The following is a 54960-nucleotide window of genomic DNA, read 5'->3' as shown; positions in this document are numbered from 1 at the left end:
TGTATTCAGTTGCTTGGGGTGGGCCGCCACGGCGTGCATCCAATCGTGCCATGCATGCGGCGCCGACACGTGCTGCAACAGCGGCATGGCGGCAAGCTGTTCGGGGCTGGTCACCGGCACCGGAAAGATTCCCGGCTTGGCCACGGGCACGATAGCCCTGCCCACGACATAGTCCGCCTGGCAATCCGGCCAGAGACCATCGCCAAAGCGCATGGAAGCATCGACCTGCGGCGCCGAAAAGTCGTAGCCGTACCGGTGGGGCAGGAAGGTCAGGTTGATGTCGGGCCACCGCTGCATGAAATCGGGCAGCTTTGGTATGAGCCACTTCGCGCCCAAAGTGGGCATGCACGTGATGCGCAGCACGCCGCCCTTGACGGGCGGCGCCATGGCGTCCATCGTGGCGGCTTCGATGCGGCTGAGCGCCGGTGCGATTTCCTCGAGATAGCGCTGGCCGGCGGCAGTGAGTTCCAGGCCGTAGCGTTGCCTTTGGAAAAGCGGGATACTAAGGAACGATTCCAGTTGCTTGATCTGTTTGCTGACCGCACCCTGACTGATGTGCAGCGACTGCGCCGCGCGCGTCAGACTGCCGTGGCAGGCAACGGCCTCGAAAGCCTGCAGGGCAACCAGGGAAGGACAGTGGCGACGCAAAGAAATTCCTTGTTGTGCACGATGAAAGCAACGGATTTCAGGTATTCCAATCAGGAATATGATACGCACTTTCTTTCGCTTGTGCCATTGTTACGTCGCTGCAACAATGTGCGGGACTTAGAATCGGTCCATGCGGCGTCATCGACGATCCGTTTTACCTTCAGGAGCTACATCCCATGCGACACCAGAAACGTATTCTCGGCCTTATGATCGGCGCCCTGGCAGTAATGCCCATGGTTGCATCCGCCCAGGCCGAAAGCTATCCCAGCCGTCCTATTACATTGATCATTCCGTTTCCCGCAGGCGGCACCACCGACGTGGTCGGTCGCATCGTGGCCGAACGCCTGACCGCTGAACTGGGCCAGACCGTTGTCGCGGAAAACCGCGGCGGCGCGGGCGGCTCCATCGGCAGCAATGCCATTGCCAAGGCCAAGCCCGACGGCTACACGCTGGGCATTGCCACGGTCAGCACGCACGGTATCAACCCGGCTGTCTACAAAAAGCTGCCCTTCGACGCCAAGAAAGACTTCACTCCCATCACCAACGTGGCCGCCGTACCCAACATCGTGACGGTGAATCCGAAGGTGAAGGCGCAGAACATGCAGGAATTCGTGGCACTGGCCAAGGCAGAGCCAGGCGCGCTCAGCTACGCATCGGCAGGCCATGGATCCGTCGCCAACATGATGGGCGAACTGTTCAAGATGGCATCCAAGACCGACCTGCTGCACGTGCCGTATCGTGGTTCGGGCCCCGCACTGACCGATACCTTGGCCGGACAAGTTGACACCTTTTTCGACAACCTGCCTACCTCGCTGCCACACGTGAAATCCGGCAAGCTGCGCGCCCTGGCCGTGGCCTGGCCGCAGCGGGTTGCCGCCCTGCCGGACGTCCCCACCTTCGCCGAAGTCGGCCTTCCTGAAGTCAACGATGCCTCGTGGTTCGGGCTTATTGCCCCAGCTGGCCTGCCTGCCGACATCCTGGAAAAGCTCAATGCCGCCACGGTGAAGGTCTTGAAGTCGCCCGAGGTCATCGAACGCCTTGCTTCCCTGGGCGCGGCTCCTATCGGCAATACGCCGGCTGAATTTGCCAAGCAAATCTCCGACCGTATCGACCAGAGCGCTGTCGTCGCCAAGCAAGCCGGTATTTCCATCGACTAACCCTTTCTTTACCGTATCTGGTTCACTATGACGTTGCACACGCACACCCATCCTCTTTCGTACCGGCTCCATATGCCGGAATCCAGTCCGGCAGCATTGGTACTGGATTCGCCGCACAGCGGCACGACCTATCCGCCGGATTTCGATTCCGCGGTGCCGGCGGGTGTGCTGCGTACCGCTGAAGATACCTGGGTCGCCGATCTCTGGGGCGATGCCCCGGCGCTGGGCGTTCCTCTGGTCGAGGCGCGCTTTCCGCGTGCCTACATAGACGCCAACCGCAGTGAAGAAGAAATCGACGCGCTGCTGCTCGACGCGCCGTGGCCTGAACCGGTACCCGATTCGCCCAAGGTACGCCTGGGCAAGGGTCTGATCTGGCGCATGCTGGACGACGGCACGCCGCTGTACGACCGCAAGCTGTCCATCGATGAAGTCCGGCACCGTATCGACGCGTGCTGGAAGCCATACCATGGCGCCGTCAAGCAAACGCTGGACGCCGTCCATGCAAAGCACGGCAAAGTCTGGCATATCAACTGCCACTCCATGCCCAGCGTTGCCGGGGCCTATGCCACCGACACGCCTGGCCTGGTGCACCCCGACTTTGTCCTGGGCGATCGCGACGGCACCACCAGCGCCCCTGAATTTCGCGAATTCGTAGGCGCATGGCTGCGTGAACGCGGCTACGAAGTCTCCATCAACGCGCCGTACAAAGGCGTGGAACTGGTTCGCCGCTATGGCGACCCGGCCAATAACCGTCATAGTTTGCAGCTGGAAGTCAATCGCAAGCTGTACATGGACGAAATCACGCTGCGACCTACCGGGGGTTACCCGGTATTGCGCGAGCTGTTCAAGAACCTGGTGACCGATCTGGTTGCCTGGACCGCGCGTTCCTGATCGGCCCTGCCGCGCATGTTTCATATCGTTCTTGTCTCGCCTGAAATCCCACCGAATACCGGCAATGTGATCCGGCTGGCGGCCAACACCGGCGCCAGTCTGCACCTGGTTCGACCCCTGGGCTTCGAGCTGGACGACAAGCGCATGAAGCGCGCCGGCCTGGATTATCACGAATGGGCCACCATGCAGGTGCATGACAATCTTGCCCTGGCGTTTGAAAAAATAGGCGGGGCGCCGGAACGGCGATTTGCCCTGACGACCAAAGGCACGCAACTGATCGGCAAGGCTCAATTTCTGCCGGGTGACGTTTTTGTATTTGGCCGGGAAACGGCCGGGATGACGCCCGAACAGATGGCATTCTTTCCGCCAGAACAGCGTCTGCGCCTGCCGATGATGCCCCAGCAGCGCAGCCTTAATCTGTCCAACGCCGTGGCGGTGACGGTATTCGAAGCCTGGCGCCAGTCAGGCTTCGCGGGCAGCGTGTAGACGAACCGTCGGGTTGTGGCACTTCGGCACCCAACCCGGCTTGTCTTGGATTTAGGTCAATCAGATCAATCCAGCGATAGGTTCAGGCGTTCAATCACTTCATCCCAGCGTGTTTTCTCAGCCTTGATCATCGCCGTCAGTTCTGCCGGCGTCGAAGGCGCCGGGGTGAAGTACAGCGATGCCATTTTCTGCTTCACATCGGGCATCGCCAATATCTTGGTTATAGACGTGTTCAGGCGCCCCACGATATCGACCGGCGTGCCGGCGGGTACGAAGATAGCATCCCAGGAAATCGATTCGAAGCCCGGATAACCTTGCGATGCCATGGTCGGGACGCCGGGCAGCAGTTCGCTGCTTTCCAGGCTGGTAATGGCCAGCGCGCGCATCTTCCCGGCATTGACTTGCGGCATGGCTACGCCCGGCACCATGAACCCGGCCTGGATGTCGCCGGCAATGATGGACGTGGTGATTTGCGGAAAACCGGTGTACGGAATCTGCTGCAGCGTGATGCCGGCTTCCTGTTCCAGCATGGCCATGCCCAAATGCGATGAGCTTCCAGGGCCTACGGTGCCGTAGTTCAGCGCACCCGGCTGGTCTTTGACCAGTTGCACGAATTCCTTCAGATTCTTGGCCGGCGAGTCTTTGGGCACGACCAGCACGTTGGGGCTGGTGCCCACCAGGCTGATGGGATCCAGGTCGGTCAGCGGGTCGTATCCCAGCGAGTTCTTGTAGAGCGTGGGCGCGGTGACCATGGGCCCATTGATCGTCAGCAGCAAGGTGTAGCCGTCGGGCTTGGCTTTGCTGGCGTGGCGCGTGCCGATATTGCCGCCGGCGCCCGGCTTGTTTTCCACGACCACTGGCTGGCCCAGGTCTTTGGCCAAAGGCTCTGCAATCGCGCGCGCCAGTGTGTCTGGCGAGGAACCCGCCGGGAAGGGGACGACCAACTGCACGGGTCGGCTGGGCCAGTCGGCGGCGCCCGCAGCCGGCGCAAGCAGCAGCGCACCGAGTGTGGCCAGGCTGAGCACGGACAAATTCAAATGGCGTCGCATCGTTGAAAAGCCAGTCATCGGGATTTCCTTGTTGAGATAGGCGTCAGGCCGCTTCGGCGCGGGCTTCGCGCGCGAGCAAGCTGGATACGGCTTCGCGCGGAGCGAGACCGTCAAAAAGTACGCCGCAGACGGCGGCGGTGATGGGTAAATCCACATTGTGCAGGCGGCCCAGGTCGCGAGCTGCGCGTGCGCAGCGCACGCCTTCTGCCGTGACGCCGCCCGCCAGTATCTGGTCCAGTGTCTGGCCCTGGCCTATGGCCAACCCCACCTGGCGGTTGCGCGACAGCGCGCCGGTGGCGGTAAGTACCAGGTCGCCCAGGCCGGTCAAGCCAGCGAACGTCTCGGGCTGCCCGCCCAGGGCGAGCCCCAGGCGCTGCATCTCCGCAAGGCCCCGGGTTATGAGCGCGGCGCGCGCATTGGTGCCCAGACCCAGGCCGTCGGAAATGCCGCAGGCGATGGCCATGATGTTCTTCAATGCTCCGCCGACTTCCACGCCGATGACATCTGTGCTGGTATAGATACGGGCATTCGTGCCGTGCAGGGCGGCCAGAACGTCGGATGCGGCGTTCTCGTGCTGCGGCCCGAGGGTTGCCAGGGTAAGGGCAACGGGAAGCCCCTGTGCGACCTCGTGGGCGAAGGACGGGCCCGAGAGTACGCCCAGGTTCAGCTCCGGCCATTGGGAAAGCGCATTCTGTGCGATCTGGTGGGGCAGCAAACCGGTTTCGTGCTGGAAGCCCTTGCAGGTCCAGATGATGGTAATGCGTTCCCCGCAAAGCGCCTCGCAACGCGCGCTGGACGGCGCGTCGCCAGGTGTTCCGGCATGCGCGTCACAACGCGTACCGCGACGCCTGTCCAGCGCGGCGGCGATCTGCGTGCAGGCATCATGCAGACCCGCCACGGGCACGCCGAGGATGATCAAGCCGTGTTCGACGTCGTCTGCGCATACGTGTTCGATGGCTTCCTGCAGCCTTGACGTGGCGCGCAGGGTGCCGGGCAGGGCGATGTCGGGCAGATAGCGCGCGTTGCGGTGCTGCTGATTCAGTTCCAGTGCGACTGCCGGATCGCGCGCCCAGATAAGGGTGTCGGCCTGCGAACAGGCCAGTGCCGCGAGCGCCGTGCCCCAGCTGCCCGCGCCGAGTACCGCCACGCGAGTACGCTGGGTTGAAGCGCTCATGTGCAGCCTTACTGGCGGGTCATGCCGGGAGGAAGGATCAGGCCGGAGTCCGGCTGGCCCTTCTGTTCTTCGGCCAACTGGGCGATGCGCTGTTCGTACAAGCCCTGGAAGTTGACCTCGGCCAGGTGCAGTGGCGGCAGCGACGTACGCGTGATGGCATCGGCCATGTTGGCACGCAGGTAGGGATAGAGCATGGTGGGGCACACGATGCCGATGAGCGGATCCAGCTGGTCGGCTGGAATGTTGGCCGCTTCGAAAATACCGGCTTGCGTGGCTTCGACCAGGTACAGGACCTTGTCGCCGACGCGCGTGGTGACCGTGGCCGTTACGGTGGCTTCGTAGACGGTCTCGGCAAGGCGCTGGCCGCCGACGTTGATCGACACTTCGACGGTGGGGCTTTCCTGTTCCAGGAAGATCTGCGGTGCATTGGGCATTTCGAGCGACAGGTCTTTGACGTAGGTGCGCTGCAGGCTGAAGCTGGGGTCCTGGCTGTCTTCGTTGCCGTGGCTGTTTTGGTTCTGGTCGGCCATAGTGTTTCCTGAAAGGGGTGTGGATTAATGGATTGCCATGAATATCAGGCGGTAAGCAGGGGCATCAGGCCGTCGGCGCGATCCAGCGCTGCCAGGTCGTCGTAGCCGCCCACATGCGTGTCGCCAATATAGATCTGGGGCACCGTACGCCGGCCGGTGCGTTCCATCATGATGGCGCGCTGTTCGGGGTTCAGGTCGATGCGGATTTTTTCGATTTCGGTCACGCCGCGCTGCTTGAGCAGCATTTCGGCACGGACGCAGTATGGACATACGCCGGTACTGTACATTGTTACGGTTGCCATGATGATTCCTAGGGATGAAAAAACAAGCGATCAGGATTTCTTGGACAAGGGCAGGCCGTCTTTGATCCATGCCTGCAAGCCGCCGGCAAGGCTGACGGCTTCTTCGTAGCCCTGTTTGCGCAAGGAGCCCGCAATTCTCGCGGACTCCCGGCCCTGGTCGCATACGACGATGATAGGCTTGTTCTTGGGCAAGGTGCCCAGCTTGTTCGTTACATCGGCGGCCGGCAAATTGCGCGCCTGCGGTATGCTTGCGGTCTTGAAGGCATCTGCGCTGCGTATGTCCAGGAAAGTGCCTTGCTTGTGGTTGACCAGCTGCACGGCTTCCTGCACGCTGACGGATTTTCCGCCACCTTTCAGTATGCTGGGCAACAACAGCATGACGCCCGACGCGATGGCAACGAATATGACAATAAGGTTGTTCTGATCTAGAAAAAAGTCCACGATATATCCCGAATATGTCCTTGGAAAAAGGACAGAATCAGACGATTATAAAATGGACAGCGAATTTCAACTTTTAGGCGTTTTTTCTTATGCATAAACTTGTTCTGATGCGACACGGCGAGAGCCAGTGGAATCTCGAAAACCGATTCACCGGCTGGACCGACGTCGACCTGACTGAAACCGGACGCGAACAGGCCAGGCTGGCCGGCGAGCTGCTCAAGCAAAAGGGGTTTGAGTTCGACCTGGCGTATTGCTCGGTCCTCAAACGCGCCATCCGCACGTTGTGGATCGCACTGGACGCCATGGATGCCATGCATACCCCCACGGGTCTTAGCTGGCGCCTGAACGAACGCCATTACGGCGCCTTGCAGGGCCTGAACAAAGCCGAGACGGCGCAGAAGTTTGGCGATGAACAAGTACTGATCTGGCGTCGGGCCTATGCCATTGCACCCGAACCGCTGGCCTACGATGATCCGCGTCATCCGCGTTTCGACCGCCGCTATGCCAAAATCGCCGCCGACAAGCTGCCCGCCACCGAATGCCTGGCCGACACGGTGGAACGCGTGTTGCCTTTCTGGAATGAATCCATCGCGCCCGCCATCCGGGCCGGCCGCCGGGTGCTGGTGTCCGCGCATGGCAACAGCCTGCGCGCGCTCATCAAGCATCTGGACGGCATATCTGACGAAGACATTGTCCACATGAATATACCTACGGGTCAGCCCCTGGTGTACGAACTGGACGACGACTTGCGCCCGATACGCCACTACTATCTGGGCGACCCGGCCGAGATCGAAGCGGCAATGGCTGCCGTGGCCAATCAGGGCAAGGCGTCCAAGGAATAGCATGCGACGTGCGTTCGGTTCTGTTGTACTGGCCTTGTGGGCGGGAATCGCCTGTTCGGCCGAGCCCACGCTTGCGCAGAAGCAGGCCGAGGCCAGGAAACAGCAGTCCGAATTGCGCGCGCGCATCCAGGCGCTGCAAAAGGAAATCGACAGCCAGGAATCCTCGCGTCGGGATGCGGCCAACGATCTGAAGGAATCCGAATCGGCGATTTCGTCCACCAATCGCCAATTGACGGAACTGGCTGGGCGTCAGGATCGCGTCGAGCTCGAACTGAAAAAGCTGGCGACGCAAATCGCGAAGCAGAAAAAGCAGCTGGGGACGCGCCAGCAGGAACTGGGCGACCAGCTGCGGGCGCAGTACGCCAGCGGTCTGTCGCCCTGGACGGCATTGCTGTCGGGCGACGATCCGCAAACCATCGGACGCGACCTCAGTTATCTGGGCTATATCTCCAAGGCGCAGGCCGAGGCCGTGCGCGCCGTGCGCCAAGCCCTGGATGAGCTTGCCGTGTTGCAGGCCAGCTCCGAAGCGCATCAGAAAGAACTGGTGCGCCTTGAAAAAGATACAGCCAAGCAAAAAGAGGCGCTGGAAGAGCAGAAAACCGAGCGCGAGAAAGTGCTCGAGCGCATCAGCGGTGCATTGAAAGAACAGCGCAACCAGGCCGAGCGCCTGCAGCGTAACGACCAGCGCCTGGGCGATCTGGTCGAGGGTCTGGAAAAAGCCATTGCCCGCCAGGCCGAGGAAGCGCGGTTAGCCGAGGAAAAACGCAAGGCCGACGAGGCGCGCAAAGCTGAACAGGTCAGGCAGGCGGCGCTGGAGCGGCGCCGTGAACTCGAACGTGCACGTGCGACGGCTCGCAAGGCCGAGCAGGACGCCAGGGCGGCCCAAGAGCGCGCACGACGCCTGCAGGACGAAAAAGAGGCGGAAAGAGCCAGGCTGCAAGTGGAACGTGCCCGTGCCGAGGCTCGGGCCGCCGAAGAGGCGGCAGCCCGCCCGCCGCCCAAGCCCACGCCGCCACCGGAAAACCTGGGTACGGAATCCATAAAGGGATCCGCGCCCGGCATTGCGCAACCGCAGTTGGCGCCACCCGGCGGTTTTTCTGGACTGAAGCGGGGCGCGCCGTATCCGGTGCGCAGCAGCGACGTGCTGGGGCGTTTCGGTGCAGAACGGCCCGAGGGCGGGCTATGGCGCGGCATTGTGCTGCGTTCGCCCGAAGGCACCAAGGTGCGCGTTATTGCGCCGGGACGGGTCGTCTATGCCAATTGGCTGGGGGGGTTCGGCAACCTGATCATCGTGGATCACGGTGCCAAGTACCTTAGTGTCTATGGCCATAACCAGAGCCTATTGAAACGTGTAGGCGACATCGTCGATACTGGTGACACGATCGCGACGGTGGGCGCCACGGGCGGGCAGGTGGACTCGGGTCTATACTTTGAAATCCGGCACCAGGGCACGCCGGTGAATCCGCTGCTTTGGTTACGTCAGTAAATTCGGTACTATTTGTATAACGACGTTGATATGACACCCTGCGGGGTTGTGGCGGCGGTAATTTCAGTTCAATTAATTCGGGAATGTGCATGAGCGCTCGCAGGTTTGGCGGTTTTGGGTTGGTAGTGGCGGGCGCGCTTGGCGGCGTTCTGATCAGCCTGGGTATAACGGCAGCCGCGCAACGCGGCGAACCCTTGCCGCTTAAAGAACTCCAGCAGTTCGCCAATGTGTTCGCGGCCATAAAAAGCAGCTACGTCGAGCCCGTGGGCGACCAGCAGCTGATCGGCGACGCCATCAAGGGCATGTTCGCCGACCTTGACCCGCATTCCACCTACCTGGATGCCGAGGCGTTCAAGGAAATGGAAGCCATCACCCAGGGCGGCTTCGGCGGGCTCGGCATTGAAATCGGCAGCGAAGACGGCATGCCCAAGGTCATTGCGCCAATCGAAGACACGCCCGCGGCGCGCGCCGGCATACTCAGCGGCGACCTGATCACCCACATCGACGGCAAGCCCACCAAGGGCATGACGCTCAACGACGCCATCAAGCTGATGCGCGGCGAACCGCAAACGTCCATCATCCTGACCATCATGCGCCAGGGCCGCGACAAACCCGTGGTTGTCACCGTCGTGCGCGACCTGATCAAGGTGCGTAGCGTGCGCAGCAAGATGCTGGACGACAACATTGCATACATACGTATTGCGCAATTCCAGGAGCGCACCGCGTCCGACTTGGCCACGCAGCTGACAGCATTGGGCGCCAAGGCGCCCCCGAAAGCGCTGGTGCTCGACCTTCGCAACGACCCTGGCGGCTTGCTCGATAGCGCCATCGGCGTGTCGTCGGCCTTCCTGCAACCCAACGTGCTGGTCGTATCCACCAAAGGCCGCGTGCCATCGTCCAATCGCGAATACTTCGCCAAGCCGTCCGACTACATGCGCGGGTTCCTGAACGGCGGTCCGTCCGATTCCCTGGCCAATATCGCTCCCTGGAGCAAAACGGTACCCATGGTGGTGCTGGTCAACGTCGGCTCCGCGTCCGCATCCGAAATCGTGGCGGGCGCCCTGCAGGATCACAAGCGGGCCAAGGTCATAGGCAATCGCACGTTCGGCAAAGGCTCGGTGCAAAGTGTGTTGCCGCTTAGCGAAGACACCGGCATCAAGCTGACCACCGCGCGTTATTACACACCGGCCGGCCGTTCCATCCAGGTGACGGGCGTCGAGCCCGACATCGAGGTCGATGACACCGCGCAGGGGGACTTGTTCCGCCTGCCGCGCGAAGTCGACCTGCAAAGGCACCTGGTCAATGGTGCACAGGCCGAAGTAGCAGCTGCCAAGTCCGCCGCCGAAGAAGACAAGATCGAACCTAAAATGTTCGAGTTCGGGGGCGCCGACGACTATCAGCTGAAGCAGGCAATCAATTTCCTCGAGGGGCGGCCTGTCAAAAAGACAGATCCCTCGCTGGCGCTGAAAGCCGGAAAGGCCAGTGAAACGGCCAAATCCGGCGAGCCTGGCATCCCCGAAAAAATCATTTCACCGGCCAGCAAGACTGCGCCAGCCGCTGAAAAAAAAAGCCCAGTGAATCCGAATGAGAGCCAGCTGGAGCGTTACAGAATCACACCGGACGGCCTGATCAAGACACCATGATGGACGACCAGCAGTTGTTGCGCTATGCCAGGCATATCCTGCTGGACGAGTTCGGCATCGAAGCCCAGGAGCGCCTGCTCGCGGCCCGGGTGCTCATTGTCGGGGCGGGCGGGCTGGGATCGCCAGCCGCGTTCTACATGGCGTCATCGGGGGTGGGGCATATCGTGCTGGCCGACGACGACGAGGTCGATCTGGGCAATCTTCAGCGGCAAATCCTGCATACCACCGACCGCATAGGCGCGTTCAAGGCCGAATCCGGCAAGAAGACCCTGGCAGCGTTGAATCCCGAGATTCAGGTGCAGGCTCTGGTGCGTCGCCTGGACGACCACGATCTGGCCGAGCAGGTGGCGGCTGTGGACCTGGTCCTTGATTGCTGCGACAACTTTGCCACCCGGCACGCGGTCAACCGGGCGTGCGTGGCGCATCGCAAGCCCCTGGTATCAGGCGCGGCCATACGGTTTGCCGGGCAGATCAGCGTCTTTGATTTGCGGCACGATGACGCGCCCTGCTATCACTGCCTGTTTCCCGAAGCCGACGACGTGGAAGAGCTGCGCTGCGCCACCACCGGCGTGCTGGCGCCCCTGGTGGGCATCGTGGGGAGCACACAGGCCGCCGAGGCCATCAAGGTATTGACCGGCATGGGCGAGCCGCTGGTCGGGCGCATGCTGTGCCTGGACGCGCTGACCATGCAATGGAACACCATACGCTTTAAGCGTGATCCGGCATGCCCGGTATGTGGGCATCGCCAAGGTGGCGACGCAACGGGCGACCGCGATGGCCTAGCTGATGCCGGCCGGACAGCAGTTTTCCGACAGAGTTGACGCGCACATCCACATATTGGCCGCGGCCTTTGTGCAGGCTGGAAAAAGGCGTGCCCGGATGAAAGATATGCACGGTGCGCATGCCGACCTGGCGGGCGGTTTTCAGGTTGCGCAATGTGTCTTCCACCAGAACCACCTGGCTGGCCGGCACCCGCAGCCGGGCCACGATCTGCCGCATAAGCGCCGCTGACGGTTTGGGGCGCATGTGTCCTTGCAGCCGCATGTGATCGATGGCCCACAGGCCTTCGAAATGATGCAGGATGCCCAGTGTCTTGAGCACCTCGCGGGCATACTTCAAGGGCGCGTTGGTCAGGACGATTTTTCGGCCTTTCAACAGATGCAGCTTGCGCGACAGGCCGTTTTCACAATGCACCAGCGGGGCGATGTCGAAGTTGTGGCTCAGTTCGAGAAAGGCGCCAGCGTCCACGTCATGATGGCGCGCCATGCCGATTACCGTAGCGCCGTAGCGCTTCCAGTAGGTCTTGCGCAGCACGTTGGCCGCGTCCATGTCGATATCCAGCGTCGTGGCCACGGCCTGGGCCATGGCCGCGTCGATGGCGCCGAATATGCCCTTGGAGCAGTCGTGCAGCGTATTGTCCAGATCGAAGAGCCAGACTGTCTGGGCTGAGCCCGTCGCACCGGCGGCGCCCGCCGGAGCCGACGGGCGATGCGACGCAACAACGGTTCGAAGTGCCCGCATGGCGCTCAGTGCGAACTGATCATGGTGCCGACGCCGCGGTCGGTCAGGATTTCCAGCAGCAGGCAATGGGGTACGCGGCCATCGACCACATGGACCGCATTGACGCCATTGCGCGCCGCCTCCAGCGCCGACGAGATCTTGGGCAGCATGCCGCCCGAGATCGTGCCGTCCGCGAAGAGTTCGTCTATCGACTGGGCCGACAACTTGCGCAGCAGTTCGCCGTTCTTGTCCAGTACGCCGGGCGTGTTGGTCATCATGATGAGTTTTTCAGCACCCAGGACCTCGGCCATCTTGCCGGCGACCACGTCGGCGTTGATGTTGTAGGCCGTGCCGTCTTCGCCATAGCCTATGGACGATATGACCGGAATGAACTGATCGTCCTGCAAGGCCTTGACCACAGCGGGTTCGATGCGCGTGATGTCGCCCACGAAGCCAATGTCCAGCATCTGGCCCGGGTGTTCCTTGTCTTCCATCATCATCTTCTTGGCCTGGATCAGGCAGCCGTCTTTGCCGGTGAGCCCCACGGCCTTGCCGCCGGCTTCATTGATCATCATGACGATGTCTTGCTGCACCTGGCCACCCAGTACCCATTCGACCACTTCCATCGTGTCGGCATCGGTGACGCGCATGCCCTGGATGAAGGTGCCTTCCTTGCCGATGCGCTTGAGCGCGGCATTGATTTGCGGACCGCCGCCATGCACCACCACGGGGTTGAGGCCGACCAGCTTGAGCAAGACGACATCGTGGGCGAAGCTGCGTTGCAGCGATTCTTCGATCATGGCGTTGCCGCCGTATTTGATGACGACCGTCTTGCCGTGGAACTGGCGTATATAGGGCAGCGCCTCCGACAGTACGGCTGCCTTGACAGTGGAAGAATGGCTTGTGGAATCGCTAGTAATGGTCATGTCCGCTTTTCAAGGTTGGGGCTTGCTGGCCCGTTAGATGTGCAAAACCCGGGATGCTGGGCATTCCCGGGTGCTGAATATGAAACTGGCCATATGGGCCCGACTGGCTGCCCAACTTACCCGAGCGCCTTGTTGACGGTGCTCAGGAAAGCGGCTTTATCGTAATTGCCGAGGTAACGCTTGATGATGTGGCCTTCCTTGTCGATCAGGAAAGTGGTGGGGGTCAGTTTTACATCGCCAAAAGCCTTGGCAATGTCGCCTTGCGAGTCGATGGCCACGGTAAATGGCAGCTTGCGCGTGTCGGCGTAGTTCTTGACGTAATTGGGCGGGTCGTATTGCATGGCAACGGCGATGGTCTCGAAGCCCTTTGGCGATAAGTCGATATGGTTCTGTATGGTATCGGGCATTTGTGCAATGCACGTGACACAGCTGGTTGCCCAGAACTTGACCAGCACCACCTTGCCCCGCAGATCTTGCGTGGTGATCTTTTCGCCCGTCAACGACGTGAAAGTAAGGTCGGGCACCGTTTTGGCCGAGCCCGCGAATTGCCAAATGCCCGCCCCTGCCAGGGCAAGCACGACGACGATGCCTATGAGCGCTTTTTTCATGTTCATTCGACCATGCCTGTTTATTGAACCGGCATGGTTTCTACGCCGCCGGCGCCGCTACCAGCACCGGCGGGCTGTGACGGCGAGGAGGTGGAACCGCCGCTTTGCACGGGGGCTGCCGGCGCTGCGATGGGTTCGTTGATGCTTGATGCCGGAACGATCTCGAATAATTTTACTACCTTGTTCACGCCGCTGACCCCGGACGCCGCGGTGCCCGCCATTTGCCCTTCGGCGGCGGTGACCCTGCCGAGAAGATAAACAATGCCGCGTTCTGTGGTGACATTGATGGTTCGCGTGGGGACGCCCTTGGTGTTGATGAGCGTGGCTTTCACCTTGGAGGTGAGCCAGGTGTCATTGCTTCGGACGCTGATGGGAGTGACCTCGCCGGCGCGAAGCTCGTTGACAACGTTTTTGACTTTCTCGACCTGCTTGGCCACGGCGGTTGCCCGCTCTTTGTCCTGGCCGACGGGAATATCGCCCGTCAGCAGCACAATGCCACCGTAGGACGTGACATTGACTCGTGCATTGTCGCCGGGGAACAGCTTGCGCATTTCGGCGGCCACTTTCATTTCGATGGCCTGGTCTTCGACCTGTTCACCGGTTGTGCGCCGGTCAGTGGCAACCGAGGCGGTGGTGGCGGCGGTTCCGCCCACCACCAGCAATCCGCAGCCCGATAGGGCGGTGATGCCGGCCAGGGCAAGGGTGGCCAGCATTAGGCGTGGAGCGCGTTGTGGTGTAGACATTAAAGCGTGTCTCCTAGTAATAGCGCGTCGATACCGTCGCACAAGGCGTGCAGCAGCACGATATGTACTTCCTGGATGCGCATGGTGCGGTCGTGCGGAACGCATAAATGGATATCGGTGTCGAACAGGATTTCGCTGATTTTTCCGCCGCCTTTCCCTGTGAGCGCGATGACCGGCATTTCGCGATCGTGTGCGGCTTCAATGGCCCGGATGACGTTTGCGGAATTGCCGCTGGTGGATATGGCCACCAGGACATCGCCCGGCTGGCCCAATGCAATGACCTGGCGTTCAAAAATAGCGTCGAATCCGTAGTCGTTGCCGACGGCGGTCATGATGGAGGTGTCGGTATTGAGCGCCACGCCGCCCAGTGGCAGGCGGTCGCGTTCGAAGCGGCCGACGAGTTCGGCGATAAAGTGCTGCGCGTCGGCCGCCGAGCCGCCATTACCGCAAGCGAGGATCTTGCCGTTATTGGCCAGCGAGCCGAAGACCAGGTCTACGGAAGCGGACAAGGGCGCGGCAAGTTCGCGCGCGCTGACTTTGAAAGCGTCGATAGCGTCGTTGAAATGCGACGTCATGTGAGAGGTCATGTCCATACTCACCATTATCTCATGTTCGAATGCAAAATTCGTGAACGGAAGTAATCTTCTGTCACGCATGTGACGCGAAGCGATGCGGCGCGACTACAGGGTAAATGCGGCCTTTGTCCAAACCAGGCCCGCGGGTTCCAGGCTGACTACGTCGAAGCGGCAGGCGGGTGTAACACCACCGCAGTAGCGCAGGGTCAGTCGTGGCAGGAAATACTGTGCAGTATGAATAAGGCGGCGCTGCTTGTCCCGGTTTACACTGGCGGCCGCGCCGCCGTATTGCTGCGTGTGCCTTTGGCGGACCTCGATAAACACTAGTATGTCGCCTTCCAGCGCCACCAGGTCGATTTCGCCGGTCTTGGCCGCCAGGTTTCGGCTTACTATGATCAGGCCATGGGCCTGCAGATGCCGGCGGGCCTGTTCCTCGCCCTGGTGGCCCGCTTTCTGCGTCGGCGAACGCCGCGGTTGCGGTCGTTCAGCGCCGGTTTCCGGCGCCAGCATTGCTTCCCGGATTTTGCGGCGTTCGATGCGCCGTCGCTTGCGCAGGGCCACCTTCTGCGCGGCTTGCGCCAGGTCATACAGGCGTTGTTCAGGGTCCATCTTTTTATCCTTCTAAAGGCTTTGTTTCCCAGTATGAGTGAAACACCCGATTTTTCAGATACGCCTACGACATGGAAACGTCTCACCGAACGGGTGGACGCGCAGCACTGGCCCGCCGCCACGCTCTATGTCGTGGCAACGCCCATAGGAAACCTGGGCGATCTCAGTTTGCGGGCCTGGCAGACGCTGGCCCGCTGTGACGTGATCGCCGCCGAAGACACGCGCGCAAGCCGGCCGCTGATGGATGCCTGGGGCGTCAGCACGCCTCTGATTGCGGCACATCGGCATAACGAAGCCGAGGCGGCTCAGGCGATCGTCGATCGTTTGTCGCGCGGGGAACGGGTGGCGCTGGTGTCAGATGCGGGGGCTCCGGCAGTCAGCGACCCGGGAGCCCGCATCGTGCGCGCCGCACGCGAGGCGGGTTATGGCGTGATTGCCATTCCAGGCGCCAGCGCGGTCATTGCGGCGCTGATGGCCAGCGGCGTTACGTCGGACGAGAATCCGGCCTATGTGTTTGCCGGTTTCATGCCGCCCAAGGCCGGTGCCCGCCAGAAGTGGTTGCAGCGCTGGTGCGCCGTGCCAGCGCCTATCGTGATGTTCGAATCGCCCCATCGACTGGCCGCTGCCGTGAAGGACATGCTGCAGGTTTGCGGGCCTTTGCGCAAATTGACAATCGCGCGCGAATTGACCAAGCGCTTCGAGCAGGTGGTCACCATGCCGCTGGCCGATGCGGCGGCGTGGCTGGCCGGGGATGCCCATCGCAGCCAGGGGGAATTTGTGCTGATCGTGCATGAAGCCGACAACGCCCGGGCTACGGAAGATGTCGATCCGTCGGCCTTGGTATTGCTGGACGCTTTGCTGGAGACCATGTCATTGCGGGATGCGACCAAGGTGGCTGCCAAAGTCACGGGAATGCCGCGGGATACTTTATACGCTTTGGCGCTGGGGCGTCAGAAGACGGGCTAGGATTTTTGGTCGAGGTGCTTATGCGGCTCGCTGCAGCGCGGAGGCGTTGGGGACGGTTATTCGTTCATTGGGACGGCTATTCGTTCATTGGGTCGGCTATTCGTTCTTAAGAAAGGCGGGTGTGTCGCGGCCTGTTTCGGCTTCACGCGCTACGCCCGTGGCGTTGCCACGGGTACCCGTTTCGGCCAGCCCCATCGAGGCGACCGCGGAACTCGCCCGGTCGGGCCAGTGGCCCGACACCCGCCGGGCTCAGACAGCCGCGGTCTTGCCTCCTCGATGGGACTGACCGAAACGGCGTGCGCGAGGCGCCTGCACAGTCCCCGACACACCCACCTTTTTGCAGGAGCGAGGCTTGGACGAGCGTGCTAACCATCGTGTACGCCAAGCCAACCACGGATTCCACACTTCTAGAGATAGACCGGTACGATCAACGCGGTGGGCCTGGCCAAGGACCATTTGCATCCCTCTCGGCCAGAAATTTTTCACCACGGATTGCCTGCGCTTGCCAGTGTAAGGCCGGCAAGTTTCTTATTGCGCAGTTGTACGGGGTGGGTGGGGGCAGTGCGGCGTGTAGGCGTGCGCCGCGGGCTGACGAAGGGAAGCCGGGGGGTGTCGTCGGCCGTTGTCTGACCGGAGCGAAGCGCAGGGAGTTCGGCCGACGCCCGGCTGGACGAGGCAGACGCGGAAACAAGCACGCCGCCGGACTGCCCCCACCCACCCCGGGCAACGTCATCGAAGCCGGGCAGCGTCGAAAAACTTCTAGCTCAAGGCAAGCGTGGCTTGCATGCCCGTGACTTCACGGATGCGGAAGGCCGCATTCACAGCCTCGGTGCGCGAAGAATAAGGACCTATCTGAACTTTATACAGTTCATTGGCAGTGCGTATCCTGGCCGGTCGGCTTTCGACATGGCTGATTTGCTGGTTGATTTTCTGAGCCAGGCCATTGGCGGTGTGCGGGGCACTGAACGCGCCGAATTGAAGATAGATCTGTCCTGGGCTGGACGGGGACTGCGCCATCTGGGCCTGAGTGCCTGTGCTGGCCGCGGAGATGTGGCCGATCCGATCATCGGTCAGGAGCGCTTGCAGCGCGTCAGGTTGGGCTACGCCAGGTCGGGCGCTTGTGGATTGAGCTGCTGCAGGTTTAGCCTCGCTGAGCCGAAGTACCTCTAGCGCATCGGGCAGCGGCTGCTTGTTTGCGGCGATCCTCGACGGTGCCTCTCGGGCCTCGACAGGCTGCGCTACGCTGACCTGTGTCGTCCGGGGCGCGGCCGGTGCACTGGCCATACGCGTATTCCGTATATCGTCGTTGGTAATGGCCTCGACGATGACCTGGCCGCTGCCGGGGCCTATCAGGCCCAGCTTGGCCGCCGCCACGTAGGAGACATCGATGATGCGGCTGCTATGGAACGGCCCTCGATCATTGACGCGCACAATCACGGAATTCCCGGTCTTGGCATGGGTGACGCGCGCATAGCTGGGTATGGGCAATGTCGGGTGGGCTGCCGACATGGCGTACATATCGTAGGTTTCGCCATTGGCGGTTTTTTTGCCGTGAAACTTGCGTCCGTACCAGGATGCCGTGCCTTCCTGGCGAAAGGGCTTTTCATCGCTGACTGGAACGTACTTTTTGCCAAATACAACATAAGGCCGGAAGTTGGACGGGGAATGGGGTTCGACCTGGGGAACGGCGTCGGGGATGTTCTCGATGCCGGGCGGGATGTTCGAGCCGGGTCCGTCATCCTTGTAGTAGCCGCCACCGCGTGTGGCGCCGCTGCTGCTGCCGACCTTGGTTCCAGTCTTGGGCGTGGAGCAGCCGGCAAGTATGGCGAGAATGATGCATAGGGCAAGGGGGATCAGGTAGCGTGGTGATGTCATGGCGTATCGGGGGGCGGCTGGTTGCGGTGCCTGATCAGCAGGGGAGAATGATCGGCAAAGCGCTGGGCAAGCTGCTCGGTGACGTAGACTGATCGGTGCTTGCCGCCCGTGCAACCGATGGCCACTGTGAGGTAGTTGCGGGTATCTTGCATATAAAGTGGCAACCAGCGCCGAATGAATCCGGCAATGTCTTCAATCATGGTTTCAACGCTGCCGAATTGCCCCAGCCATTTGGCAACGGGTTCGTCACGTCCGGTCAACGGGCGCAAGGCACTGTCGTAATGAGGGTTCGGCAGGCACCGCACATCGAACACCAAGTCGGCGTCGCCTGGCACGCCGCGCTTGTAGGCGAACGATTCAAAGGTCAGCACGACAGGCGCGCGGTCGGCCTGGACCAAGTCGCGTACCCAGGCGCGCAGCTGTCCGGGCGTCAGGTCAGAGGTGTCGATTACGTGTTCCTGCTCGCGCAGTGGCGCCAGCATTTCGCGTTCGGTATCGATGCATTCTTGCAGGGAAGGCGATTTCCCGCCAGCCTGCAACCGGTTGGTCAGGGGATGGCGGCGCCGCGACTCGGAATAGCGCTGCTGCAGGGTGTGGTCGTTGGCATCCAGGAAAATGACCCGGAATGCGGTTCCCATAGACCGTAGGCCGGTGATCACATCGGGTAGCTCATTGATTTCGCCGGGTGAACGCACATCGATGGACACGGCAACACGCTCCAGGCCGCTTTCGCGCGTGCTGGCGATGAAATCGTGCAGAAACCGCACGGGCAGGTTGTCGACACAGGTGTAGCCCGCGTCTTCAAGCAAGCGCAGTGCAACCGATTTACCGGAGCCGGAGATTCCTGTGATCAGGACGATGTTCAACATGACGATGGGGGGTTCCACGTTGAAGGATGCAGTGAGTGGTCTGCGTCCCAGGTATTTGAAGAATAAAGCAAGCCGCAACGCGGCTGGGCCTGGTTTATTCGCGACGACTGCTTTCCATGATGGCCAGGGCCTGGCGCTCGATGAATTCGCCCATGGTGTCGATGCCGCGCAAGGCAAGTATGGTGTTGCGCACCGCGGCTTCGACGAGTACGGCCAGATTGCGCCCGGCTGCCACCTGCAGCATGACGCGGCGTATTGGTATGCCCAGAATGTCTTCGGTTTGATCCTGGACCGGCAGGCGTTCGAAGGCATCGGGGGTCGAGCGGATGAGGTGTACCAACAGATTGAGCTTCATTTTCCGGCGCACTGATGTTTCGCCGAAAATGGTGCGTATATCCAGCAGGCCCAGGCCGCGGACTTCCAGCAGGTTCTGCAACAGAGGCGGGCAGTGGCCCTCGATCATGTTGGGCGCCGTGCGCGAAAGTTCGACCGCGTCGTCGGCCACCAGACCGTGGCCGCGTGAAATCAGTTCAAGGGCGAGTTCGCTTTTTCCCAGTCCGGACTCGCCCGTAATGAGCACGCCCACCCCCAGTACGTCCATGAACACGCCATGCACGGTGGTTTTCGGCGCCAGCCGCTTGCCCAGGTAGATGCGCAGCAGATCGATGAGCTGGGCCGCTTCTATGGTGGTCGACAGCAAGGGGATATTTTGCTGGTTGCAGAAGTCGCGCAGGTCGTCGGGCGGAGACATGCCATCGGCTATGAGTATGGCTGGCACGCCGCCGGTGACGAGATCTTCCAGGTGGTGAACGCGCCGTTTGATCTCGAACCGTGTGTAGTAAGAGAGTTCTTCCGCGCCGAACACCTGGATGCGCGCCGGGTGGATGAGATTCAGGTGACCCACCAGGTCGGCGCCCGACATGCCTACGTCGGGTATGAGGCGGTTGGCCGAATCGGCGCCGGCGATCCAGGTGAACGGGATCTTGTCCGCGTTGTCACTGACGAGCTCATGTATGGTCAGCATGGATGGCCTCAGGCGGCGAAGTGGTAAGAAGCCTGTGGACGGCGGCGGGATCGGTTTCGGTGGACAGCGTTTGCCGCAGCTTGGGGTCGGACATGAGCTTGGCGATCTCGGCCAGCAGGTCTAGGTGCGTTTGTGTGGCCGTTTCGGGTACCAGCAGTATGAACAACAGGCTGGCCAGGCGTCCGTCGGTGGCGTCGAAGCGCACCGGGTCGGCCAGCCGAATAAACGCGGCACAAGGCTCTTTGAGGTCCTTGATGCGGCCGTGCGGTACTGCCACGTGATGGCCGAGCGCTGTGGAGCCGAGCCTTTCGCGGGCAATAAGGCTTTGGAAAACTGCCGTGCGGGCTATTCCGTGTTGATTTTCGAAGAGCAGGCCGGCTTGTTCGAAGGCTCTTTTCTTGCTGGTGGCAGGCAAATCAAGCACAACGTTCGACAGCGGCAAGATACGCGACATTAAGTTCATGAGGGTTATTATATGGGGTTTGGGTGCCGCCATACAAAGCAGGATAACCAAGGCCCCAATCACTTGCGGCGATTGAGGCCAGTTTGCCAGGTTTACGAGGCGCTAGTCAGGGTAGGCGCGGCAGGGCCGGCCAGGGCGCGCGTAAAGCCGGGTGGGATTATTCCACGGCAGGAATTTCTTGCCGCTTGACAGGCTCGTGAGCGTGGTCTTGCACCTTGGACTTATACTTGATGACCTGCCGGTCTATTTTGTCGGCAAGCAAGTCGATGGCTGCATAGAGGTTTTCGTCGACGGCAGCGCAGTGGATGTCTTTTCCAGGCACGCGCATGGTGATTTCGGCGGTGTGATTGAGACGCTCGATCGAGAGAATGACCTGGGTGTCGATAACGCTGTCAAAATGCCGCGTGATGCGTGCCATTTTGTTCAATACGTACTCGCGTATAGCGGGAGTGACTTCTAGGTGACGGCCAGTAAGACTCAGGTTCATATTGTGATCTCCTTGCAGAAATGAGGGGTGCGCGGTATGCGCGTTCAGGGTTGTGATGGTTCTCCTTGTAATGCGTTGTTAATGATTTCAGTGTATAGATTATGCAGAGTAAATCAAGTGCGCCAGATCAACAGAGGGGTGATGCGTCCGCCTACATTTTGAAGTTCTTGCCCAGGTAAACCTTGCGTACGGCCTCGTTGTCGATGATTTCATTGGGGTGGCCGTTGATCAGCACCTTGCCTTCGCTGATGATATAGGCGCGATCGCAAATTCCAAGGGTTTCCCGGACGTTGTGGTCGGTTATCAGCACGCCGATATTTCGGCTCTTCAGAAAGTGGACGATGCGCTGGATTTCGATGACGGCGATGGGGTCCACGCCAGCAAAGGGTTCGTCAAGAAGGATGAAGCGTGGATGCGTCGCCAGGGCACGGGCGATCTCTACCCGGCGCCGCTCGCCGCCCGATAGAGATATGGCGGTATTGCGCCGGATATGACCGATCTGCAACTCGTCGATGAGCGATTCGAGGTGTTCGCCGATGACCGCGGAGGTCAGCGGCCTGCCCGCGTCGTCCAGCTGGAGTTCGAGCACGGCTCGGATGTTTTCTTCGACTGTAAGCCGCCGGAACACCGACGCGTCTTGGGGCAGATAGGACAAGCCCATGCGCGCCCGCTTGTGCATGGGCATGCTGGTAATAGGTTTTCCGTCGATTTCGATACGCCCGGCATCGGTGGGAATGATGCCCACGATCATGTAGAAACTGGTGGTTTTGCCCGCGCCGTTGGGCCCGAGCAATCCTACGACTTCGCCGCTGTCGACCGACAGCGAGACGTCGTGCACGACGGTACGCTTGCCGTAGGACTTGCGCAGCCCCGTGGCGTGCAGGCTGCCGGCCGCGGCGCTGGGAGAGCGGGTTCCGCCGGAGGCCGGCTTATTCGAAGAAAACATAAACGGGTACTTTCTGATAGCAGGTAAGACCGGGGCGCAAGCGGACTGCGTAGCGGCGTAATTATTTGCGCGGTGCCGACTTTTCGCGGCACTCCGCGGCAGCGGCGTCGGCCTTGGCCTGGGGCCGGGCCATCGAGCGCACCCTGCCGCCCGCGGCCGCGGAGTTGGCGCCGCCGTAGGCCTGGTAGGTGCCGCTGTTCTGGTGGTAGATGACGCGCTCGCCCTTGACGTTGTCGAAGGCCTTGCCGCAGATGTAGCGCGTGACCACGGCCTGGCCTATCATTTCGATCTGCTCTTTCTTGCCGTCGTATTCGGCGCGTATGCCACGTGCTTCAAGGACTTCGAACTTCTCGGGGTTTTCTTCGCGTATGAATACAAGCTTGCCCGGTTCGACGGTGGCGGTGCCGAACTGGAAGCCTTGCGCATCTTCGCGCATCGTGAGCTTGTCCGACTGCAGGGTCATGAGGCCGCGCGTCATGATGACGTTGCCCGTGAAGACACTTTCTTTCTTGATGTCATCGTAATTCAGGGTATCCGACAGTATCAGAGTATCGGGTTCTTCGGCGGGCGGGGTAGCCGATGCGCCCGCAGCGGGCGTGGACTGCTGGGACGGCGCTTTAGCCGCCGCCTGGGCGTGCGCCGTGCCGGCAACACCCGCCAGCACGAATGCGATCAGCCAGGCGGCAAAGGAAATAGGTCGCTTAAGGTTCATGGTTTTTATTTTGTCGTCTCAGGTTTGGTGGAGGAGCCTGGCCGGGCATCTTGACCGGATATTTTTACGTCGGTCGCGGAAAAGACTTGCAACTGGCGGGTATTGTTATCGTAATGCATTCCTTTGCCGTTCATGGTCGAATTGCCATTGACTACCAGTGCCGGTTGATCGGTGAATAATATATTGTCATCCGGCCTGATGGTAAGGACTTCGCTCTTGACGTCCATCGCGGCCCTGTCTTCACCCGGCATGCGGTGTACATGAGCATTGCCCGTCATGATGATGCGCTCGCCGTTCTGATCCATGACGGCTTTGTCGGACGTGCCTATGGTAATCGGCGAATTCGGTTGCTGTCCTATGGCTTTTGCATTAGTGATCTCGTAGGAGTCGTTATCCGGAAAATGTTGCATATAAGTGCCTTCCATGCGGTTGATGGCAACGCCGCCCGGGTCGGTACGTATCATGATGAAATTGTCGGCCCAGGAATCGGGTTCGTGCGTGATGCGTCGCGGCGGGTCGATGGCAATGGCCCGTTGCGCATAGTCGGCCGCCCAGAAGGTGCCGAACACCAGGGCGATCAGCAAGCCAACAGCAATAAGGGCGGGGGCGCGTTCTTTCATGGCCTTACTGGATGGCGCCACTCATCAACATGGCTCCGGGGTTAAGGAACGCGCCAAGGCGGCCCTGGGCGGCCAGGATGACATCGCAGCATTCGCGCGCGGCGCCCGACCCGCCCGGCTTGGTAGAGATCCAGTGCGCCAGCTGTGAGATATACGCGGGGGCGTTCGGCACGCTGGCGGCAAACCCCACGCGCTGCAGCGCCGGCAGGTCGATGATGTCGTCACCCATATAGCCCACTTCGCTGAGGGAGCATCCTTGCTCGCGGGCAAGTGCTGTAACGGCCTGCGATTTGTCGCGCACGCCTTGCTGGACCAGCGCTATGCCCAGCTCGGCGGCACGACGCGCCAGTATTGGGCCTTCGCGGCCCGTGATCAGGGCGACCGTTATGCCGCTTTCCCGCAGCAGGCGCAGGCCATGGCCGTCCAGGGCGTTGAATCGCTTCATGAGTTCACCGTGTTCCCCATACCAGAGGCAGCCGTCGGTCAGTACGCCGTCGACGTCAAAGACCATAACGCGGACCTGGCGCGCACGCTCGATTACCGCGGGCGCGATCTTGGCCAGGATGAGTGCTTCGACGGGATGTGAAATGGTGGGAAAGTTCATTTGGGCACGCGGGTTCTAGATGACCTTGGCAGCGAGCAGGTCATGCATATGTAAAGCACCTAATAATAGCCCGGTATCGTCGAGCACGAGCATCTGGTTCAGGCGGCCCGCATCCATGAGCGTGGCTGCCTCGATGGCCAGCGCTCCGGGCGGCACGCTCTTCGGATTGCGGCTCATGCCGTCGGCTACGGTCAGCAGGCGGATGTCGCCGTGGCGTGCAATCAGGCGGCGCAGGTCACCATCGGTGAAAATTCCCACCGGTGCCTGCTTGTCGTCCACGACTATGGTCATGCCCATGCCTTTGGCCGACATTTCGACCAGCGCGTCGGGGACCTTGGTATCGACTGTCACGATGGGCAGTGCGCTGCCCTGGCGCATGACATCGCGCACGAAGGTAAGCAGGCGCCGCCCGAGTGCTCCGCCTGGGTGGGAGCGCGCGAAGTCTTCGCGACTGAATCCGCGCGCCTCTAGGCAGGCGACGGCGAGCGCGTCGCCCAGCACCAGGGCGGCGGTGGTGCTGGCCGTGGGGGCCAGGTTCAAGGGGCAGGCTTCTTGTGCGACGTGGGCGTTCAGGTGCAGGTCGGCGTTGCGTGCGAGCTCGGACTCGGGATAGCCGGTGATGGAGATCATGGCCGCGCCCATACGCTTGGCCACGGACAGGACGGTGAGCAGTTCCTGGCCGGCGCCGGAATAGGAGATGGCCAGGACGATGTCCTGGCGGGTGAGCATGCCCAGGTCGCCATGGACGGCTTCGGCGCCGTGCATGAAGAACGCGGGCGTGCCGGTGGAGGCCAGGGTTGCGGCGATCTTGCGGGCAATATGCCCGGATTTTCCAATACCGGTGACCACGACGCGGCCCTGGCAGTCTAGCAGCATGGAGACGGCCTGGCGGAATGTGTCGTCCAGGGAGGCGTCCAGCGCCTGCAGCGCGGCAATCTCGATGGCGAAAGTGCGGTGCGCGGAGGCCAACGTTTCGCCTGTCGGGGTGGTCGTTACGGTGGTAGTTGTTTTATCCATGCGGTGATTTTAAACGTACATCCATGGCTGTGTACCGACGATGATTGCGAGGCATGGGTGACTTGCACCGCGTGCTTATGTGGTTTATTTGTAAAAGCGCAGATTGTGGAATCCCACGATGCAGGGGCCGCGTATAGTTATGGCTGGCTCCAGCATGCCGGTGCGCATGCGAAAATGGGGGCTGTCTTCTTTTCAGTTTTTACAGTCTTGGCGAAAACACATGCATATTGATCCTGCCGACCACGTTCGCAAAGCGATTCGTAGCGTTCCCAATTGGCCGAAGCCTGGCATAACCTTTCGCGATATCACGCCTGTGCTCCAGGATCCGCGTTCGTTCCGGGTACTTATCGATTTATTCGTATACCGGTATATGCGGCAACGCCTGGATCTGGTTGCGGGGGTGGATGCACGTGGCTTTATCCTGGGTTCGGTGCTGGCGTATGAGCTGAATTTGGGGTTCGTGCCGGTGCGCAAGAAGGGAAAGTTGCCTTTCGATACGGTGGCGGAAGAGTATTCGCTGGAGTATGGAAATGCCACGGTTGAAATGCATACGGATTCGGTGCGTCCTGGCCAGCGGGTGTTGCTGATCGATGACTTGATCGCGACCGGCGGTACGATGGTGGCGGCGTCGAAGTTGCTGCAGCGTCTTGGAGCGAATGTGGTGGAAGCGGCGGCGATTATCGATTTGCCTTATTTGGGCGGGTCGACGGCGCTGAAAGAAACCGGGTTGGATATTTATACGGTTTGCTCGTTCGAAGGGGATTAAGGATCTTGTGATTTTGGCGGGTGCTTAATGTTGCTGGCCGGCGGTTTAAGCTGGGGGCGATTTTTAATGAAGCCGTCTATTTCGACTCTTAAGTGGCGCTGGAGTTGTCGTTTTCCGGTTCTTTATCCGGCGCCGGTGGCCGCTGCGGACCCTGCTCAATATCGCTGCGGCCCCGTGCTTCGCCGGGGCAGACCCTGCGGTCGGCCCGGATCGGGGCGCCCGCGAACTCGCGGAACGGACAGCCACTGGCTGTCCGTAAGCGTCCCGCTCGGACAGCGCGGGCTTGTATCCCCGATCCAGGCCGACCGCAGGGCGCGCTCAAATTTCGCCTGGCCCGCAGCGGCCACCGGCGCCTTGCAGATGTGGATATCGGACGACGAAGCCAATGAAGAAAGAAAATGAAGGTTGTCGTTGTCGTTTATCTGATATCCATTTATCTTTTGCCCGTTTATTACTAAGTAGCGGCTGCTGTGATTTATAAAGCCTATGCGCTTCTCGCATTAACAACACTGTTCTGGGCGGGTAATTCGATCGCGGGAAAGTTGGCGGTCGGGCATGTCTCGCCCATGGTTCTTGTCACTATTCGCTGGGCAAGCGTGATGGTGGCACTGTATTTCTTCAAGAGACAACAGATCGCTGCAGATTGGCCGGTGATCCGGTCACGGCTGGTCTATTTGTTATTGCTGGGGGCGATGGGTTTCACCGGTTTCAGCGTCGCGCTCTATTACGCATTGGTCTATACCACCGCTATCAATACCAGCATTTTGCAAGGGGGCATGCCGCTGTTCGTATTTTGCGCCAGCTTCATTTTGTTTGGCAGCCGCATCGGCCGGGCGCAGGCGGTAGGATTCTTGATTTCTTTTGTAGGGGTGATCGTCATCGCTGTGCGGGGTGACTTCGCTGATTTGATTGCTCTGAACATCAATGTTGGTGATGCGCTTATGCTTGTCGCGATCATCTCCTATGGTGTCTATACCGCTGCGCTACGTAGCAAGCCCCAGGTGCACTGGACTAGTTTGATGTTCATTCTCTGCCTCGGGGCAACATTGGCGTCTGTGCCTTTGCTGATGTTTGAAATGGCGCAAGGGGCGACCGTGTTCCCGGATCTGCGGGGTTGGTCCACGATTGTTTATATCGTCATATTCCCGACTTTTTTGGGACAGGTCTTCTACATTCGGGCTGTCGAGCTGATCGGGGCCAATCGGGCTGGCCTGTTCATCAACCTGCTGCCCGTTTGGGGCGCATTGCTGGCGGTCACTCTACTCGGAGAGGTATTTCACGTTTATCACGCGGCTGCCTTGATGATGATCCTGGCGGGGATAGGGCTTGCTGAATATGGCGGGCGAAAGTTAATTGGCGGCGCTCGGTAAGCAAGAGTCTGGACGAAGATACCGTGGGCGACGTGGCCAGGTCGGCCAAGGCCCGGATGATCGGCCTGCTGCCAATCTTCTCTTGCGGCAACACGAACTCACACCGGGTTGTGCGACATAGCGAAAGGTGATCTCGCTATGAAGCGTCAGCTATACCAGCACCCGCTCGATGCCCCCTGCGTTGGCGTCGCGCACGTAATCTTGCATCCAGTCGGGACCCAGGATGTGGCGGGCCATTTCCACGACGATGTAGTCGGCGTCCATGCCGGTGTCGCCCTCGAAGCGCGCGAGGCCTTGCAGGCAGGACGGACAGGACGTGAGGATTTTCACTTCACCCTCGAAGCCGTCGGCGCGTATGGTGGCGGTGTTCTTGGCCAGTTCCTCTTGCTTGCGAAAGCGTATCTGGGTGGAGATGTCGGGGCGCGATACGGCCAGGGTGCCGGATTCGCCGCAGCATCGGTCGGCTTTGATGGCGGTGTCGCCCACCAGCGCCTTGACCGTTTTCATGGGTTCCTGCAGTTTCATGGGACTGTGGCAGGGGTCGTGGTACATGTAGCGCACGCCTTGCACGCCGTGAATCTCTATGCCTTTTTCCAGCAGGTATTCATGGATGTCTATAAGGCGGCATCCGGGGAATATTTTTTCGAATTCATAGCCGGCCAGCTGGTCATAGCAGGTGCCGCAGCTGACGACGACGGTTTTGATGTCGAGGTAGTTCAGCGTGGTGGCCATGCGGTGGAACAGGACGCGGTTGTCGGTGATGATTTTTTCGGCTTTGTCGGTCATGCCGTTGCCGCGCTGGGGGTAGCCGCAGCATAGGTAGCCGGGCGGCAGCACGGTTTGTACGCCAGCATGCCACAGCATGGCCTGGGTGGCCAGACCGACCTGGGAAAACAGGCGCTCGGAACCGCAGCCGGGGAAATAGAAGACGGCTTCGGTTTCGGCTGAGGTGGCGGCCGGATTGCGGATGATGGGGACGTAGTCGGCATCTTCGATGTCGAGCAGCTTGCGGGCAGTCTGTTTGGGCAGGCCGCCGGGCATTTTCTTGTTGATGAAGTGAATCACCTGTTCGCGCATCGGGGCCTTGCCCACGGTGGCCGGTGGCGCGGCAACCTGTTTGCGGGCGGGCAGGGCGAGAACGTCATGGGCCAGGCGTTGTGCCTTGTAGCCGATGTCTATCATGGCCGTGCGCGTCGCCTTGATGACGCGTGGATCTTTGGCATTCAGGAAGAACATGGCGGCGGTCGTGCCGGGATTGAACGATTTCTTGCCCATGCCGCGCAGCAGGGCGCGCATTTCCATGGAGACGTCGCCAAAGTCGATGTCGACCGGACAGGGATTGTAGCATTTGTGGCAGACGGTGCAGTGGTCGGCGACGTCTTCGAATTCTTCCCAGTGCTTCAGGCTGACACCGCGCCGGGTCTGCTCTTCGTACAGGAAGGCTTCGATCAGCAAGGAGGTGGCCAGTATCTTGTTGCGAGGCGAATACAGCAGGTTGGCGCGCGGCACGTGGGTGGCACACACCGGCTTGCACTTGCCGCAACGCAGGCAGTCTTTGATGGCGTTGGAAATGGAGCCGATTTCACTGCGCTGCATGATCAGCGATTCGTGGCCCAGCAGGTTGAAGCTGGGCGTCCAGGCATGGCGCAGGTCGGCGCCGGGCATGAGCTTGCCCTTGTTGAAGCGGCCCTCGGGGTCGATGCGCTGCTTGTAGTCCTGGAAGGGTTGCAGCTCTTCCTGCGTAAGGTATTCGTATTTGGTCAGCCCAATGCCGTGTTCGCCGGAGATCACGCCGTCCAGGTCGCGGGCGATCTGCATGATACGCGCCACGGCCTCGTTGGCTTCGCGCAGCATTTCATAGTCGTCGGAGTTGACTGGAATGTTGGTGTGCACATTGCCGTCGCCGGCGTGCATGTGCAGCGCCACGAATACGCGTCCTTTCAGCACGCGGTCGTGGATGGCCTGCAGCTCGGCCAGGACGGCGGCGCAATCGGCGCCGGCGAAATAGCGTTCCATCAGGGCGCGGACTTCGGTCTTCCAGGACACGCGTATGCTGCGGTCCTGGACTACGTCGAACACGCGGGCGTGCGCCTGGTCGGCCAGGCGCTGGGCGAGCATGGGCGCCAGTTCGTCCATGCCCAGGGAGCTGAATACGCCCAGGTTCTGGGCGAGCGGCGCATCCATGTTTTCCAGCAGCCATGTCCAGCGCCGGCGCACGGCCTGGATGGTGGCTATGGCGTCCTGTGTGCGGCCGGCCAGGATTTCCGCGCGCGTGTGTTCGGCGTCGTCATGGTCTTCGATCTTGCCGATGGGCAGATCGCCATTGAGGAAGTCTTCCAGCTTGTCGAGCAGGCGCAGCTTGTTGCGTGTGGACAGTTCGATGTTGATGCGTTCGATGGCGTCGGTGTATTCGCCCATGCGATTCAGGGGGATGACGACGTCTTCATTGATCTTGAACGCATTGGTATGGCGTGCAATCGCGGCAGTGCGGGCACGATCGAGCCAGAATTTCTTGCGGGCTTCTGGACTGACCGCAACGAAGCCTTCGCCATGGCGGGTGTTGGCGATGCGTACGACTTCGCTGGCGGCGACGGCCACGGCGTCGGCATCATCGCCCACGATATCGCCAATGAGAACCATTTTGGGCAGACCGCCGCGCTTGCTTTTGGTGGCATAGCCCACGGCGCGCAGGTAGCGCTCGTCCAGGTGTTCCAGGCCGGCCAGAATGGCGCCGCGTGCGCGACCCGGCCCGTCGAGGTAGTCTTTGACCTCGACGATGGACGGCACGGCGTCACGCGCCTGGCCGAAGAATTCCATGCAGACGGTGCGCGTATGGGCGGGCATGCGGTGCAGCACCCATCGCGCCGAGGTAATCAGACCGTCACAGCCTTCTTTCTGAACCCCGGGCAGACCGGACAGGAATTTGTCGGTAACATCCTTGCCCAGCCCGGCCTTTCGGAAACGCGAGCCGTCAATGACCAGGGTTTCGTGGCGCAAGGGCACGGCACCCGGCAACGCCTTGCCGTCGGACCACTGCAACAGGAACCGTGCCTGGGCCGCGTCGTGGATCTTGCCCATGTTGTGATCCAGGCGGGTGACATCCAGCCAATTGCCGTCGGGATCGACCATACGCCAGCCGGCCAGGTTGTCCAGGGCGGTGCCCCACAGCACGGCTTTCTTGCCGCCGGCATTCATGGCGACGTTTCCGCCCGCGCACGAGGCGTCGGCGGATGTGGGGTCGACGGCGAATACATAACCCGCAGCTTCGGCAGCTTCGGCAATGCGGCGCGTGACGACGCCCGCGCCGGTGTGTATGGTGCGCACCGGGTCGGTGACGCCAGGCAGCTGCGAGACTTCGACCGCGCCCAGGGTGTCCAGCTTTTCGGTATTGATGACGGCCGAGCGCCAGGTGAGGGGAATGGCGCCGCCCGTGTAGCCGGTGCCGCCCCCACGCGGGATGATGGTCAGCTCGAGCTCGATACAGGCGCGCACCAGGGCGGCCATTTCGTTTTCCGTGTCGGGCGTGAGAACCAGGAAGGGGTATTCGACACGCCAGTCGGTGGCGTCGGTGACGTGCGAGACGCGCGACAGCCCGTCGAACTTGATGTTGTCTTTGGCGGTGATGCGCGACAGCGTGCGAACTGCCTTTTTGCGCAGATCGCGGGTACGGGAAAACTCTTCTTCGAATTCGGCGACGGCGGTGCGCGCCGCAGCCAGCAGGCGGGCCACTTTGCTGTCGCGTTCGGCCATGCTGTTGTCGCGCCGGTTGTCTACTTCGCCCAGCCGGTGGTTCAGCGCCTGGATGAGCAGGTTCTGCCGCTTGGGGTTGTCGAGCAGGTCGTCGAGCAGGTAGGGATTGCGCCGCACCACCCAGATATCGCCCAGTACTTCGAACAGCATGCGGGCGGAACGACCGGTGCGGCGTTCGTCGCGAAGTTCGGAAAGCATTTGCCACGCTTCGGCCCCCAACAGGCGCAAGACAATTTCACGGTCGGAATACGACGTGTAGTTGTAGGGAATTTCACGCAGACGCGTGGTCGCCGAAAGTGGGAGCGTGGCGGCGAGTAATTGGCTGGCTATGGGGGCGTTCATGTGTGGGGAAAAAGAGTGTGGCTCTTAAATACACAGTGTAAGGGATAAGGACAGGTTTAGACCAAACGGTTCAGACTTTTCCGGGGAAAAACCAAATGAGCGCCGCCGTCATGATGGCGTAGCGCATGAACTTTCCGAGTGCCATATAGGCCACGCTGGGCCAGAAGGGAATGCGCAACCACCCTGCCACTGCGCACAGCAGATCGCCAATAATCGGGACCCATGAGAAAAACAGTACGGGCGGACCCAGTCGGTGCAGCCAGTAGCTGATGTAGTCATGCCATCGGCCGCCGGCCTTGTGATGATGCTTTTCCGGATGTTTCTCGCGCCAGCGTTCGTAGGCTTTCTCAGCACCCAGGCCCATGCCGTAGCTGATGGCCCCGCCCGTGGTGTTGCCCAGGGTGGCCACGAGGATGGCGGGCCAGAACATGTCGGGCGCAATCTTCACGAATCCGAAGACGGCCGGTTCGGAACCCAGGGGAAGCAGGGTTGCGGAGATGATGCTGACGATGAAAATGGCACTGAGCCCTACGCTTGGCAAGGCAAGCGTAAGGAGCAGCCAGTGTATTGACGAATGCAACATTGCTTCCATAGCGCGATAGTGTATCGCTGAAATGCCGGTTCGCGCCTGTACCGATGTGTCGCGGGTGCTATGGTATTCTGCTTGTTTACCTATGGACCACTTCTTTTTCCATGTCAACAGATTATCTTAAGCGCATCCTGAACTCCAAGGTTTACGACGTCGCTATCGAGTCACCCCTGGATTTTGCTCCCTTGATCTCGGCTCGAATTGATAACAAGATTCTGTTGAAGCGCGAAGATACGCAACCGGTGTTCAGTTTCAAGCTGCGCGGGGCGTATAACAAGATGGCCAATCTCAGCCCTGCAGACCTGAAACGTGGTGTGATTGCGGCCTCGGCGGGCAATCATGCCCAGGGCGTCGCCTTGTCGGCCAAGCGCCTGGGCTGTCGCGCCGTCATCGTCATGCCGGTCACCACGCCTAGTGTCAAGATTGATGCGGTGCGTGGTTTTGGTGGCGAAGTGGTGCTGTTCGGCGATAGTTTTTCCGACGCGCACGCACATGCCAGGGAACTGGAAAAAAAAGAGAAGCTGACCTTCGTTCATCCCTTTGACGACCCCGATGTGATTGCGGGCCAGGGTACGGTGGGCATGGAAATCCTGCGCCAGCATAGCGGGCACATTGATGCTGTCTTCGTGGCAATAGGCGGCGGTGGCCTGATTTCCGGTGTGGCGGCCTATATCAAGCAGTTGCGGCCAGAGACCATGGTCATCGGCGTGCAGACGTTCGATTCAGACGCCATGGTGCGCAGCATCAAGGCCGGTCGGCGCATCACACTCACCGATGTTGGCCTGTTTTCGGATGGCACGGCCGTCAAGCAGGTGGGTGCCGAAACCTTCAAGCTCACGCGGAAATACGTCGACGACTTTGTACTGGTCGATACGGACGCCATCTGCGCGGGCATCAAGGACGTGTTCCAGGACACGCGCAGCGTGCTGGAGCCGGCCGGAGCCCTTGCCCTGGCAGGCGCCAAGCGTTATGCCGCGGAGCACAAGTGGAAGGGCAAGACGCTGGTGGCCGTCACCTGTGGCGCCAACATGAATTTCGACCGGCTGCGTTTCGTGGCCGAACGCGCCGACGTGGGCGAGGCCCGCGAGGCCCTGTTTGCGCTGACGTTGCCGGAAAAGCGAGGCAGTTTCCTGCGCCTTTGCGAGGCGGTGGGCAATCGCAGCGTGACCGAATTCAACTATCGCATTTCCGATGCGGAGCAGGCGCATGTGTTCGTGGGCCTGCAGATCAGTTCGGCGGCGGAGCCAGATAAGCTGGCCAACAGCTTTCGCAAGAAGGGCTTTCCCACTTTGGATCTGACTGGCAACGAAATGGCCAAGACTCATTTGCGCTATATGGTGGGTGGGCGCTCGGCACTGGCCGAGCACGAGCTGCTGTTCCGTTTCGAATTCCCCGAGCGACCCGGCGCCTTGATCAAATTTCTGGGCGCCATGAGTCCGGACTGGAACATCAGCCTGTTCCATTATCGCAATCAAGGCGACGACTACGGCCGCATCCTGGTGGGCATACAGGTGCCGCCCGCGGACAAGAAGGAATTCAGGACTTTCCTGGACGGCCTGGGCTATCCTTACTGGAATGAATCCGAGAATCCCGCCTACCAGTTGTTCCTTTAGCGCTCGAAGAGCGCGCGCAGTGGGGCAAGCGTCTGGTGCAGACGCCCGAATGCGTCTTCCCGTTGGCCATCAAGCTGTTGAGCCTGGGACAGTGCAATTTCTGTAAAGCGCAAGGTTTCTCCCGGCATGCATTGCGCTATGCTGGGTAGGTCTACTGTGGCTACATGCCCTATCTTCGCGTAGCCGCCGGTGGTCTGGCGGTCGGCCATCAGCACGATCGGGTTGCCGTCCGGGGGGACCTGTATGCTGCCAAAACTGGTGGCCTCCGACAGCAGCTGGGTGCTGCTTTTCAACGACAGCTGGGGGCCCTGCAGGCGGTAGCCCATGCGTTCGGATTGAGGGCCGATCCGGTAGTCGCCGGCAAAAAAGTCGGCGATCGAGGCGTCGGTGAACAAGCCGGTGTGTGCGCCGCGCATGACGCGTATTCCGGTCCTTGGCACCAGGCCCAGAATTGCCGGCAGATACACCTTGATCTTCCAGAGTTCGTGCTCCAGGTCGTCGAGTACGCCCGCGTCCAGTGTGGACAGCATATTCAGCACATCGCCTTTTCGCAGCGCCCGCCCATGGAAGCCACCGAAGCCGCCGCGCAGGTAAGTGCTGCGGCTGCCCAGTACCGAAGGCAGTGCAATGCCGCCATTCCAGGCGATATAGGAGCGCAACCCGGCGCTCCGGGCGCCAAATGCAAGGATGTCGCCGGCACGGACGATAAGGGGCCGGTTATTGGGTATCGGTTCGTTATTCAGCGTGGGACTCAGGTGAGCTCCGCTGATGGCAATGCAGCCCGGCGCGTCGAAGCGCAGGGTCGGGCCGACCAGTGTAATTTCCAGCGTGGCTTCGTTTTCAGTATTGCCTGCGAGCAAATTGGCAAGTCGATGAGCCCGGCTGTCCATGGCGCCGCTTGCCGGCACGCCCAGGTGCTGATGACCGAATCGGCCGAGGTCCTGGAAGCTGGACAACAAGCCGGGCTTTATAACGGTAATGCTCATGTGCGCTCGTGCCGCGCTGCAAGGAATTCCTCGGCGCTGATGGGAATGAACCTGACGGTATCGCCGGGCGCCAGCAAGGTGGGCGGATCTTCGAGCGGGTCGAACAGCACCAGCGGTGTTGCGCCGATGATATGCCAGCCGCCCGGGCTCATGTTGGGGTAGATCATGGTCTGCAAATTGGCGATGGCCACCGAACCGGCGGGTACGTCGGTGCGCGGGGTACTGCGCCGACCGATGGCGAGCCGCGGGTCGTGCATGCCGATATACGGTGCGCCCGGTGCGAATCCCAGCATGAACACGTAGGCCGGGGTTTCACTGTGCAGGCGCATCACCTCGTCTTGCGTAAGCTGGCAGTGTTGTGCCACGTGGGCCAGATCGGGCCCATATACGTCGCCATAGCATACGGGAATGTCTATTTGCCGGGCAGGGGTGGGCGCCGGGGCATCCTGGGCGAATGTCTGTTCCAATACTTTATCGATTTCACCGGCCAGGTGCCTGAAGCTCGTGCTGGCCCCGAACAGGCGGGGTTGATAGTGCAACGCGACCGAATTGAACGTTGGGACGATGTCGCTGATTCCCTTGATGCGGGCGCCGCGCAGCGCGGCAGCGGCGGTGATGCACCGCCGGCCGATTTCGATGTCGACCTCGTCCCCGAAGACCAGCACCAGGCTGCGATCGCCTTGCGGTACGATTTCCCAGGCACGGGAACCTTCAGGGGAGAGGCAGGACATGCGTTGCGGCGTCCTTATTTGGCAAACAGGGATTCAATATTCTTGAATGCCTTGAACTCCAGCGCATTGCCCGAGGGATCCAGGAAGAACATGGTGGCTTGCTCGCCGACTTCGCCCTTGAAGCGCACATAGGGTTCGATGACGAACTTGGTGCCCGCAGCCTTGAGTTTGTCGGCCAGCGCTTCCCAGACGTTCATGTCGAGCACGGCGCCGAAGTGGCGTACGGGAACGTTATGGTCGTCCACATTGTTGGTGACAGTACTGCCACATTCATCGGGGGACAGATGCGTGACGATCTGGTGGCCGAAGAAATTGAAATCGACCCATTCATTGGATGAACGGCCTTCGGGACAGCCCAGCAATTCACCATAAAATGCGCGAGCCTCGGCCAGGTCGCGTACGGGGAATGCAAGGTGGAATGGGGGAATGGTGGTTTGCGACATCAGAGGCTCCGTATGAGGTCAGCGGCCATTTTAATGGTATTTCCACAAACATTGCTGCGAATGACAGGGCTGCCTACGCCTCCTCGATACTGACCCGGCCTGGAGGGAATGCCACAGAGAAAATACTGCCCGCTCCCAGGCGGCTGTGTATGGTGAGTTCGGCGTTGTGGCGCATGGCCACATGCTTGGTAATAGCCAGGCCCAGGCCTGTACCGCCGGTGGCGCGCGAACGGCCCCGGTCCACCCGGTAAAAGCGCTCGGTCAGGCGTGGAATATCGTGCGATGCAATCCCAATTCCAGTGTCCTGCACCGAGTAGCAGGCGTGGCCGCTTTCGGTGCGATACCAGCTTACCGTGATCGTGCCATCCTTGGGGGTGTAGCGGATGGCATTGGTCAGAAGATTGGACACCGCCGACGCCAATTCGGTTTCCATGCCGGTGATGCACAGATCGGCGGCGATATTCTCGACAAAGACATGCTGGCCGTTGGACAGTATTTGCGCTTGCTGGAGCGCTTCGTGAATGACGGTACTCATGCGCACAGGTTCGCCGCTGGCCGTGGGCGCGGACTCCAGCGTGGACAGGGTCAGCAGGTCGGCCACGATTGCCTGCATGCGGTGGGCCTGTTCCAGCATCATGTTCTGATAGCGCTCTTTCTGTTCCGCGCTCAGCGAGTCGGCGGGCATGTCGCGCATGGTTTCAAGGAAACCGGACAATACGGTCAGCGGCGTGCGCAGTTCATGTGACACATTGGCTACGAAGTCCTTGCGCGTGGTTTCCAGCTTTTCGACCTGGGTGACATCGCGCGTGACGATCAGGAATTGGCCCACGCCGTATGGCGTCAATTGGACTAGCAAGGATTTTTCCTGGCCATCCTTCTGGAGATGCAGCAATACGGGTCCGGGCCAGGAGGGTTGGCGGGCATACCGGTTGAATTCCGGAGCGCGCAGTATGTTGAAGATGCTGTGGTTGCGATCCTTTTCCAGCTGCAGGCCGATATGGTCGCAGGCCGTCTGGTTGCACCAGGTCAATAGCATGGACTCGTTCAGCGTGATGGCGCCGTCGGGCAAGGCCTCGGCGGCCAGCATGATGCTATCCACCTGGCGGGTCAGCTCTTCGATTGCCTTCTTGTCCTGGCGCAGCTTGCGGTATATGGGCGCCAGCACTACATCCCAGGGCCCGACAGAGGGCGGCGGCGGCGCCTCGATATCCCTGACCCAGTTCGATATGCGTGACAGCTGCAGGCCGCTGACCACTATCATCAGAAGCAGACCGAAAGCGAATACTCCCCAGCCGGTGCCTACGCCTAGCCAAGAACCCGCCAACCACCCCAATACCGCCCATATACCTATGGTTATCAATGTCTTAGTCATTTATGCAAGGTTTCAAGGGGCTGTGGTGGGTGCTTAGGGTGGGCAGGCTACGCGAATTTGAGTGGCTGGGCAGTGAACCGATAGCCTGCGCCGCGCACGGTCTCGATATGGTTCTCGTGCTGGCTGGGTTCCAGTGCTTTGCGCAGGCGCCGTATATGTACATCCACCGTGCGTTCCTCGACGAAGACGTGATCGCCCCAGACCTGGTCCAGCAATTGGGCCCGCGAAAAGACGCGCTCGGTGTGCGTCATGAAAAAGTGTAGCAGGCGGAACTCGGTCGGACCGACGGTCAACGATATTTCTCCGCCCCTGACCCGGTGCGTTGCAGGGTCCAGGAACAAGGTGCCGATTTGAATCAGGTCGTCGGTAAGCTGGGGAGCGCGCCGGCGCAATACCGCCTTGATGCGCGCCATCAGTTCCTTGGGCGAAAACGGCTTGGTGATGTAATCGTCCGCACCGGCCTCAAGTCCCTCGATCTTGTCATGCTCGGCGCCCTTGGCGGTAAGCATGATGACCGGGACCTGGCGTGTGCGTTCATCGGACCGCAATTGCCGCGCCAGCGTAATGCCGGAGGCGCCGGGCAGCATCCAATCCAGGACGATGAGGTCGGGCAGCTCGGCGCGGATCAATGTTTGAGCCTGCTCGGCATCGAAGGCGCGCAGCACCTTGTGACCGGCGAACGATAGGTTCACCGCGATCAGTTCCTGGATGGCCGGCTCGTCCTCTACAACTAGTATGGTGGTGCTCATAGGGTCTGGTCAGTATTGAAGATGAATGATAGTTCAGGAAAAACGCATACCAGGCATAATATGGCGCCAATATTTCAGGTTTGTGAAAACCGTCACGTTCTTCCAAGGTTTTTCGCCTTGAGGGCAGACAGAAATGTTGTACGATAATCGAACCATGCAAAATACCCGTACTCCTGCACCCGACAACGGCCCATCTGCTTCGTCCGCCGAAGCCAGCACGCATTTCGGTTTCAAGACCGTAGGCGAAAAGGAAAAGGCGGGCAAGGTCGCCGAGGTTTTCCACTCGGTGGCCAGTCGTTACGACATCATGAACGACCTCATGTCGGTCGGTCTGCATCGGGTCTGGAAGGCATTCACCATAGGCCGCGCCGACGTACGCCCCGGCATGAAGGTACTCGATATCGCGGGCGGTACGGGCGACCTTGCCCGCGCATTTGCCAAGAGGGCTGGGCCATCGGGGGAAGTCTGGCTTACCGATATCAATGATTCCATGCTCAGGGTGGGGCGCGATCGCCTCACCGACAGTGGCATGCTTATTCCCACCGCGGTATGCGACGCCGAAAAATTGCCCTATCCATCAGGGTATTTCGACCGCGTAAGTGTTGCTTTCGGTTTACGCAACATGACGCACAAAGACCGCGCGCTTGCTGAAATGCGGCGCGTGCTGAAGCCGGGCGGCAAATTGCTGGTGCTGGAATTCTCTCGCGTGGCCAAGCCGCTGGCGCCTGCCTACGATTGGTATTCCTTCAATATCCTTCCGTGGTTGGGCAAGAAAGTGGCCGGCGACGAAGAAAGCTACCGTTATCTGGCCGAATCCATACGCATGCACCCCGATCAGGCAACACTGGCGGGCATGCTCGAAACCGCCGGTCTGTCGCGGGTGCGCTATTTCAATCTTAGCGCTGGCATGGTCGCTTTGCATGAAGGCGTCAACCTGGGCTGATACGCCCCGCAGCATGCACGATTGTTGCTCCGCAAGGGGTTTTCTTCTTGCGCGACGAAACTTTTTAGGTGTTGCCGCGTCTTAATTTATGCTAACGTTCAGGTTCCAGTAAGATTATTGCTGGCACTGAATTCATCACGACGAAATCTATATTTCGGTGGCGCTCGTCTGGCGCCACACTACAGGAGCACTACATGACCCATGGGTTTTCACGGTTTATCGCCATTGCGCTAATGGTCGTCTCGGCCGGCGCAATGCTTTCGGTGTCCTTCGACGCCGAAGCGCGCCGTGCGGGCGGAGGCAAGAGCTTCGGCCGCCAGTCGTCCAATGTGACGCAACAACGCCAGGCCGTTACGCCGCCTGCCACTAACAACATGACCCGCAATGCGGCGCCCGCCGCTGGCGCGGCGGCAGCGGGCACGGCCGCCAAAAGCGGCATGTCGCGCTTTCTGGGTCCCATCGCGGGCATAGCAGCCGGCCTCGGTATTGCCGCACTGTTGTCCAGCATGGGCTTGTCCGGCGCGTTTCTTGAAATGATGTCCAGCCTGTTGCTCATCGGCCTGCTTGTTTTTGCCGTGATCTTCATTGTTCGCAAGCTGCGCGGCGGCGCCGCCCGTCCGGCCACGCAGCAAGCCGCAGCCGGTGGCGCGCCTGGTCCCCTGCATCGCCAGCACTCGCAGTCGCAAGGAACTCAGTCGCAGAACACCTGGCGCGAGTCCAGCCAGCCTGCCTCCGCGTCGACTACCGCCGCAACGTCGGCCGCGACGGCAGCCGCTGTCGCTGCAGTTCCTGCACCGCCGGTGGACGACAAGTGGTTCATTCCCGGCGACTTCGATAGTTCCGCTTTCCTGGCCAATGCCAAGAAACAGTTCATCGAAATCCAGCAGGTGTGGGACAGTGGCGATCTCGATAAGCTGCGCGAATACATGACCGATGATCTCATTGCCGAAGTCAAGCCGGAAATCCTGGCACGCAGTGAAGGCAATGAAACCCAGGTGGTATTGCTTAACGCCGAACTCCTGGGCATTGAAGCGGTTTCGGGCGGCCACCTTGCTAGCGTGCGCTATTCAGGCATGCTGCGCGAAGCCAAGGAAGCCGAAGCCTTCCGCTTCGAAGAAGTCTGGAACTTGTACAAAGGCGACAACGAAGGTTGGCTGTTGGCCGGTATTCAGCAGATTCCGGTCGAGTACGCTAGCTAAGCGTGCGATAAAGACATAAGTCGTAAAAAAGGGGCACCGCAATGGTGCCCCTTTGTCATCGTGCGCCGGCACCGCGCTCCTCGTCTGTTCCCAGGGTTGTGTTCACGTAAAACCGTTAAACTTGAGTTCTTGCCTTACACGCTTACCTGATCCGGCTTTGCCGCAAACCATCGACATGCTTTCTTTGCCTTCTTTCCTTGCTCCAGCGGCAATCCACGCGCGCATGCTCAACACGCTGCTGCAGCGCGAAGACTGGGCGCGAGACCGGTTAAGCCGCCATGCTGGCAAAACGGCACGTTTCATCGTGGGCAGCATCAAGACGAGCCTGACGGTGCGGGCAGGCGGATTGGTGCAATCGTCCGACCCGGCCATCGTGCCCGATGTCACGCTTACGATACCGGCCGGCAAGATGGCGCAGTTGCCCGCGGTGCTGCGCGCCGGCGATCCATCGCTGCTGACCGAGCTGTTGCATATTGAAGGCGACGCGGGGTTGGCGCATCTGGTTTCAGACCTGGCGCGCGACCTGCGGTGGGACGTCGAAGATGATCTGTCCAGGGTACTTGGCGACGTCGCAGCACGGCGCCTGCTGCAAACCGGAAGGAATATCGCCGCCGGCGTGCAATCTTCGGCGGAACGCCTGGCCGGCAATATCAGCGAGTTTTTAGTCCATGAAAGCGGCATGATGGCAAGCCGGCCGGCTTTCGAGGACAACACCGCGCTGCTGCGGGCGATGTCCACAAGACTGGACCAGCTTGATGCCAGGGTGGCCAGGCTCGCCAGCCCTTTGCGCAAGGGCTGAGCATGTTTACCTTCTTTCGGCTCATACATATCATCATCATTGCTTTGCGCTACCGGCTCGACGACCTGGTACTTTCCGGCATCAAGCATCCCATTGCCTACGGTTTGTTGCGTATCGTCCGCCTGGGACGCAAACCCAAAATGGCCCGCGGCGTACGGCTGCGGGTGGCGCTTGAATCCTTGGGTCCCATCTTCGTCAAGTTCGGACAAGTGCTATCCACGCGTCGCGATCTGATCCCTCTGGATATCGCCATCGAGCTTGCGCTGCTGCAGGACCGCGTACCGCCATTCCCTTCGGACCAGTCTGCCGCGCTCATCGAAGCCGCCCTGGGCGCGTCGCCTCATACCCTGTTCAAGCACTTCGAAGCCGATCCTGTTGCGTCGGCCTCCATTGCCCAAGTGCACTTTGCCGTATTGCACGACGGCCGCGAGGTTGCCGTCAAAGTGTTGCGTCCAGGCATGCGGGAGGTGATCGAAAAAGACGTCACCCTGATGCGCGCACTGGCTGGGCTGGTGGAACGCCTGGCTGCCGATGCGCGCCGGCTGAAGCCGCGCCAGGTCGTTGCCGAATTTGATATCTACCTGCATGACGAACTCGACCTTATTCGCGAGGCGTCCAATTGCAGCCAGCTGCGGCGCAACTTTGGCCCCGATACGAACAGGGACGGCTTGCTCATGGTGCCCGAAGTCGTCTGGGAATACTGCGCCACGACAGTGTTCACCATGGAGCGCATGCGCGGCATTCCGGTCAGCCAGATCCAGCGACTGCAGGCGGCCAATATCGACATAAAGGCACTGGCCCGCACCGGCGTGGAAATTTTCTTCACCCAGGTTTTTGCCGACGGCTTCTTCCATGCCGATATGCATCCAGGTAATATCTACGTGTCGGATGCACCCGAAACGCTGGGCCGGTACATTGCGCTGGATTTCGGTATTGTCGGCTCGCTGTCCGAATTCGACAAAAACTATCTTGCGCAGAACTTCCTGGCTTTCTTCCAGCGCGATTACCGTCGGGTGGCGCAACTGCATATCGAGTCGGGCTGGGTTCCCGCAACGACACGGGAAGAAGACCTCGAAGGCGCGGTGCGTGCGGTTTGCGAGCCTTATTTCGATCGTCCGCTGTCCGAGATATCACTGGGACAGGTGCTGTTACGCTTGTTCCAGACCTCGCGCCGGTTCAATGTCGAGATCCAGCCTCAATTGGTGCTGCTGCAGAAAACATTGCTGAATGTCGAGGGCATGGGGCGCGAACTGGATCCCAACCTGGATCTATGGCAGACCGCCAAGCCTTACCTAGAGAATTGGATGCACGAGCGCATAGGTCTTCCCGGCCTGCGCAAGCGCCTCAACAAAGAAGCCAGCCAGTGGGCACAGATCCTGCCCCAGATACCGCGGCTGGTGTACACGAACCTTAACAGGCCGGACACCGGGCCTAGGTTAAACTTGGAGCTTGAGCGCCTTCGTCTGGCCCAGCAACAGACGAATCGGCTTTTGACGGTGCTGACGGCCGTCGTGGCGGTGGCCTTGGGTGTGGCCATTTGGGCGCTTACGCGTCATATTTAAGAGAGATTCCCATGCTTTATCCTGAATTGTTCAAATCAATGGAAGCGGTACGCTGGAACATGGGCACCGATATCCCTTGGGACGAGTTTGACGGCACCAAGCTGACAGACGACCAGGCGTATACCATCAAAATGAACGCCATCACCGAGTGGGCGGCGTTGCCGGCAACGGAAATGTTCCTGCGCGACAACCGTGACGACAGCGATTTTTGCGCGTTCATGTCCATATGGTTCTTCGAGGAACAAAAGCATTCGCTGGCCCTTATCGAATACTTGCGCCGTTTCCGGCCCGAACTCGTGCCGACCGAAGAAGAGCTGCATAAAGTGCGCTTCGAATTCGACCCGGCACCGGCCATGGAAACACTGATGCTGCATTTCTGCGGTGAAGTGCGCCTGAACCATTGGTATCGTCGCGCCTCCGACTGGCATACCGAGCCGGTCATTAAATCCATCTACAAGATCATTGCGCAAGACGAGGCGCGTCATGCGGGTGCTTACCTGCGCTACATGAAGCGCGCGCTCTTGAACCAAAGCAAGGAATTCGGCGCCAGCGCCCGCATGGCCTTCGCCAAGATCGGCGTCTTGATGGCGTCGGCGCATCGTACACCGCAGGCCTTGCACCCCACCAACCTGCACGTCAATAAAGACATGTACCCGCTCGATACGGTTCAGTCCAAGCTGCCGTCGCCCGGTTGGCTCGAGAATTGGCTCGATAACCAGATCCACTTCGACAAGGAATGGGAAGGCAAGGTCAGCTCGCGCATTCTGCACAATATGTCGTTGCTGATGGAAACCAGCTTCAACACGGTTCAAGACCTGAACCGGTACCGCAAGGCGCTGATCAAGGACGCCACGCCGGCATAATGGCAACGCGCTTCGAGTCCAAGATACTCACGCGTGACGCGTGCATAGCCGCCGTCCAGAGCGGACGCCTTGCGCGTCCGCTGGTCTTCACCAACGGGGTGTTCGATATCCTGCATCGCGGCCATGCCACTTACCTGGATCAGGCGGCGCAACTGGGCGCCACCCTTATCGTGGCGCTCAACACCGACGATTCGGTGCGCCGCCTGGGCAAGGGGGCGGACCGCCCGCTCAACACACTGGCTGATCGTGCTGCCCTGATTGCCGCACTGGCTTGCGTGTCGGTGGTGACTGACTTCAGCGAAGATACGCCGCAAAGCCTTATCGAACAGTTGCGACCCGACCTGATCGTGAAGGGAGGCGACTACGACATGGACACCCTTCCTGAAACCGCCAGCGTCAAGAGCTGGGGCGGCAGGGCCGTGGCTATTCCTTTCGAGTTCGAACGCTCAACCACGCGCTTGTTGAACAAGATACGCGGCTGAACATTGCCGGCTTGCGAACGCGGCACCCTTGAACGGTGCCGCGTTTGCGTCGTGTGACGCGCAGTCAGCGCTTGACCGTAAGCAGGTGGTTGACCGCGACGATGTCCTGGTCGCTCAGGATGCCGCTGCTGGCCTTGAGCCTGAGGCTGTTCATCAGCGTATCGTAGCGTGCACGGGACAGGCTGCGTTGGGTTTCATACAGCTGTTGCTGAGCGTTGAGCACGTCGATATTGATACGCACGCCGATCTCGTAGCCAGTTCGGTTGGCGTTCAGCGATGCAAGGCTGGATTTCTCGGCTGACTGGAGCGCTTCGATCTGGGCCAGGCCGGACGTGACGCCGGAAAAATACTGCTGCGTCGACTGGACGGCGTGGCGCCGGGCGTCTTCGAGCTGATAGCGTGCCTGCTGCAATCGCGACGACTGTTCGCGCACGACCGAGGAAATCTCGCCACCTGTAAAGATGGGAATGGACAGTTGCAAACCAACCGTGGTGTCCAGCGATCGCGGGCCGCCGTTGGGACTGTAAAGCCCGTTGTCCGATGCGCTGCCCGTCTGCGCTTGCAGGTGCAGTGTAGGATAGTGCTGGCTCTTGGCAATATCGATCTGCTTCTCGACAATCTTGGCGGCCAGGTCGGCCTGCGCCACCGCCAGGTTGGCGTGTGATGATTGCGCCGTCCAGTCGGTCAGGCGGTTGGGCGTGGGCCCGGGCAATACCGTATCCGGGGCCAATTCAGCCAACTTGCCCGGCCGTTCGTTGATGATGCGGGCGAGCAGATCTTCGCTGACTTGCAATACATTGCGGGCCTGGAACTCGCTGGCATTGAGCAGATCTAGGCGTGCCTGTGCCTCATAGGTATCGGCGATGGTCGTGCTGCCCAGCTCGAAACCTTGCCTGGCGGCGCGCAACTGGGACTGCACGGCGCTTTTCTGGGCTTCCAGGGCCCGCAGGGTGTCCTGGGCCGCCAGGACGTCGAAATACGCTTGTGCAACCCGCAGGACGAGGTCCTGGTAGGACGCTGCCTGTGCCACGTCGCCCGACTTGGCGATGTAGTCGGCCCGCTTGAGTTCGCCCCAGGCGCCGATGTTGACGACCGGCTGCACCAGGGTAAGCGCCCACAAGGCGCGGCGCTGGCTATTGCTGTTGCCCAGGCCGCGCAAGCGGCGACTGTTGTCGACTTCGGCGACGCCGTCTGCCGTGATATACGGGAGCAGCCGGGCGCGTGCCTGCGGGACGCGTTCCTGGTCGGCATTACGGCTGGCGCTGTTGGCGGCATGAACGGGATCGCGTTGCAGGGCCTTTTGCCATACTTGCAGGAGATCCTGTGCCTGTGCCTGTGCCTGTGCCTGTGCCTGTGCCTGTGCCGGGACGGCACCGGCGATAAGCGCCAATGCCAGGGATAGCCTCGCGTACAGGGAGGCCATGGGCATTCTAGAATTTGAACTGGGACACTGTTGCGCCGCGCAGCGGCTTGATGACCGTGTCGAACAAGTACTTTGTGTCGAAGCTGGCGGCGCTGGTGCGCGTGATGCGACAGGCCGTCATGACCGGGCTCTGGCCCACGACCACGACCAGGCGCCCGCCTATGCGCAACTGATACTTCAGTGCGTCGGGTACGGCAGGGACGGAACCAGTCAGCAGGATGGCATCGTATTCGGTGGTGCCCCAGCCTGCGTGCGCGTCGCCAGTTTCAACCGTAACGTTGTCGATATGGTTGCGTTGCAGGTTTTGCAGCGCAAATGCAGCCAACCGGCTGTCGACTTCGACGCTGGTGATTTGCTGGGCCAATCTGGATAGCAGTGCCGCCTGATAGCCCGAACCCGTGCCGATTTCGAGTATGCAGTCGGTAGGTTTAAGTTGCAGTTCCTGTGCGAGCCGGGCTTCCACCTTGGGCGAAAGCATGGTCTCGCGCGTGTCCACCGAGTTGATGATGAGCGGCAATTCGACGTCGGAGAAGGCCAGGGCCTGCATGGGCGCGGGCACGAAACGTTCGCGGCGTACTTCGAAAAGGGCTTGCAGGACCTTGAAATCAAGCACTTCCCACGGTCGGATTTGTTGTTCGACCATATTGAACCGGGCTTGTTCGATTTCTGAAAGCGCAGTGACGTTCATAGCTTCTATAGAGAAAAACAAAAGGGTAATAAATTGTATGCCGGATGGCCTGCGCGTGCCATACGCCGCGGGCGCCGATGGTATGTACTATAGCCCATTTGGACGAATGGCCCGGCTTCAGGGCGCCGGCCACCATGCGTGAAAGTGCTGCACCGGGCCATGTCCGCTGCCTACACTGAGCTCGCCCGAGCGGGCGATAGCCGCCACCAGATACGCCTTGGCGCGCTTTGCCGCTTCCGGCACGTCGTTGACCTGGGGCAGCAATGCAGCCAGGGCGGCCGACAACGTACAGCCGGTGCCATGCGTGTTGGGTGTAATGATGCGGGTTCCGGGAAGTTCGATCATGCGGTCGCCATCGTGAAGGATGTCGATGGTGTCATTGCCTGGAAGATGGCCGCCTTTAAGAAACACCCAGCGCTCGCCGCGATCGTCCAGCAGGCGGCGCAATTTTTCAGCCACGCGACGCATCTCGCGCACGGAATCCGCGGAGCTGGATCCTAGCAACACGCCGGCCTCGGGCAGGTTGGGGGTAAGCATGGTGGCCTGCGGCAACAGGCTGTCGCGCAATTCATTGACCGCGGCGCGTTCCAGCAGATGGTCACCGCTTTTGGCCACCATGACCGGGTCCAGCACGAGGTGGGTGGGCCTCCAGTGCTCCATGCGCTCCGCAACGGCGCGCGTCACCAGCTTCTGTCCCAGCATGCCGATTTTCACTGCGTCGATCCGCACATCGGCGAACAAGGTATCGATTTGCGCGGTGACGAATTCATGCGGAACCGCCGAGATGGCAGTGACGCCCTGGGTATTTTGCGCAGTTAGCGCCGCGACCACGGCTGTGCCGTACGCGCCCAGCGCGCTCATGGCCTTGATGTCGGCCAGTATGCCAGCACCGCCGGACGGATCTACGCCGGCGATGGTAAGGGTATTCGGGATCATGGGGTCAGGCCTTGGACTGGATCAAGCCTTCGGTGGGCGAGCTGGGATCGGCGCTGTAGAACTTGCGCGGTACCCGGCCGGCCAGGAAGGCTTCGCGTCCCGCCTGCACCGCCTTGTTCATAGCACTGGCCATAAGGACCGGATTCTTGGCTCCGGCAATGGCGGTATTCATCAGGATGGCATCACAGCCCAGTTCCATGGCTACAGCCGCATCGGAGGCGGTACCGACGCCCGCGTCCACCAGCACGGGGACCTTGGACTGATCGATGACCAGGCGGAGATTCCAGGGGTTCAGGATGCCCATGCCGGAGCCGATCAGCGAGGCCAGCGGCATGATGGCGACGCAACCGATGTCTTCGAGCATGCGGCACTGGATAGGATCGTCCGTGCAGTACACCATGACCTTGAAGCCATCGGCAACCAGAGTACGCGCCGCTTCGAGCGTTGCGGGCATATTGGGGAAAAGATTGTCTTTATCGCCCAGGACTTCCAGCTTGACCAGGTCATGGCCGTCGAGCAGCTCGCGCGCCAGGCGCAGCGTACGCACAGCGTCCTGGGAGGTGTAGCAGCCGGCCGTATTGGGCAGGATAGTGAATTGCGATAAAGGAAGGAAATCCAGCAAGTTGGGTTCGCCCGCATTTTGGCCGATGTTGGTGCGGCGTATGGCAACGGTCACGATCTGCGCACCGCTGGCGTCAATGGCCTGGCGGGTTTCCTCGAAATCTTTATACTTTCCGGTGCCCACGAGTAGGCGTGAAGTAAACGTGCGACCTGCAATGGTAAGGGTGTCTGTTTGGTTCATGGTTCTATGCGCGGGTGGGTAGACCGCAACGACGACGATATTCGCGTTGGGCTGTGCGAGTCCTATGTAAAAGCATAATCCATTTACGATGCTGGCGTGCTGTTGGGCTAATTCGAATGCTCAACTTCGGCGCCGCCGCATGTGGCTCGGCGCCCTCGCAAGAGGATCCAATCCACAATACAGGAGACGCGCCGCCACCGCCTGACGAGCGACCATTATGTCTAGCGTGATTTATCGATGTATCGACAGAGTTCTTCAACCGCGTCGATCAGGCGGGGGCCTGGGCGGAATAGCTTGTCAGGATCTATCCCGTAAACATGGCCCTTCAGGGCGGCCGGCAGGCGCAGCGCGGCCCAGCGCGCGGTGGCGGCCTGTAGCGCTTCGTGATCGATCGCCGACGTAATGATGACCGCGGGTTGCGCCACCAGGACGCTTTCGGCGCTGACCTGCGGTGCAGCGATGAAAGCGTCGGCGTAGACGTTGTGTGCCCCGCAAATGCGCAGGGCGTCATTGAGCAAGGGATCGTTGCCGAGTGTGTAGACCGGATTGGCTCCGATCTCCATGAAGACGGCAACGCGTTCACGCCCGGCGTACCGGGTTTCCAGCCCCTGCAGGCGTATGCTCAGTTCCTGGGCAGCCGTCTCGGCAATGCCTTGCGTCTCGAATAGGGCGCCGAAACGCCTGACTTCCCCAGGAATGTCGGCGAGGCTGCGGGGCGCGGAATAGAGCAGCGGTATGTGCAGCCGGGCCATGGCTGGTGCCAGCGTGACCGCGGCGGCAGATGCCTGCCACGCCACCACCAGGTCGGGACGGAACGACAAGGCCTTCTCTATGCTGATGTTCACACCGTCGCCGATCCGTGGAATGGCAAGAGCAGTGGCGGGGTAGTCGCTGCTGGTCACGGTGGCGACGATGCGGTCACCCGCGCCGGCCGCAAAGATGAGCTCCGTGATGTGCGGAGTCAGCGTGATGGCGCGCACAGGCGCCGCATGCGCCGTCGCGTTCGCCGTCGCGTTCGCCGTCGCTGTGTCTCCGGCCGCCGCTGCTGGAGCATTGAATGCAAGCGCAGTGAGGGCCGCCAACGCTGCCAAGCTGCAGGCATGCATTAGCGGAACAATAGCCCGGCTTCGCGCCGCGACCTTAATCTGCTCCCCCGCCTGAGCCGTCAATTGACTACATCCTGAAAGAAACATTCACGAACACATTGGAGCCGGGCATGTTGTAGCCGTAAGCATTGGTGTAGTCCTTGCCCAGAATATTATTCCAGCGCACCTGGACGCCGACGGCCTTGCTGAAATCGTATCCCGCGGTCAGGCCGAGCAGGCCATATCCGCCCAGGCTGATCTGGTTGCCGGCATCGTCGTAGCGCTTTCCGGTGAACTGGTACTCGGCCCCCACTGTTACGGCGTCGAAGCGATGGTCCACGCTGGCGCGGTAAACCTGTCGGGCTCGCCAGCGCAATTGCTTGCCGCTGGCATCGTCGCGCGGATTCATGAAATCGGCACTGGCGCGCAAGGAGGTGTCGCCAAAATCATGTTCGCCGGTAAGGGTCACGCCCCGTATGGTCGCCGTATCGATGTTGTACGCTGCCCAGTTCCGGTTGGGGTCTAGCGTGATCAGGTCGCGTATCTTGTTCTGGTAGGCGACAAGGCCCAGCCGGGTAGTGTCCGTTACATAACGAAGATTGAATTCCAGATTCCGGGACTTCTCGGGCTGCAGGTCCGGATTGGGCGCGTAGGGGCTGTAAAGATCTGAAAATGTCGGCGCACGAAAGCCGGTATTGCCGGCCACACCTATGCTCCATCGCTCATTCAAATCGTAGTCATAGGCCAGTCCGCCTGTGGCCTGATTGCCGTAACCTGAAATATTGTCATTGCGTACGCTGGCCTGAAGATGATGGGCTGAGAAGTCGCCGCGGTAGACCAGGCCCGCCGAGTTCGTGTCGCGGCGATTGACCGAATAGCTGGATGACGAATGTGCCGGGCGCTCTTCGAGGCGCTCAAGAACGGTTGAAATCCGCTGGCTATCGGTCAGCTGGATATTGTTCTGCCAGGTATACGAACGCTGCAGGCTGCTGTAGTGTGAATCGTAGGCGCGGTTCTCCACGTACTCTTTGCTCAGGCCAAAGCGTAGAATGCTTTGCCAGTAGTCGGTGATATCGTCCGTGCTGGTCAGGGTATAGGCCTGCTGACGCGTAATGCCGTATGCCGGGCTTGTATACTCGCCCGCATCGTAGTCGCCATTCATATAGCCGTTATAGGCCGTGAGCCCGACATGGTGGCCTCGCTTCCAGGTGTAGCCCAAAGAGCCCGACAAGGAGTGCTGCCGGTAGCCGTCCCGATCCGGGTGATAACTGTAGATATTGTCCGGGTTGGTGGCGTTGAAGCCACTGCTGTCCGCCATGCTGCTGGACAGGGCATAGTCCCAGCCGTCCTGCGCGCCCGAAATGCCGGCGCTGGACTTGAAGGTATCGTAAGAGCCGTAGCCGACACTGCCCCAGGCGGCGAGCGGCCGATCGCCATCCGGTTTCTTCGTGATGATGTTCACCACGCCGCCGATGGCGTCGGATCCATACAGGCTGCTGGCCGCACCGCGCACGATTTCAATGCGCTCTATGGTATTCGGATCGATGGCGGCCCAGTTGGCGCCGCCCTGCGTGGAACTGTTGATCCGTATGCCGTCGACCAGCACCAGGCTCTGGTTAGGATTCGTTCCGCGCAGGAATACGCCAGTCGTGGTCTGAGGGCCGCCATTGCTGTAGAACTGGACGCCGGGCTGACGCGAGAGAATCTCGGCCACGCTGTCCTGTCCGGATTTTTGCAGCTGGTCCTTGCTGATTACGCTGACATCGCCCAGCACTTCTTTTTGCAGTTGCGCGCTGCGTGAGGCGGTGACGACGATTTGATCGAGTTTGGAAACGGGGCTGGCCGATTGAGCTGTGGCGGCGGCAGAGAGCGAGCAGCTGATTACGGCAAGCGCTTGCCGGTTTAAGATGAAAGGCATGAGAAACCCTGGAAAACGCGCGTCCCCGCACGTTGTAAGCGATAAGACATTTCTGCTTCCGCATAGCAGCCGAAGGTTGCGGCTGGCATAGAACGGAACTGGAAATGGACTAAGGGGTGATGAAGGCCGGTGTCGGGCTGGCATGCGAGGCATGCTTACCGTTGCGGGGGCAGCACAGTCTGGGCGCGTGGTTCTTGCTGAGGGCAAGCGCGCATCTGTTTCCCGTTTAACTTTCGCAGAGTGTGGGCGGTATAAGGCTACGGCCGCGTTTTTCTACTCCGAAAGCACCTTTGTCGTCGCGAAATATATCACAAGCCTCCTATAATGCCGTCCCGTAACCCTACTTGGGATGTGACCTTCATGGAAGTTCCGTTTTTGCCTTCAACCCGGGATGCCGCGCTATCGCAGGCCTTGATCGCCGCCATAGACAACAAGACGAAGCCGCGAGGCAGCCTGGGTATGCTGGAATCGCTGGCCCTTCAAGCGGGGCTGGTTCAAGGAACGACGAGCCCCCGGCTTCACGGGGCGTCGATGCTGGTATTCGCCGGCGACCATGGTGTAGTCGAAGAGGGCGTATCCGCCTATCCGCAAAGCGTGACTTGGCAGATGGTGGAGAACTTCCTGGCGGGCGGCGCGGCCATCAATGTGTTCGCGCGCCAGAGCGGCATGGCCCTGCACATCATTGATGCTGGGGTCAATCACGACTTCGGCAAACGGGATGGCCTCATTTCGCGCAAGGTGGGACCCGGTACCCGCAATTTTGCGCAGCAGCCGGCGATGACGGCTGGCGAATGTGAGACGGCGCTGCGCCACGGCATGGCACTGGTCGCAGATCTTGGTGCGAATGCGAATGTATTGGGCTTTGGCGAGATGGGCATCGGCAATACGACGGCGGCGGCAGCCATCATCCACAAACTTGCCGACACGCCTATTGCCGATTGCATTGGAGCGGGCACGGGCCTGTCGGCGGATGCGATACTGCACAAGGGACGCGTGATAGAAATGGCCGTGGCGCATCACTCGCATGCGACCGCGCCGCTGGACGTGCTTGCCACGTTCGGCGGATTCGAGATTGCAATGATGGTCGGCGCCATGTTGAAGGCGGCCGAGCGGCGAATGATGTTGTTGATCGACGGTTTCATCGTGACATCCGCCTTGCTCGTGGCGGCGCGGCTGCAGCCTTCCATCCTCGATTACTGCGTGTTCTGCCACTGCTCCAACGAGCATGGACATCGCCACGTCCTGAAAAAGCTGCACGCCACGCCCATCCTGCAACTGGATCTGCGCCTGGGCGAAGGCACCGGCTGCGCACTGGCTTTGCCTATCCTGCAAGCTGCTGTGAACTTTCTCTCCCAGATGGCCACCTTTGACTCGGCCCAGGTCTGCACAAAGTCGGAGTCATCAGTCCAGGCGAATGCCATCCTGCCCGCCAGTCGCGGGCAACAGGATTCACACCATGGCTGACCCAGCAGGCCCAGGGTCCGCTACGCTGGCTCAAGCCGCCGTACACCAGTCGCGCCTCTTCTTCATCGCGCTGCAGTTTTTCACTCGCATACCCACACCCGGCTGGGTGGGGTATCAGCCTGCCTGGCTGCAGCACGCATCGCGCTATTACCCTCTGGTCGGCCTCGTCGTGGCGGTGGTCACTGGTTTGGTTTACTTCTTATCGGCCCTGATTCTGCCGCCCGCCATTGCGGTGCTGATGTCGACCATAGCCGGCATTTACCTTACCGGCGCCTTTCACGAAGATGGATTTGCGGACGTCTGCGACGGCTTTGGCGGTGGCTATACCCGGGAACGCGTCCTGGAAATCATGAAAGACTCACGCGTGGGCGCCTACGGTGCAATAGGCATAGGACTGCTCCTGCTTCTGAAATGCACCACGCTCGCACACCTGCCGCCCCATGCCGTCATTGCGGCCTTGTTCGTTGCCCACCCCTCGTCGCGCCTGCTTTCCGCGTTGCTGATCTGGCGCATGGAGTATGCCAGGGACGAAGGCAAGGCCAAGCCCCTGGCCCAGACCATGTCGACCCCGGAAATCAGCATAGCCGCCCTGACCACGCTTCTGCCACTGGCCGCAATAGTCCTGGGCGGCTGGATTCCCTGGGCCGCCATCCTGGGTGGCATTGCCGCCGGCGTCCTGGCCACGGCATGGCTGGCCCGCTACTTCCAGCGCCGCATCGGCGGCTTCACCGGCGACTGCCTGGGCGCCGTCCAGCAGCTATCCGAAGTTGCCATCTACCTCGGCATCCTTGCCTATCTTTACAGTAACAACCTATACAGCACTCCACACTGACACATTGCTAGCCATGCGTCTCTACCTGATCCGACATCCTGCGCCGCTTCTGCCGCCCTCCGTCTGTTACGGGGCCACCGACATCGCCGTGGCCCCTCAGGAGCTTGCGCGCGTCCTCGCCCTCCAAACAGACCCTTCTTCCCGGAGCCCCGCCCAGAATCTTGCGGGATCGCGTCAAGCCGCGCAGAAGCCGTTCCTGATCAGCCCCCAAACACACTTGCCGCGAGGCCTTCCTCTTTACTCCAGTCCCCTGCAGCGGTGCCGGTGCCTGGCCGAACCCCTCGCCATCGCGCTCGACGCCACGACACTCACCTTCGACGAAAGACTGGTCGAAATGAACTTCGGAACGTGGGAACAAAAAAGCTGGGACCTGATCCCCCGCATCGAAATCGACGCCTGGACCGCCGATCTCGTCACATACCGCCCCGGCGCCGGCGAAACCGTCCTGGAAATGGCCCATCGCGTCCAGTCCTTTCACACCCAGATGCGCGCTGCGCAGCAAGACGCCATTATCATTTGCCACGCCGGCACCATCCGCCTGCTCCTGGCCTGCCAGCTCCACATCCAACCCCAAGCCATCGCCCATCACGCTGCTTCCACCACCATGAAACTGGCCTACGGCGAGCTGGTCGTCGTGGACTTTGTTTGAGACGCAGCACCGATATCGCCGCTACCCTCTAACGTAACGCCGGGGTGCCGGCATACGGCACTCCGGCGCCAAAAAACCCGGAACGATACAATAGACCTAAACCATCCCCAACCCAGTACTAAACAAACCGCTCCTTGCATAACGCATCCAAAGCACTATGCAAAGCCCGCAGGGCATGCCCACTTGTATGCCTGTCCTGCACACTGCCAGGTGACCCAGTGCCCTATCCGTCCTTGCCTTACCCCATCTCCTCCTACACTCATGGCGCCGAATTCCCGCGCCAGCTCGCCCAGCGTATCCTGATCCTCGACGGTGCCATGGGCACCATGATCCAGCAATACAAGCTCAGCGAGACCGACTTCCGGGGCCAACGCTTCGCGGATCACGGTAAGGACGTCAAAGGCAATAACGAACTGCTCTCCATCGTGCGCCCCGACATCATTGGCGATATTCATCGCCAATACCTCGAAGCCGGCGCCGACGTCATCGAAACCAATACCTTTGGCGCCACCTCCATTGCCCAGGGCGACTACGGCTTGCCCGAAATCGCCTACGAGCTGAACGTCGTTTCAGCCAGGCTGGCACGCGAAGCCTGTGATGCCTTCAGCACCCCCGACCGCCCGCGTTTCGTCGCGGGAGCCCTGGGCCCGCAGCCCAAAACCGCGTCCATCTCTCCGGACGTCAACGACCCGGCGGCCCGCAACGTCACCTTCGAACAGTTGCGCGCGGCTTACAGCGAACAGCTCAATGGCTTGCTCGATGGCGGCATAGACATCGTCCTGATCGAAACCATCTTCGATACCTTGAATGCCAAGGCGGCCATCTTTGCTGTCGAAAGCGTGTTCGAAGAACGTGGCGTGCGCTTGCCTGTCATGATTTCCGGTACGGTCACCGATGCGTCCGGACGCATCCTGTCGGGCCAGACGGTCGAAGCGTTCTGGAATTCCGTGCGGCATGCCCGACCTGTAACGATAGGGCTGAACTGCGCACTGGGCGCCGCGTTGATGCGTCCCTATGTCGCCGAACTGTCCAAGCTGTGCGACACCTATCTGTGCGTGTATCCCAATGCGGGCCTGCCCAACCCCATGGCCGACACCGGCTTCGACGAAGCGCCCGCCGATACCTCGGCGCTGCTGGAAGAATTCGCCCTGTCCGGTCTGGTCAATATGGCCGGCGGATGTTGCGGGACCACGCCCGAGCATATCAAGGCCATTGCGGAAAAAGTGGCCGGCCTGCCCGTGCGGCAACCGCCCGTGGTGCCCGTCAAGACACGATTGTCGGGACTGGAGGCCTTGAATATCGATCGCGATTCGCTGTTCGTCAACGTCGGCGAACGCACCAACGTGACGGGCAGCAAGATGTTCCTGCGCCTGATACGCGAGGAGAAATACGATGAAGCCTTGACCGTTGC

57 protein-coding genes and 1 riboswitch (2 of these 58 only partly in view) are annotated in these 54960 nt (G+C 60.6%); of the genes, 21 read left to right on the top strand and 36 right to left on the bottom strand.

Annotation, left to right across the window (positions count from 1 at the left end; genetic code table 11):
• Positions 1-648, bottom strand: the 5' portion of a protein-coding gene (locus tag CR155_RS18380; RefSeq protein WP_102071486.1) for a LysR substrate-binding domain-containing protein. The gene continues 273 nt to the left of window position 1, outside the view; 648 of the gene's 921 nt are visible here — the first part of the coding sequence; the start codon lies at positions 646-648; the stop codon falls past the left edge of the window.
• A gap of 176 nt (positions 649-824) precedes the next feature.
• Between CR155_RS18380 and CR155_RS18375 the strand changes: the two genes are divergently transcribed.
• From CR155_RS18375 to CR155_RS18365, 3 genes are read left to right on the top strand one after another with little or no spacing between them, the layout of a single operon-like run.
• Complete coding sequence (locus CR155_RS18375; RefSeq protein WP_102071485.1) at positions 825-1805, top strand: Bug family tripartite tricarboxylate transporter substrate binding protein; 981 nt, start codon at positions 825-827, stop codon at positions 1803-1805.
• A 27-nt stretch (positions 1806-1832) separates the two neighbouring features.
• Positions 1833-2696, top strand: a complete 864-nt coding sequence (locus tag CR155_RS18370) for an N-formylglutamate amidohydrolase (RefSeq protein ID WP_102071484.1) — start codon at positions 1833-1835, stop codon at positions 2694-2696.
• A gap of 15 nt (positions 2697-2711) precedes the next feature.
• Entirely contained in the window at positions 2712-3182 is a 471-nt protein-coding gene (locus tag CR155_RS18365) for a tRNA (cytidine(34)-2'-O)-methyltransferase (RefSeq protein ID WP_102071483.1), read from the top strand.
• Between the two features lie 65 nt (positions 3183-3247).
• On the opposite strand, the gene CR155_RS18360 is transcribed toward CR155_RS18365, so the two are convergent.
• Genes CR155_RS18360 through CR155_RS18340 form a run of 5 tightly spaced genes read right to left on the bottom strand, consistent with a single transcriptional unit; the run spans position 3248 to position 6678 of the window.
• A complete protein-coding gene (locus tag CR155_RS18360) occupies positions 3248-4249 on the bottom strand; it encodes a Bug family tripartite tricarboxylate transporter substrate binding protein (protein ID WP_102071482.1) in 1002 nt (333 codons plus the stop codon).
• A gap of 25 nt (positions 4250-4274) precedes the next feature.
• A complete protein-coding gene (locus CR155_RS18355; protein ID WP_102071481.1) occupies positions 4275-5405 on the bottom strand; it encodes an NAD(P)H-dependent glycerol-3-phosphate dehydrogenase in 1131 nt (376 codons plus the stop codon).
• Between the two features lie 8 nt (positions 5406-5413).
• On the bottom strand, positions 5414-5935 hold the full coding sequence (gene secB / locus CR155_RS18350) for a protein-export chaperone SecB (RefSeq protein WP_102071480.1): 522 nt from the start codon (positions 5933-5935) through the stop codon (positions 5414-5416).
• 44 nt (positions 5936-5979) lie between these two features.
• Entirely contained in the window at positions 5980-6237 is a 258-nt protein-coding gene (grxC, locus tag CR155_RS18345) for a glutaredoxin 3 (protein ID WP_102071479.1), read from the bottom strand.
• A gap of 30 nt (positions 6238-6267) precedes the next feature.
• Positions 6268-6678, bottom strand: coding sequence for a rhodanese-like domain-containing protein (locus CR155_RS18340; RefSeq protein ID WP_102071478.1), 411 nt, complete (start codon positions 6676-6678; stop codon positions 6268-6270).
• Between the two features lie 89 nt (positions 6679-6767).
• Here CR155_RS18340 and gpmA point away from each other — a divergent pair, with 89 nt between their 5' ends.
• The 4 genes from gpmA (at position 6768) to CR155_RS18320 (ending at position 11470) form a co-directional block, all read left to right on the top strand.
• Complete coding sequence (gene gpmA, locus CR155_RS18335) at positions 6768-7520, top strand: 2,3-diphosphoglycerate-dependent phosphoglycerate mutase (RefSeq protein WP_102071477.1); 753 nt, start codon at positions 6768-6770, stop codon at positions 7518-7520.
• Between the two features lies 1 nt (position 7521).
• A complete protein-coding gene (locus CR155_RS18330; RefSeq protein ID WP_102071476.1) occupies positions 7522-9006 on the top strand; it encodes a murein hydrolase activator EnvC family protein in 1485 nt (494 codons plus the stop codon).
• Positions 9007-9095: 89 nt separating this feature from the next.
• Positions 9096-10649 (top strand): S41 family peptidase, encoded by a 1554-nt coding sequence (locus tag CR155_RS18325; RefSeq protein WP_102071475.1) that lies wholly within the window; start codon positions 9096-9098, stop codon positions 10647-10649.
• Positions 10649-11470 carry a HesA/MoeB/ThiF family protein gene (locus tag CR155_RS18320; RefSeq protein ID WP_102071474.1) on the top strand — a complete coding sequence of 274 codons (822 nt, stop codon included), beginning with the start codon at positions 10649-10651 and terminating at the stop codon, positions 11468-11470. Before CR155_RS18325 ends, CR155_RS18320 begins: the two co-directional genes overlap by 1 nt.
• Here CR155_RS18320 and CR155_RS18315 read toward each other — a convergent pair.
• The 6 genes from CR155_RS18315 to CR155_RS18290 form a co-directional block, all read right to left on the bottom strand.
• Entirely contained in the window at positions 11358-12170 is an 813-nt protein-coding gene (locus tag CR155_RS18315; protein ID WP_102071473.1) for a pyrimidine 5'-nucleotidase, read from the bottom strand. The genes CR155_RS18320 and CR155_RS18315 overlap by 113 nt on opposite strands.
• 5 nt (positions 12171-12175) lie before the next feature.
• Positions 12176-13075: an acetylglutamate kinase gene (argB, locus tag CR155_RS18310; protein ID WP_102071472.1), complete on the bottom strand. Its 900-nt coding sequence runs from the start codon at positions 13073-13075 to the stop codon at positions 12176-12178.
• 116 nt (positions 13076-13191) lie between these two features.
• On the bottom strand, positions 13192-13683 hold the full coding sequence (locus CR155_RS18305) for a peroxiredoxin family protein (RefSeq protein WP_102071525.1): 492 nt from the start codon (positions 13681-13683) through the stop codon (positions 13192-13194).
• 20 nt (positions 13684-13703) lie between these two features.
• Positions 13704-14426, bottom strand: a complete 723-nt coding sequence (locus CR155_RS18300) for a BON domain-containing protein (protein WP_102071471.1) — start codon at positions 14424-14426, stop codon at positions 13704-13706.
• Complete coding sequence (locus CR155_RS18295; protein ID WP_199171817.1) at positions 14426-15019, bottom strand: phosphoheptose isomerase; 594 nt, start codon at positions 15017-15019, stop codon at positions 14426-14428. Before CR155_RS18295 ends, CR155_RS18300 begins: the two co-directional genes overlap by 1 nt.
• Positions 15020-15106: 87 nt before the next feature.
• Entirely contained in the window at positions 15107-15610 is a 504-nt protein-coding gene (locus tag CR155_RS18290; RefSeq protein WP_102071469.1) for a YraN family protein, read from the bottom strand.
• A gap of 33 nt (positions 15611-15643) precedes the next feature.
• On the opposite strand from CR155_RS18290, the gene rsmI reads away from it, so the two are divergent.
• A complete protein-coding gene (gene rsmI / locus CR155_RS18285; RefSeq protein WP_102071468.1) occupies positions 15644-16576 on the top strand; it encodes a 16S rRNA (cytidine(1402)-2'-O)-methyltransferase in 933 nt (310 codons plus the stop codon).
• A 96-nt stretch (positions 16577-16672) separates the two neighbouring features.
• Here the strand turns inward: rsmI and CR155_RS20845 are convergent, their stop codons facing one another.
• The 11 genes from CR155_RS20845 to CR155_RS18235 all read right to left on the bottom strand — a co-directional run bounded on the left by CR155_RS20845 (position 16673) and on the right by CR155_RS18235 (position 25193).
• Positions 16673-16816, bottom strand: coding sequence for a hypothetical protein (locus CR155_RS20845; protein WP_158238304.1), 144 nt, complete (start codon positions 16814-16816; stop codon positions 16673-16675).
• Between the two features lie 519 nt (positions 16817-17335).
• Entirely contained in the window at positions 17336-18451 is a 1116-nt protein-coding gene (locus CR155_RS18280; RefSeq protein WP_102071467.1) for a septal ring lytic transglycosylase RlpA family protein, read from the bottom strand.
• A complete protein-coding gene (gene rapZ / locus CR155_RS18275) occupies positions 18448-19320 on the bottom strand; it encodes an RNase adapter RapZ (protein ID WP_102071524.1) in 873 nt (290 codons plus the stop codon). Before rapZ ends, CR155_RS18280 begins: the two co-directional genes overlap by 4 nt.
• Positions 19321-19414: 94 nt before the next feature.
• Positions 19415-20344 carry an HPr(Ser) kinase/phosphatase gene (gene hprK, locus CR155_RS18270; RefSeq protein ID WP_102071466.1) on the bottom strand — a complete coding sequence of 310 codons (930 nt, stop codon included), beginning with the start codon at positions 20342-20344 and terminating at the stop codon, positions 19415-19417.
• On the bottom strand, positions 20328-20807 hold the full coding sequence (locus CR155_RS18265) for a PTS sugar transporter subunit IIA (protein WP_102071465.1): 480 nt from the start codon (positions 20805-20807) through the stop codon (positions 20328-20330). Before CR155_RS18265 ends, hprK begins: the two co-directional genes overlap by 17 nt.
• A 157-nt stretch (positions 20808-20964) precedes the next feature.
• Positions 20965-21294: a ribosome hibernation-promoting factor, HPF/YfiA family gene (hpf, locus tag CR155_RS18260; protein ID WP_102071464.1), complete on the bottom strand. Its 330-nt coding sequence runs from the start codon at positions 21292-21294 to the stop codon at positions 20965-20967.
• 151 nt (positions 21295-21445) lie between these two features.
• A complete protein-coding gene (lptB, locus tag CR155_RS18255; RefSeq protein ID WP_102071463.1) occupies positions 21446-22240 on the bottom strand; it encodes an LPS export ABC transporter ATP-binding protein in 795 nt (264 codons plus the stop codon).
• A 61-nt stretch (positions 22241-22301) separates the two neighbouring features.
• Positions 22302-22952: a lipopolysaccharide transport periplasmic protein LptA gene (gene lptA / locus CR155_RS18250; protein WP_102071462.1), complete on the bottom strand. Its 651-nt coding sequence runs from the start codon at positions 22950-22952 to the stop codon at positions 22302-22304.
• A 5-nt stretch (positions 22953-22957) separates the two neighbouring features.
• On the bottom strand, positions 22958-23572 hold the full coding sequence (gene lptC / locus CR155_RS18245; RefSeq protein ID WP_102071461.1) for an LPS export ABC transporter periplasmic protein LptC: 615 nt from the start codon (positions 23570-23572) through the stop codon (positions 22958-22960).
• A 4-nt stretch (positions 23573-23576) separates the two neighbouring features.
• Entirely contained in the window at positions 23577-24176 is a 600-nt protein-coding gene (locus CR155_RS18240; protein WP_102071460.1) for a KdsC family phosphatase, read from the bottom strand.
• Positions 24177-24191: 15 nt separating this feature from the next.
• Positions 24192-25193: a KpsF/GutQ family sugar-phosphate isomerase gene (locus CR155_RS18235; protein WP_102071459.1), complete on the bottom strand. Its 1002-nt coding sequence runs from the start codon at positions 25191-25193 to the stop codon at positions 24192-24194.
• 220 nt (positions 25194-25413) lie between these two features.
• Between CR155_RS18235 and CR155_RS18230 the strand changes: the two genes are divergently transcribed.
• Positions 25414-25959 (top strand): adenine phosphoribosyltransferase, encoded by a 546-nt coding sequence (locus tag CR155_RS18230; protein WP_102071458.1) that lies wholly within the window; start codon positions 25414-25416, stop codon positions 25957-25959.
• 470 nt (positions 25960-26429) lie between these two features.
• The gene (locus CR155_RS18225) at positions 26430-27329 is read left to right on the top strand and encodes a DMT family transporter (RefSeq protein ID WP_102071457.1); all 900 of its coding nucleotides are present in this window, start codon (positions 26430-26432) and stop codon (positions 27327-27329) included.
• 150 nt (positions 27330-27479) lie between these two features.
• Here CR155_RS18225 and CR155_RS18220 read toward each other — a convergent pair whose 3' ends face one another.
• Positions 27480-31421 carry a DUF3683 domain-containing protein gene (locus CR155_RS18220; RefSeq protein WP_102071456.1) on the bottom strand — a complete coding sequence of 1314 codons (3942 nt, stop codon included), beginning with the start codon at positions 31419-31421 and terminating at the stop codon, positions 27480-27482.
• Positions 31422-31491: 70 nt separating this feature from the next.
• The gene (locus CR155_RS18215; protein WP_102071455.1) at positions 31492-32013 is read right to left on the bottom strand and encodes a YqaA family protein; all 522 of its coding nucleotides are present in this window, start codon (positions 32011-32013) and stop codon (positions 31492-31494) included.
• Between the two features lie 101 nt (positions 32014-32114).
• Here CR155_RS18215 and ilvA point away from each other — a divergent pair, with 101 nt between their 5' ends.
• On the top strand, positions 32115-33623 hold the full coding sequence (ilvA, locus tag CR155_RS18210) for a threonine ammonia-lyase, biosynthetic (protein WP_102071454.1): 1509 nt from the start codon (positions 32115-32117) through the stop codon (positions 33621-33623).
• On the opposite strand, the gene CR155_RS18205 is transcribed toward ilvA, so the two are convergent.
• From CR155_RS18205 to phoB, 5 genes are all read right to left on the bottom strand, one after another.
• Positions 33620-34609 (bottom strand): 5-oxoprolinase subunit C family protein, encoded by a 990-nt coding sequence (locus CR155_RS18205; protein WP_102071453.1) that lies wholly within the window; start codon positions 34607-34609, stop codon positions 33620-33622. The two genes, ilvA and CR155_RS18205, sit on opposite strands and share 4 nt — an antisense overlap.
• Positions 34606-35340 carry a 5-oxoprolinase subunit PxpB gene (pxpB, locus tag CR155_RS18200; RefSeq protein ID WP_102071452.1) on the bottom strand — a complete coding sequence of 245 codons (735 nt, stop codon included), beginning with the start codon at positions 35338-35340 and terminating at the stop codon, positions 34606-34608. Before pxpB ends, CR155_RS18205 begins: the two co-directional genes overlap by 4 nt.
• Before the next feature lie 14 nt (positions 35341-35354).
• Positions 35355-35786 (bottom strand): VOC family protein, encoded by a 432-nt coding sequence (locus CR155_RS18195; protein WP_102071451.1) that lies wholly within the window; start codon positions 35784-35786, stop codon positions 35355-35357.
• Positions 35787-35856: 70 nt separating this feature from the next.
• Positions 35857-37155 (bottom strand): phosphate regulon sensor histidine kinase PhoR, encoded by a 1299-nt coding sequence (phoR, locus tag CR155_RS18190; protein ID WP_102071450.1) that lies wholly within the window; start codon positions 37153-37155, stop codon positions 35857-35859.
• A gap of 47 nt (positions 37156-37202) precedes the next feature.
• Positions 37203-37904 (bottom strand): phosphate regulon transcriptional regulator PhoB, encoded by a 702-nt coding sequence (phoB, locus tag CR155_RS18185; RefSeq protein ID WP_102071449.1) that lies wholly within the window; start codon positions 37902-37904, stop codon positions 37203-37205.
• A gap of 154 nt (positions 37905-38058) precedes the next feature.
• Here phoB and ubiE point away from each other — a divergent pair, with 154 nt between their 5' ends.
• The 6 genes from ubiE to CR155_RS18155 all read left to right on the top strand — a co-directional run bounded on the left by ubiE (position 38059) and on the right by CR155_RS18155 (position 43752).
• Positions 38059-38847, top strand: a complete 789-nt coding sequence (gene ubiE / locus CR155_RS18180; RefSeq protein ID WP_102071523.1) for a bifunctional demethylmenaquinone methyltransferase/2-methoxy-6-polyprenyl-1,4-benzoquinol methylase UbiE — start codon at positions 38059-38061, stop codon at positions 38845-38847.
• A 194-nt stretch (positions 38848-39041) separates the two neighbouring features.
• Positions 39042-40046 carry a Tim44 domain-containing protein gene (locus CR155_RS18175; RefSeq protein WP_102071448.1) on the top strand — a complete coding sequence of 335 codons (1005 nt, stop codon included), beginning with the start codon at positions 39042-39044 and terminating at the stop codon, positions 40044-40046.
• Positions 40047-40221: 175 nt separating this feature from the next.
• Positions 40222-40845, top strand: a complete 624-nt coding sequence (locus CR155_RS18170; RefSeq protein ID WP_102071522.1) for a ubiquinone biosynthesis accessory factor UbiJ — start codon at positions 40222-40224, stop codon at positions 40843-40845.
• A 2-nt stretch (positions 40846-40847) separates the two neighbouring features.
• Positions 40848-42407, top strand: a complete 1560-nt coding sequence (gene ubiB, locus CR155_RS18165) for a ubiquinone biosynthesis regulatory protein kinase UbiB (RefSeq protein WP_102071447.1) — start codon at positions 40848-40850, stop codon at positions 42405-42407.
• Positions 42408-42418: 11 nt separating this feature from the next.
• Entirely contained in the window at positions 42419-43270 is an 852-nt protein-coding gene (locus CR155_RS18160; RefSeq protein WP_102071446.1) for a ferritin family protein, read from the top strand.
• Positions 43267-43752 carry an adenylyltransferase/cytidyltransferase family protein gene (locus CR155_RS18155; protein ID WP_102071521.1) on the top strand — a complete coding sequence of 162 codons (486 nt, stop codon included), beginning with the start codon at positions 43267-43269 and terminating at the stop codon, positions 43750-43752. The genes CR155_RS18160 and CR155_RS18155 overlap by 4 nt, the downstream gene beginning before the upstream one ends.
• Before the next feature lie 64 nt (positions 43753-43816).
• On the opposite strand, the gene CR155_RS18150 is transcribed toward CR155_RS18155, so the two are convergent.
• From CR155_RS18150 to CR155_RS18125, 6 genes are all read right to left on the bottom strand, one after another.
• A complete protein-coding gene (locus tag CR155_RS18150) occupies positions 43817-45175 on the bottom strand; it encodes a TolC family outer membrane protein (RefSeq protein WP_439650460.1) in 1359 nt (452 codons plus the stop codon).
• A gap of 7 nt (positions 45176-45182) precedes the next feature.
• On the bottom strand, positions 45183-45863 hold the full coding sequence (locus CR155_RS18145; RefSeq protein WP_102071444.1) for a protein-L-isoaspartate O-methyltransferase family protein: 681 nt from the start codon (positions 45861-45863) through the stop codon (positions 45183-45185).
• A gap of 117 nt (positions 45864-45980) precedes the next feature.
• The gene (thiD, locus tag CR155_RS18140) at positions 45981-46799 is read right to left on the bottom strand and encodes a bifunctional hydroxymethylpyrimidine kinase/phosphomethylpyrimidine kinase (protein WP_102071443.1); all 819 of its coding nucleotides are present in this window, start codon (positions 46797-46799) and stop codon (positions 45981-45983) included.
• Positions 46800-46803: 4 nt separating this feature from the next.
• Entirely contained in the window at positions 46804-47601 is a 798-nt protein-coding gene (locus CR155_RS18135) for a thiazole synthase (protein WP_102071442.1), read from the bottom strand.
• Positions 47602-47822: 221 nt separating this feature from the next.
• Entirely contained in the window at positions 47823-48770 is a 948-nt protein-coding gene (locus CR155_RS18130) for a cobalamin-binding protein (protein ID WP_158238303.1), read from the bottom strand.
• A gap of 4 nt (positions 48771-48774) precedes the next feature.
• Complete coding sequence (locus tag CR155_RS18125; protein WP_102071440.1) at positions 48775-50604, bottom strand: TonB-dependent receptor domain-containing protein; 1830 nt, start codon at positions 50602-50604, stop codon at positions 48775-48777.
• 122 nt (positions 50605-50726) lie between these two features.
• Positions 50727-50895, bottom strand: a riboswitch (cobalamin riboswitch).
• A gap of 69 nt (positions 50896-50964) precedes the next feature.
• Here CR155_RS18125 and cobT point away from each other — a divergent pair.
• The 4 genes from cobT to metH form a co-directional block, all read left to right on the top strand.
• Positions 50965-52068 (top strand): nicotinate-nucleotide--dimethylbenzimidazole phosphoribosyltransferase, encoded by a 1104-nt coding sequence (gene cobT, locus CR155_RS18120; RefSeq protein WP_102071439.1) that lies wholly within the window; start codon positions 50965-50967, stop codon positions 52066-52068.
• On the top strand, positions 52061-52900 hold the full coding sequence (locus CR155_RS18115; protein ID WP_102071438.1) for an adenosylcobinamide-GDP ribazoletransferase: 840 nt from the start codon (positions 52061-52063) through the stop codon (positions 52898-52900). Before cobT ends, CR155_RS18115 begins: the two co-directional genes overlap by 8 nt.
• A gap of 13 nt (positions 52901-52913) precedes the next feature.
• The gene (locus CR155_RS18110; RefSeq protein ID WP_102071437.1) at positions 52914-53549 is read left to right on the top strand and encodes a histidine phosphatase family protein; all 636 of its coding nucleotides are present in this window, start codon (positions 52914-52916) and stop codon (positions 53547-53549) included.
• Positions 53550-53767: 218 nt separating this feature from the next.
• On the top strand, positions 53768-54960 hold the 5' portion of the coding sequence (gene metH, locus CR155_RS18105; RefSeq protein WP_102071436.1) for a methionine synthase. The gene runs 2581 nt beyond the window's last position; the window shows 1193 of its 3774 coding nt (coding positions 1-1193); the start codon lies at positions 53768-53770; its stop codon lies off the right edge, out of view.

This window comes from Pollutimonas nitritireducens (assembly GCF_002849615.1).
GTDB classification, from domain to species: domain Bacteria; phylum Pseudomonadota; class Gammaproteobacteria; order Burkholderiales; family Burkholderiaceae_B; genus Pollutimonas; species Pollutimonas nitritireducens.
Note: the sequence above shows the minus strand (reverse complement) of the source record. Positions and strands in the feature narration are given on the sequence as shown.

What these genes read in the sequence shown, in the direction of transcription:
- CR155_RS18375 (WP_102071485.1), top strand. Translation starts at nt 825, where the DNA reads ATGCGACACCAGAAACGTATTCTCGGCCTTATGATCGGCGCCCTGGCA.
- CR155_RS18370 (WP_102071484.1), top strand. Translation starts at nt 1,833, where the DNA reads ATGACGTTGCACACGCACACCCATCCTCTTTCGTACCGGCTCCATATG.
- CR155_RS18365 (WP_102071483.1), top strand. Translation starts at nt 2,712, where the DNA reads ATGTTTCATATCGTTCTTGTCTCGCCTGAAATCCCACCGAATACCGGC.
- CR155_RS18360 (WP_102071482.1), bottom strand. Translation starts at nt 4,249, where the DNA reads ATGACTGGCTTTTCAACGATGCGACGCCATTTGAATTTGTCCGTGCTC.
- CR155_RS18355 (WP_102071481.1), bottom strand. Translation starts at nt 5,405, where the DNA reads ATGAGCGCTTCAACCCAGCGTACTCGCGTGGCGGTACTCGGCGCGGGC.
- secB (WP_102071480.1), bottom strand. Translation starts at nt 5,935, where the DNA reads ATGGCCGACCAGAACCAAAACAGCCACGGCAACGAAGACAGCCAGGAC.
- grxC (WP_102071479.1), bottom strand. Translation starts at nt 6,237, where the DNA reads ATGGCAACCGTAACAATGTACAGTACCGGCGTATGTCCATACTGCGTC.
- gpmA (WP_102071477.1), top strand. Translation starts at nt 6,768, where the DNA reads ATGCATAAACTTGTTCTGATGCGACACGGCGAGAGCCAGTGGAATCTC.
- CR155_RS18330 (WP_102071476.1), top strand. Translation starts at nt 7,522, where the DNA reads ATGCGACGTGCGTTCGGTTCTGTTGTACTGGCCTTGTGGGCGGGAATC.
- CR155_RS18325 (WP_102071475.1), top strand. Translation starts at nt 9,096, where the DNA reads ATGAGCGCTCGCAGGTTTGGCGGTTTTGGGTTGGTAGTGGCGGGCGCG.
- CR155_RS18320 (WP_102071474.1), top strand. Translation starts at nt 10,649, where the DNA reads ATGGACGACCAGCAGTTGTTGCGCTATGCCAGGCATATCCTGCTGGAC.
- CR155_RS18315 (WP_102071473.1), bottom strand. Translation starts at nt 12,170, where the DNA reads ATGCGGGCACTTCGAACCGTTGTTGCGTCGCATCGCCCGTCGGCTCCG.
- argB (WP_102071472.1), bottom strand. Translation starts at nt 13,075, where the DNA reads ATGACCATTACTAGCGATTCCACAAGCCATTCTTCCACTGTCAAGGCA.
- CR155_RS18305 (WP_102071525.1), bottom strand. Translation starts at nt 13,683, where the DNA reads ATGAAAAAAGCGCTCATAGGCATCGTCGTCGTGCTTGCCCTGGCAGGG.
- CR155_RS18300 (WP_102071471.1), bottom strand. Translation starts at nt 14,426, where the DNA reads ATGTCTACACCACAACGCGCTCCACGCCTAATGCTGGCCACCCTTGCC.
- CR155_RS18295 (WP_199171817.1), bottom strand. Translation starts at nt 15,019, where the DNA reads ATGGACATGACCTCTCACATGACGTCGCATTTCAACGACGCTATCGAC.
- CR155_RS18290 (WP_102071469.1), bottom strand. Translation starts at nt 15,610, where the DNA reads ATGGACCCTGAACAACGCCTGTATGACCTGGCGCAAGCCGCGCAGAAG.
- rsmI (WP_102071468.1), top strand. Translation starts at nt 15,644, where the DNA reads ATGAGTGAAACACCCGATTTTTCAGATACGCCTACGACATGGAAACGT.
- CR155_RS18280 (WP_102071467.1), bottom strand. Translation starts at nt 18,451, where the DNA reads ATGACATCACCACGCTACCTGATCCCCCTTGCCCTATGCATCATTCTC.
- rapZ (WP_102071524.1), bottom strand. Translation starts at nt 19,320, where the DNA reads ATGTTGAACATCGTCCTGATCACAGGAATCTCCGGCTCCGGTAAATCG.
- hprK (WP_102071466.1), bottom strand. Translation starts at nt 20,344, where the DNA reads ATGCTGACCATACATGAGCTCGTCAGTGACAACGCGGACAAGATCCCG.
- CR155_RS18265 (WP_102071465.1), bottom strand. Translation starts at nt 20,807, where the DNA reads ATGAACTTAATGTCGCGTATCTTGCCGCTGTCGAACGTTGTGCTTGAT.
- hpf (WP_102071464.1), bottom strand. Translation starts at nt 21,294, where the DNA reads ATGAACCTGAGTCTTACTGGCCGTCACCTAGAAGTCACTCCCGCTATA.
- lptB (WP_102071463.1), bottom strand. Translation starts at nt 22,240, where the DNA reads ATGTTTTCTTCGAATAAGCCGGCCTCCGGCGGAACCCGCTCTCCCAGC.
- lptA (WP_102071462.1), bottom strand. Translation starts at nt 22,952, where the DNA reads ATGAACCTTAAGCGACCTATTTCCTTTGCCGCCTGGCTGATCGCATTC.
- lptC (WP_102071461.1), bottom strand. Translation starts at nt 23,572, where the DNA reads ATGAAAGAACGCGCCCCCGCCCTTATTGCTGTTGGCTTGCTGATCGCC.
- CR155_RS18240 (WP_102071460.1), bottom strand. Translation starts at nt 24,176, where the DNA reads ATGAACTTTCCCACCATTTCACATCCCGTCGAAGCACTCATCCTGGCC.
- CR155_RS18235 (WP_102071459.1), bottom strand. Translation starts at nt 25,193, where the DNA reads ATGGATAAAACAACTACCACCGTAACGACCACCCCGACAGGCGAAACG.
- CR155_RS18230 (WP_102071458.1), top strand. Translation starts at nt 25,414, where the DNA reads ATGCATATTGATCCTGCCGACCACGTTCGCAAAGCGATTCGTAGCGTT.
- CR155_RS18220 (WP_102071456.1), bottom strand. Translation starts at nt 31,421, where the DNA reads ATGAACGCCCCCATAGCCAGCCAATTACTCGCCGCCACGCTCCCACTT.
- CR155_RS18215 (WP_102071455.1), bottom strand. Translation starts at nt 32,013, where the DNA reads ATGGAAGCAATGTTGCATTCGTCAATACACTGGCTGCTCCTTACGCTT.
- ilvA (WP_102071454.1), top strand. Translation starts at nt 32,115, where the DNA reads ATGTCAACAGATTATCTTAAGCGCATCCTGAACTCCAAGGTTTACGAC.
- CR155_RS18205 (WP_102071453.1), bottom strand. Translation starts at nt 34,609, where the DNA reads ATGAGCATTACCGTTATAAAGCCCGGCTTGTTGTCCAGCTTCCAGGAC.
- pxpB (WP_102071452.1), bottom strand. Translation starts at nt 35,340, where the DNA reads ATGTCCTGCCTCTCCCCTGAAGGTTCCCGTGCCTGGGAAATCGTACCG.
- phoR (WP_102071450.1), bottom strand. Translation starts at nt 37,155, where the DNA reads ATGACTAAGACATTGATAACCATAGGTATATGGGCGGTATTGGGGTGG.
- phoB (WP_102071449.1), bottom strand. Translation starts at nt 37,904, where the DNA reads ATGAGCACCACCATACTAGTTGTAGAGGACGAGCCGGCCATCCAGGAA.
- ubiE (WP_102071523.1), top strand. Translation starts at nt 38,059, where the DNA reads ATGCAAAATACCCGTACTCCTGCACCCGACAACGGCCCATCTGCTTCG.
- CR155_RS18175 (WP_102071448.1), top strand. Translation starts at nt 39,042, where the DNA reads ATGACCCATGGGTTTTCACGGTTTATCGCCATTGCGCTAATGGTCGTC.
- CR155_RS18170 (WP_102071522.1), top strand. Translation starts at nt 40,222, where the DNA reads ATGCTTTCTTTGCCTTCTTTCCTTGCTCCAGCGGCAATCCACGCGCGC.
- ubiB (WP_102071447.1), top strand. Translation starts at nt 40,848, where the DNA reads ATGTTTACCTTCTTTCGGCTCATACATATCATCATCATTGCTTTGCGC.
- CR155_RS18160 (WP_102071446.1), top strand. Translation starts at nt 42,419, where the DNA reads ATGCTTTATCCTGAATTGTTCAAATCAATGGAAGCGGTACGCTGGAAC.
- CR155_RS18150 (WP_439650460.1), bottom strand. Translation starts at nt 45,175, where the DNA reads ATGGCCTCCCTGTACGCGAGGCTATCCCTGGCATTGGCGCTTATCGCC.
- CR155_RS18145 (WP_102071444.1), bottom strand. Translation starts at nt 45,863, where the DNA reads ATGAACGTCACTGCGCTTTCAGAAATCGAACAAGCCCGGTTCAATATG.
- thiD (WP_102071443.1), bottom strand. Translation starts at nt 46,799, where the DNA reads ATGATCCCGAATACCCTTACCATCGCCGGCGTAGATCCGTCCGGCGGT.
- CR155_RS18135 (WP_102071442.1), bottom strand. Translation starts at nt 47,601, where the DNA reads ATGAACCAAACAGACACCCTTACCATTGCAGGTCGCACGTTTACTTCA.
- CR155_RS18125 (WP_102071440.1), bottom strand. Translation starts at nt 50,604, where the DNA reads ATGCCTTTCATCTTAAACCGGCAAGCGCTTGCCGTAATCAGCTGCTCG.
- cobT (WP_102071439.1), top strand. Translation starts at nt 50,965, where the DNA reads ATGGAAGTTCCGTTTTTGCCTTCAACCCGGGATGCCGCGCTATCGCAG.
- CR155_RS18115 (WP_102071438.1), top strand. Translation starts at nt 52,061, where the DNA reads ATGGCTGACCCAGCAGGCCCAGGGTCCGCTACGCTGGCTCAAGCCGCC.
- CR155_RS18110 (WP_102071437.1), top strand. Translation starts at nt 52,914, where the DNA reads ATGCGTCTCTACCTGATCCGACATCCTGCGCCGCTTCTGCCGCCCTCC.